The organism is Variovorax beijingensis, from assembly GCF_003951285.1.
In the GTDB taxonomy this organism is placed as follows: domain Bacteria; phylum Pseudomonadota; class Gammaproteobacteria; order Burkholderiales; family Burkholderiaceae_C; genus Variovorax; species Variovorax beijingensis.
Map to the genome: position 1 here is coordinate 1 of NZ_RXFQ01000022.1, position 55,479 is coordinate 55,479.

Sequence of the window (55,479 nt, forward strand, 5' to 3'; positions counted from 1 at the left end):
GAGGATGGCTCCGGACGGAGCGGAAATGTGCCGAAGGAGAACCTCGCGCGGCGCGGCCATGCGATCTACACGTCCATTATGTTAACGTTAACAGTAAGTTTTTCTTCTGGGGTTAACCCCAGCCTGTTCAGCGATCGCAATATGCAGCATCCAACGCTCGCTTTCACTGGGAAGAGATCCTCAAGCGGCCGGGTTTATCCGAATGAGCGATCAATTTGGTTGCGCTAACAATTCAAGTTGTTAACGATAACTTTCCGCACCGGCTGCGGGCAACCAACGAGGAGACGAGGAATGAAGAAATTCACGATGCTCGCGGCTGCATCGGTCGTTGTCGCAGGATGCGGCGGTGGCGGGTCGAACGGGTACGCTTTCATTCCTGCCCCCGCTCCCCCTCCGCCAGCCCAGGCGACGGTGACCGAGGACTGCGCCGCCTTGCCGGGCGCCACAGCGGCCCCTTCACCGGCAGCACTCCCCCTGGCCCTGCAGACGATCAAGGTCAATGGCGAGGACCGGCAGTATTACGAGTACGCACCCCGCGACGTCGCGACCCTTCGCGACCAGGATGCCAGAGGCGTGGAAGTGGTCGTCTCATTGCATCGGACGGGCCAATCCGCCGAGGACAACGCCCGTCTCACCGGCTGGCCCGCGCTCGCGGAAGAGAAAGGCTTCGTCGCGATCTTTCCGGTGGCCAAACCAAGCGGCTGGAACACGGCCAAGGACACGACCCGGTCCGACGATCACGCGTTCATCGTCGCAGCGGCCGCAGCCGTGCGCACGCGCCACGGGCTTCCATCGACGATGTCGACGTTCCTGGCCGGCGCAGGATCCGGCGGTGTCATGGCGCAGGAACTCGCCATGCGCGAGCTCGCTGTCATGGCCACCGGCGTCGCGTCGTTCGGCGCCGCCGCCGAACCGGCAACGCTCGATCTCGCCGCGGACAGCCTGCCCAAGACCGCCATGGCCGTCTGGCAATTCCAGTGCGGCGCCGATCCATTTGCCACGCAGATGGGCTTCTGGCGGCAGGCGAACGGAACGGATGCGCAAAACCAGCAGGCGGTCGGCGACCTTCCGACGGTGACGGATTTCGTGCAAGACCACCCGGTCCAGCAAGTCCGGCTGTCACGGCTCGACCGTCCGGCGGAGTCGGCCTCGGTCTCGAGGCTGGTGTGGGAAGAGCTGTTCGGCAAGGTGGTGCGCTTCCCGGACAACAAGTCCTACAACGGAACGCTGCATGCGGAAAAAAGCATCGCGGACATGGGGCTCGCGGAAACCATCAAGAGCCTGCGCCCCGGCGAGCCGCGGCGTTGGTTGACGTACGTCCCTCCGCAGTATCAGAAGCTGGTTGCGGAAGGAAAGAAGCTTCCGCTCCTGTTCTCGTTTCACGGTCGCAACGGGTCGGCTCGCTTCCAGGCCCAGATCTCGCAGTGGCACGACGTGGCGCGCGACGAAGGCTTCATCGTCGTGTATCCGCATGGCCTCAAGGCGACATGGACGACATCGATCGATGCGGACAATCCCGACGTCCAGTTCTTCCTCGACCTGCTCGAGGAGATGAAGACGACCTACCAGATCGACGATGGCCGCGTCTTCCTGAATGGATCGTCACAGGGCACCGCGCTCACAAATCGCATCGCGGTCCAGCACCCGCAGCTGTTCGCGGCGATCGCGCCTTGCTACTCGGGGCACCTCTCGGCCGCCAGCTATGCGAACCCCATTGTGCGAACCGACATCGCCCTGCCCGTCTGGCAATGCCGAGGGGAGCAGGAGCTGCCGACGGAATTTCCCGGCGGCACCGCAGGCGAAACGGCCGCGAGGACGTTCTGGCGTGAAACCGTCAACCAGAACTTCTCGCCCCCGGCCATCGCGATCGACGGGCGGCGCACGACCGAGATCTGGAACAGCGGACGCGCGGAGTACCGCTGGCAGATCACCTCGGACATCGGCCATGCGTGGCATCCGGGCCAGGCCCGAAAGATGTGGGACGAGATGCTCAAGCGCTATCGACGCAACCCCGATGGCTCCTTGCAACGCCTTTGAAACCCATGGCCATTGGAAATCCATCATGAAGACCGTCCTGAATCATCGGCGCATCTTTCCTGCGCTTCTCGCATCCATGCTGGTGCTCAGCTGCGGCGGAGGCGACTCGCGCGGCAGCGGAGGGTTTTGGATCCCTGGCGGAGGCGGAGGCGGCAACCCCGAGGACCCGCCCGCGCAACCCGCAGCGCCTGTCTTCAGGGCCGCGGGCCTGGTGTACGGCACGCCGGTCGCAACCTCGGACGACAAGGGCAACGACACCGTGAGCATCCCGGTGCTCACGCAAAGCGGCGCCAGGAGCCTGTCGGTCGCGGTTCCAACTGCGAAGATGGCCGCCCTCCTCGCCAACCTTGTGCCGGGCAACCTGGTGGACTGGATACCCGGCAGCGATGCCGCCGCGGTGACCGTGCCGGCCGACCCTACGCCAATCTTCAACGTCATCCTCGCCAAGGGCAAATCGCCCGCCGCCCAGTTCAACCTGAAGAAGTACGGCGCGGCGGTCGGCCGGAACGACAACGCGCCGGGTCCCATGGTCGCGGCGGGCTGGGTCTACGACAAGACCGGCACCACCATCACCGTGGGGGACGGCCGCAACCTGACGGCGGACCAGGCCGGTCGGCCCTATGCGCAGCCGATCAGGCGCTACGAGGAGACCTATGCGGTCTCGCCCGACGTGAAGGTGTTCAACGTCAACACCGCCGACTATGCGAAGAGCACCGTTTCCGACTTCGCTTCGATTCCGGTCACCGCCAGCTACGACTACGGCACCACATCGCGCCAGAGCGCCTATCTGCTTTTCGACAACAACTACCTCGCGGCCGATACGGCCAAGGTGGTTGCGATCTGGTACTTCACGCCGCAATCGACCACGGACGGCAAGCCGGTGTGGGACGTGCCCACGCTCAGCACCATGCTGGACGACAAGGGCAGCGACCCTGTCTCCGGCCAGCCCTACAACAAGATCAACGCGACCTCGCCCGCATCGGCGCCCTACTCCCGCAGCACCGAGCCCTTCGAGATGGTGAAGAACACGCTGTACTACGTGGGCGACAACGAAGTCGCCTCGTATCTGCTCAAGGCCGACATGGGTACGCCCAACGATCTGTCGGACGACAAGGTGATCAAGGTCGATGCCGGGTGGCCCAACAGCGGCTACCAGTACTGGAGGAACATGGAGCTCGTCGGTGTCGATCCGCGATCGGTGACCGACATCTGGCTGACGCACGGACACAGCGACCATTACGGTACGGTCGTCGAGCAGCTCAGGATGATGGACAACGCCGGCAAGCCGATCGCGCTCTGGGCGTCGAAGGAAGATGCCGTGGGCGTCACATCCGACCTGCAGGGCAACACGTGGAACATCACGGGGGCGCTGCCGGCCAGCGAGACCGTGATCCGTGAACGCATCTCCCATTCGTACGAATACGACAAGTGGTACGACTACGGCAACGTGAAGATCATGGTGATCTGGTCGCCGGGCCACACGCCTGGCAGCACCAACATGCTGTTCAAGGTGAAGAACCCGGACGATGGCAAGTTCTACACCTTCGGCTACCACGGGGGCTACGGCTTCAACGGCCTCAACAGCCCGACGGCCGCCAACGGCTGGCTGCGCCTGTCGTTCCAGCATGGCTTCAGCTATCTGCAGAACACGCTCGATGTGGACTTCGTGGCGCCGCAGCACACCAATCAGTTTCCCATCGTCGAGGTCTACCAGGCGCTGAAGGCCTACAACCGCGACCCGGCGAACGCGGGTGCCCAGCTGACCATGCTCGATGCCATGCGCTCGAAGGTGTTCGACTCGCCGGCCGTCGGTGGCGTGAACATCACCGGTGAGTTCTCCAACCAGTTGGAGAAGCGCCGCTCCGTGGCCTCCTACGCAGCGAGCGACGCTGCGAATGCGACGTACAAGAGCATCGAGACTTCCGGTCCGTTCAAGCCCGGGCGCGAAGCCGGCCTGACCTCCGTGTCGGCCAGGATCCTGGACGACGGGAAGATCATCCAGGGCTTTGTGGGTCCGCAGAACAAGAACCCGAAGCTCCCCCTGCTGGCGAACGGCATCACGACGTCGACGGACCAGTACGTGAACGATCCGGGCGGGTACTACGTGCAGGTCGCCATCGACGTGCAGGACACGGTCTACAAGGGCTATATCCCCGAGGGCTTCACGCAGTTCAGTCCGGGCCTGGGGGCCACCATCACCTACAAGGGCGGCCCCGTCGAGTCCGTCCACGCGGACAAAGGCACATTCCATCCTCCGGAGTACCTGCGCACGCAGCGCCTGAGCTCGCTGGCCGATGCGCAGGCCGTGCTCGCCACCATCGCCAAGGGGCAGACGAAGACCATCTCGCTGACCCGGGCGAGCGAGATCGTCGTACCCGCCATCGTCACCCAGACCTTCCAGTGAGGCGGGTGCCGCCGTGCGAGGATATCCATCGACGACGCAAGATCATCCAAAGGCCGCTCGCCTCCTTCCTCCGGTCCTCGCGCTTTGCATCGCCGTCCTTGGTTCTTCCGCGGCCGCGCAATCAGATGATCCCGAAGCGCAATACGAGCTGGCACGGCGATACAGCAGCGGCGCCGGAGTGCCGATGGACAGGGAACGTGCGTTCGAGCTCTTCACTTCGTCCGCCGCTCAGGGCTTTGCGAAGGCGGAATATGAACTTGCAAACCACTACCGCGGCCGAACGGGCCGGGCACTGGATCTGGACATGGCATCCAGCTATCTCGAACGATCGGCGCGGCACGGGTACGTACCGGCCCAGGTCGACCTGGGCTTCGTCTACTTCAACGGAAGCGGCCGCACGCCCAAGGACCTCGTGAGATCGTTCCACTGGTTCAAGCGCGCCGCCGACGGCGGTGCGGTGATCGCGCAGTGCATGGTGGCCGACTTCTACAGGCAGGGGCTGGGGGGCGTCGAACGGAACCCTCGCGAGGCGTTCAGGTGGTACCGGCTGAGCGCAACACGGGCCGACCGATGCGCGGCAAAGTCTCAATACGAGCTGTACGCAAGCTATGCATCGGGCAGTGGCGTCCGCAAGGATCTGCCGACGGCCATGGACTGGCTGAAGCGCGCGGCGGAGGCCGGCAACCCCCAGGCCCAGCGTGCCCTGAGCCGCGCCTATGAGAACGGCGCGGGTGTCCCGCGAGACCCGGTGCTCGCACGCATGTGGCTCAGGAAGTCCCGCGAAGGGGTTGCGCCGCATGACGACCACGAGCACGAGGACGAATCCAAACCCGCGCATGCCCCCCGCCCGGCGCACGCCCATTGACGCGCGCCAGGAAAGCCGTGGGCCCTACGCGCTCGCCCGACGAACGATCGTGAAGCCCACATCGACGATCAGCTCAGGCGGACGCCGTCCTGCGGCGCGCTCGACGATGCAGTCGGCCGCGATCTGGCCGATGCGCCGCCCGTCGATCCGCACGGTGGTCAGCGCCGGGTCCAGGTCCGCCGCAAAGTTCAGGTCGCCGAAACCGACGACCGCGAGATCGGCGGGGACGCCGAGACCGGCGGCACGCGCTTCGGTCAGCACGCCCAGCGCCAGCATGTCGGAGCTGCAGAAGACCCCGTCGAGCGGCAGGTTGGACTGCAGGATCGAGCGCAGGGCACGGCGCCCGTCGCTGAGCTTGGTCGGCGCGGGGACGAGATGCACGATCGGGGCCACGGCACCCTGTGCCTGCGCCATGGCAGTGAACGCTTCCGCCCTGCGCACCGAACGAGGATCGTCACCGCCGATCACGGCGAGCCGCCTGCGGCCCTTCTGCAGGAGGTATTCCGCAACGCTGCGGCCGACGGCCTCGTGCGAGAAGCCGACCAGCATGTCGATCGGATCGAGCGCCACATCCCAGGTCTCGACGATCGGAATGCCGGCCGCGAGGAGCCGCTGGCGCCCGAGTTCGCTGTGCACGACACCGGTGAGCACGATGCCGTCGGGCCGACGGCCGATGATGTCGCGCACGAGGTCGTCCTCCGTCGACGTGCTGTACCCGCTCTGCCCCACCATGAGTTGGTAGCCGTGCTGCTGGAGCCGGGAATTCAGCGCCTCGATGGTGTCCAGGAAGACAGGCCCTGACAGGGTCGGCACCACCGCCGACACCAGGCGTGTCTTGGCGGAGCGCAGCCCCCCCGCGCCGCGATTGGGCACGTAGCCCGTGGATGCCACGGCCGCCTGCACCTTGGCGAGCGTCTTGGCGTTGACCGAATTGGGCGCATTGAAGACCCGCGACACCGTCATCGCCGACACGCCCGCGAGCTTGGCGACGTCCATCACGGTGACGCTCAGATGGCGAGGCTGCAAAGGACGATCTGTCATGGTTGGGAGCGGACTATAACGGCCGGGCCGGTGCCTTCTGCGGCCCGCGCGGGAATCAGGTTAAGCTTTTCGCACCCCCTTGCCACCGTCCATGTCGGCTCCTTCGAACAAACAACCTGTCGCAGCAGGGCGTTCCGCGCCCTCGCCTCTGCCGCCGCGTCGCGCAAGGGTCGCCGGCGGTATCACCCTGCTCGAAGTCGCTCGGCTGGCAGGCGTGTCGGCGATGAGCGTGTCGCGCGCGCTGAACACGCCCGAGCAGGTTTCGGCCGCCATCCTTGCGAAGGTTCGCGCAGCAGTCGAGTCGACGGGCTACGTCGCCAACCGGGTGGCCGGAAGCCTTGCCTCGCAGCGAAGCCGCCTGGTCGCGGCTGTCGTTCCGTCGATTGCCGGGCCGGTGTTCCAGGAAATGGTGCAGTCCCTCATCGCCGAACTCGCGGCCCGCGACCACCAGTTGATGCTGGGCCAAAGCGGCTATGGCACGCAGGAGGAGGACGCGCTGCTCGACGCCATCATCGGCCGTCGGCCCGACGGCATCGTGCTGGGCGGTGTGGTGCCCTCTGCGGCCGGCCGGCGACGCCTTGTGGCCTCGGGCATTCCGGTGGTGGAGACCTGGGACATGGTGCAGGACCCGATCGACATGCTGGTCGGCTTCTCGCACGAAGCCATCGCGACCGCCGTGGCCACTTTCCTGATCGAGCGCGGCCGTCGTCGCCTGGGCTTCATCGGCGGCAACCACGAACGCGCGGCCCGGCGGGCCAGCGCGTTCGTCCACTCGGCGCTCCACGGCCCGGCGCGCGAGCGGGAAATCTCTGCGCATGTCGAGACCGTGGTTGCGCCGGCAACCGTCCGCAGTGGCCGCCAGGCGCTGGGCGAGATGCTGCGGCACCAGCCCGGGACCGACGCCATCTTCTGCAGCTCGGACGTGCTGGCGCTCGGCGTCGTCACCGAAGCCGCAGCGCGCGGCCTGCGCGTGCCGCAGGACATCGCCGTGGTGGGCTTCGGCGACCTCGATTTCGCGGCGGACGTTTCGCCGTCGCTCACGACCGTGCGCATCGACAGCACGCGCATCGGCCAGCTCGCGGCTCGGTTCATCGTGAGCCGCAGCGAAGGCCTCGACGTCGAAGAGGCCAAGGTCGATGTGGGCTTCTCCATCGTTTCGCGCGAAAGCACCTAGATAGAAACCCGCACACGTTGTGCCTGCACATGGCCGTACCATCGTTTTGGTAGCGCTACCAAAAACAGAACAAGCAGATGTCCACCACCATTCGATCGATCGACTGCCTCCAGCTTCGATTGCCCTTCCACCACGGTGCGCCGGCGCCCCTGTTCGCCGGACGCCCGAGGACCACGTTGGACAGCGGCCTGGTACGCATCGAGCTCGACAACGGCCTGGTCGGCTGGGGCGAGTCGTATGGCGCCGAACTCGATGCGCTTTCGGCGATCTTTCGCGGCCGGGTCGCACCCCTCGCGACAGGCCGGGACGCGACGGATCCCGCGCTCATGGCGTCGCTTGAACGCACGTTGCACAACATGGGCCGCTCGGGGCCTGTACTGCATGCGCTGAGCGGCCTCGACATTGCGATCTGGGACCTGAAAGCGAAGATCGCCGGCGTACCACTGCATGTCCTGCTCGGCGGAGCGAGACGCACCCGCCTGCCCGCCTACGCGTCCTTGCTTCAGTACTACGGCGACACGGCGCTGGTGGCAAGGAATGTGGAGCGTGCGCTGGCGGCCGGCTTCGAACAGGTGAAGCTGCACGAGAAAACACCCGAGGCCGTGGCCGCTGCGCGCGCTGTGATGGGCCCTGACACGCCGCTGATGGTCGATGCGAACTGCGCCTGGACGGCCGATGAGGCCGGCGAGGTCGTGACCCGGATGGCGGCCTTCGACCTGCACTGGATCGAAGAGCCGCTCTGGCCGCCGGAGGACATCGAAGCACTTCGCGCCCTCCGCGTTCGAACCGGCGTGCCGACCGCAGCCGGCGAGAACGCCAGCAGCGTGCATGAGCTGAGCCTCGCGGCGAGAGCCCGGGCCATCGACTATCTGCAGCCGAGCGCGATCAAATCGGGCGGCGTCACGACGCTGCTGCGGCTCTCGCGCGAGTGCGCCGGCAGCGCCGTGCACTGCGCCCCGCAGTCGGCCTTCTTCGGCCCGGGGTTGCTGGCCACGCTGCACGTGTTGGCCGCGCAGGAGGACGAGGTGCATGTGGAGCGGCTCTTCTGCGATCTCGGCTTCACGCCCTACGGCGACACCGTGCCCTGCATTGACGGTGCCTTTCAGCTGACAGACCGGCCCGGGCTGGGCGCCGACCCAGAACCCGCGCTGCTCGACAGCGGCTTCGTGCGCCGCATCTAGAACTTATTTTCAGGAGACAGAAATGCCCATGCACAACAGGCGCTCGCTGATCCGCGGGGGCGCTGCACTTTCCTTGGTGGCCTCGCTCGGCGTGGGCCGCCTCGCGCTCGCAGACACGAAGGCGGCGGTCCGCCTCATCGTGCCCTACCCTCCGGGTGCGGCCACGGACACGCTCGGCCGCCTGATGGCGCAGGCATTGGAGCCCGCCGTCGCGGCCCCGGTGATTGTCGACAACCGAGGAGGTGCCGGCACGCAGATCGGCACGCGCGCGGTCGCCACGGCGGCGCCAGACGGTGGCACGCTCGGCTTCGTCGACACGGCGTTCGTGATCAACCCGGGGCTTTTCGGCAGCGCGCTGCCGTACGACACGGAGAAGGACTTCGCGCCAATTTCGCTCATGGCATCGGCGCCACTCGTGCTGATCGTGCACCGCACGGTTCCCGCAGCGACGCTGAAGGAATTCGTGGCTCTGTCCAAGGCAAAGCCGGGCAGTTTCAACTACGGATCTGCCGGCGTGGGCAGTGCGCCGCATCTGGCCGGCGAGCAGTTGCGCGCCGCCGCCGCGATCGACATCAACCACGTGCCGTACCGCGGCGGCGGCACCGTGCTGAACGACCTGCTCGCGGGTCACGTCCAGTTCGGGTTCACCACGGTCCCCACGATGATCGACCACATCCGCGCGGGCACTGTCCGCGCCCTGGCAGTCACCGCAGCGCAGCGGGCCACGCAACTGCCGGACACGCCGACGATGCAGGAAGCCGGACTGCCCAGTGTCGACGCCACGCCAATCTTCGGCTTGATCGGCCCGGCCAAATTGACGCCGGACATCGTGTCCCGGCTGTCGTCCACAGCGGCACAGGCCGTGCGCGCAGGTCCGCTGCATCAGAAACTCATCGAACTCGGCTTCGTGCCGGTCGGCAGCACGGCCGAGGAGTTCAGGACCCGCATCCGGCGGGAGATCGAGAAATGGGCCGCGGTCGTGAAAGCCGGCAACATCAAGCCCAATGCCTGAGACGACGCCCGCGAGCCCGCATGCAGTCACTCGTTTCCCTGCGACGGCCGACGCCTTGCGCTCCGCAGAACAGCGCGCGGCCTACGACCTGATCGGACGGCGGCGCGGCCGTGTGCCTGCCCCCTATCTGCCATTGCTCGGGAGCCCCCGAATTGCCGATCTTCTGGAGCAACTCTCGACCGAGCTTTGGACCGGCACGCTGCCGCAGCGGGTGCTGGAAGCCATCTTTCTCATGACGGCACAGAGGCAGCAATGCCACCATCAATGGGAGACTCATGCCGCAAAGGCATTGTCGGCCGGACTTTCGTTGGAGATGGTTGAAGCGATTGCGGTCGGCAAGATTCCGGAGGATGGCGGATCGGTGGAAGCAGCAGGCCGGTTCTTCCTGGCACTCACCGAACGGCACAAGGTCGCGGACGACGTGTTCGAGCAAGTACAGAGGCACTTCGGAGAACAGGGCGTGGCCGAACTGATTGCGTTCTGCGGGCTGGCCGGAACCGTTGCCCTGCTCTTGAATGTGCAGCTGCCTCACCCGTTCGTGGAGCGAGGCGAACCCCAACGAAGTTGAGGCAGCTGCGGATCTCCGCCACTGCCCCCCCAGTGCTCGATCAGATCGTTTCGAGCGCCAGCGCGATGCCCTGACCGCCGCCGATGCACAAGGTCACGATGCCCCGCCTCAAGCCGTCGCGTCGCATCGAGTGCAGCAAGCGCGTGGTCAGCACGGCGCCCGTTGCGCCGATGGCGTGGCCGTGGGCGATGGCGCCACCCTCGACGTTGACGATGTCTTCCGGCAGGTCCAACTCACGCAGGCAGGCCAGGGTGATCGCGGCGAATGCCTCGTTGATCTCGATGCGCTGGACGTCCGTGCGCTTCCAGTTGGCGCGTTCCAGGGCCAGTTTGACCGCCGGCACCGGCCCGATACCGAACATGCCCGGCTCAACCGCCGCGACGCCGTGCGAGACCAGGCGCGCCCATGGCCGTAGCCTATGCTTCTCGGCGAAACTTCGCTCCGCGACGATCACCGCCGCTGCGCCGCTGTTCAGCCCTGGCGCGTTCCCGGCAGTGATCGTTCCGTCCTTTCGAAACGCCGGCTTGAGCTTGGCCAGTGATTCGACCGTGGTGTCAGGCCGATTGACTTCGTCCTTGGAGAAGCTCACCGGTCCCTTGCGGCCGGAGAGTTCGATGGCGACAATCTCTTCCGCGAACTTGCCGGCCTCCTGAGCCCCACTGAACCGTTGCTGTGAACGCGCGGCCCAGCGATCCTGGTCCTCGCGCGTGATGCCGTACCGACCGACGAGATCCTCGGTATGCCAGCCTGAGTGTTGACCGCTGAAGGCATCATGGAGACCGTCTCGCAGCATGCTGTCCAGCATCTGAGCGTCCCCCATGCGCTGTCCCCAGCGCGCGCCGGGCACCAGATAGGGGGCCTGGTCCATGTTCTCCATGCCGCCGGCAACCGCAGCCGCGGCATAACCCGCCGCGATCTCGAGTGCCGCCGCTGCGATCGCTTGTGCACCCGATCCGCACACCCGATTCACCGTCAGGGCGGGCACCTGCACAGGCAGTCCGCCGCCGATGGCAGCTTGTCGTGCCGGATTCATCCGAGCGCCGGCCTGGATCACGTGTCCCATCACAACGGTGTCGACGGCTTCCGCGGCCAGACCTGAGCGATGAAGGGTCTCGCGAATCACCGCGGCACCCAGCGCGGACGCGGGCGTTTCCTTGAGCGAGCCGCCATAGCTTCCGATCGGTGTTCGGACCGGCGCGCAGAGAACGATGTCAGGGGTGGGCATGAGAGCACCTCAGGTTGTTGCGGGTTAATCGAAAGATCAGGCACGTCGTTGCGTGCGCATACAGCTGCCGGAGGGTCCGAAAATGCGACCGTCGGCGGCTGCCACCTGGCGACCCACGTGGATCACCTTTCCCTCAGCGGCGTCAGGCCGCGGCTTTCGGAACGCTCGCAGTTCGCATCGCGTCGTTCAACACCTTGGCAGGCACATCCGGCCGCTCGAGGACGATGAAGTGACCGGCGCCGGGCACCTGGACAAACTCGGCCGCGGGAAGGAGCTGCTTGTTGGCTTGCCGGTCCGAGGGCCTTGACCAATCCTTCTCTCCGTAGATGAGATGAACGGGTGCGCTGACCTCGGGGTAGCGGACGCGTGCCGCGATGAGGCTGGGCAGGTTGCCGTACACCGCGCGGGCGACGACCGGATAGCCGGACCGACGCCCGACCTTCAACAGTTCATCGAGATAGTCATCGCGCAGGGCGGCCGCGTTGCCGAGGCCCCCACGGAGCACGGCGCGCACGATCGGCTTGGGTTCGACGCCCGCGACGGTCGGGCCGACACCGGGCGCCAACGCGCCGGTCACGACGAACCGGGCCAGCAGGCTGGACCGCGCGATGCCGCCCGCGTAGTCATAGGCATTGATCGCCACGACACGCCGCACCCGCTCGGGCAGATCGGCCGCGGTGGTGAGGGCGAGCGTCGCGCCCATCGACTCGCCGAGCAGCGTCACGTCGCGCAAGTCGAGTCGGGTGATGAGGCGCTTGACCGCCTCGCGCATGGCCGGCTCCTCATAGGAGGCGCCCGGCACGATCTGCGAGTAGCCCATTCCAGGGAGATCGAGGGCATACACCGTGTACCGCTCCCGGACCAGCGGGATGAGGTGGCGGAAGTGCTCGGCCTGGGTGCGCACGGTGTGCAGCAAGACCAACGGCGGCCCCATCCCGCCCGAGAGATAGCGCAATCGTCCCAGGCGTCCCTCGTTTGATCCGAGCGGATCGAGAAAGTGTTCCTCGGTCCCGGCAATCCTGATGGAGGATGAAAGTGGATCATTGCTGGTCAGCGGCACGGTGGGTCTCCTCGAATCTTCAGGGCTACTTCGTGGCCCGGGGGCCATGGATGCATGCTTGCTGGCGCACTCCGATGCGCCTTCACGCTGATTCCAGAGCGGGGCGCAGTTCGAATGCGATGCGGCCACTCAGCGCAAGGGCTGGTAGCGCGATGCCGCTTCGTTGCTCGAGAGGTGGGGCGCCATCGCCTTGCGCGCGCCTTCGTAGGCGTCCCAGAGGGCGACATCGTGCAGCGACGGAAGCGTCACCGATTCGCCGCGTTCGAAGCCCAGCAAGGCGGCATCCACCAGGTCTTCGGCACGCATCACGATCTGCGCCGGCAGGTGCTCCACGGGAAGCCCGCCGCGTGCCCAGAATTCGGTGGCCGTCGCACCCGGCAGCACGGCTTGCACCCGCACGCCCTTGCCGGCCAGCTCGTGCTGCAGCGATTGACTGAAGGCCAGCACGAAGGCCTTGCTGCCGCCATACACGCCGTTCAGGGTCTCTGGCGAGACGGCCACGATGGAGGCAATGTTGATCAACGCACCTCTGCCGCGCGCCACGAAGCCTGGCACCGCCGCGTAGCTCAGCCGGGTGAGCGCCGTCACGTTGAGGTCGATCATGCGCACCATCTGGTCCACGTCGCTCTCGACCAGCGGCGTGTGCGTGCCGATGCCGGCGTTGTTGACCAGCAGGGTGATGCTCGCATCGTGCTTGAGCTTGTTTTCCACGCTGCGCAGCGACTCCGGATTGTTCAGATCGGCGGGGAAAACCTCCACCGCGCGGCCGTGGCGGCTGCTGAGGTCCGCAGCCAGCGGGTTCAAACGCTCGCGGCTGCGGGCGACGAGGATGAGGTCGTATCCGCGCCGCGCCAGGCGGTCGGCGTAGAGGGCCCCGATGCCGGAGGAGGCTCCGGTGATAAGGGCGGTGCCCAGGTTCGTCTGCGTCACGGTAGTTCTCCGTCTTGGGGTTTCGATGGTGTCCATGTTGCGCCGGTTGGCGCTTGGCGTAAATGACGCGTATAGTCATGTTTTATGCCATCGGCTCCCGAGACCGCACATGCACAGAATCAGCTACGTCCTGCCGGCCGGCTTTCAGGTGATGGCGCTGGCCACGCAGGCGGTCTTCGAGTTCGCCAACGTTGTGGCGGGCGAACCCTTCTACGAGGTGACTTGCCACTCGATGCCCGGCGGCAGCGTGAAGGCTTCGCTGGGCACGGCCCTGCAGACGAGGCCCTTCACCGCGCGCAGCACGGCCGACACCTGGATGGTGGTGGGCGTGATCGACCCGTTGGCCACCCCCTCACCATCCGAACTGCTGCATGCGCTGCGAAAGTGCAGCGCTCGTGCGCGTCGGACCGTGGGGCTGTGCACCGGAGCCTTCGTGCTGGCCGACGCCGGCTTGCTGGCAGGGCGACGCGCCACGACGCACTGGGCCTATGCGGACGCACTGCAACAGCGGCATCCCGATGTCCAGGTCGAGCCGGACCGCATCTTCATCGCCGATGACCCGATCTGGACCTCCGCCGGCATGACGGCGGAACTGGATCTGGCGCTCGGCCTCGTCGAGAAGGACCTGGGCGACGACGTGGCGCGATCGGTGGCGCACCGGCTGGTCATGCATCAGCGCCGTTCGGGCGGCCAGTCGCAGCATTCGGAGATTCTGAATCTCGCGCCCCGCTCGGACCGCATCGCGCGGGCGCTGGAGCATGCACGCCGCCACCTGGCGCAGTCGCTGGGCGTGGAAGAACTCGCCGCGGCCGCGAACCTCAGCCCGCGCCAGTTCAGCCGTGTGTTCACGGCCGAGACCGGCCAGTCGCCGGCCAAGGCGGTAGAGCGTCTGCGCGTGGAGGCTGCACGCTTGATGATCGAGCGCAGCCGCCACCCGCTGGAGGTGGTTGCTCGCGAAACGGGCTTTCGCGACCGGCGCCATCTTCGCGAGGCGTTCATGCGAGGCTTCGGCAAGCCGCCTCAATCACTCAGGCGCGACGCCCGCCTGGGGTCCTGACGCGCACCCAGATCTTCGGCGTCGCGCACGCCGTGTCCTCTGGAATGTGCCGTGGCCAGTTTCAGCCGAAGATTCTTCACGGCACTGGTGCCGATAGATATATGGCAGGCACGTAGCCAAGCGTAGCGGATCGCAGCCCCACCCAGAAGCTTGCCAGCTCGGGCCGCCCAGCCGGGTACGGCTTTGGTGCGCGTACGCCAAAACCGTGCGGGCCGCGATGCCATGGTTCAGCGCTGCGGCGACTGATGGCTGTTGAACGCATCCGCCACGAACTTCGTAGGGGATTTCCCTCGCCGGCTGGCCCGGAGCTTGCATGATCTTGTCAGATAGTTGAATACTGCAACTATTGAAGATTTCTTTCATCTGGCCATGCACGCACCGCTCCAACTGAAAACCGACTACATCAACGTCCTGCTCGACGTGGCTTCCGCACGAACCAGAGACCGGGGTTCGCGCGTGTACGAGCTCGAACTCGGGCTGTCGATCCGCGACGTGCGGCTGCTCCGGATGATCGGCGGCGCACCCGGCATCACGATGGGCCAGCTGGTGCAGATCTGCGCCATCGAAAAGACGCTGGTCTCCAAGCTCGTGGGGTCGCTGGTGCAGCGCGAACTGGTCCAGCGCCAGATCGGCAACGAGGACGCCCGGCAGATCCACCTGTGCCTGACCCCGGCCGGCATCGACCTCGTGCTGCAGGCCGAACCCATCGGGGTGGAGATGGAAGCCCGCTTCCTCGACTGCCTCACCACCGGCGAAGTCGACACCCTGCGCCGCATCCTCCACAAGATCATCGACGCCGAAGCGGGTTCGCGCGACATCTTCGAGTTTCTGCTGGCCCAGCTGCGCGAAAGCAAGGCTTCGGATTCATCCTCACCTGCCTCTGGCACTCCCCGAAAGAAGTAAGACTTCATGGCAACTCCACTCTCGCTGCGCCGCGCGTTCGCGGTCACCCTGTCGGCACTGGCGCTGACGTTCTCCGCCGCAACATCCGCCGACACGGTGCTGCGTACCGTGCCTTCGTCGGACCTGAAGATCCTCGACCCGATCTGGACCACGGCGAACATCACGCGCAACCACGGCTTCATGATCTACGACACCCTTTTCGGCATGGACGAAAAGGGTGCGATCAAGCCGCAGATGGTCGAGAAATACACCGCCAGCCCCGACAACAAGGTCTGGACCTTCACGCTGCGCCCGGGCCTCAAGTTCCACGACGGCGCGCCCGTCACCTCGCAGGATGTGATCGCCTCGCTCGCCCGCTGGGCCAAGCGCGACACCATCGGGCAGAAGATGTACGAGGCCATGGAAAGCATCACCGCGGAAGGCCCCAACGCCTTTCGCATGAACTTCAGGCAGCCCTTCGGCGTGGTGCTCGACGCACTGGGCAAGCCCAACCCGCTGGTTCCGTTCATCATGCCCAAGCGCGTGGCCGACACCCCCGCCGACAAGCAGATCGAAGAGATGATCGGATCCGGCCCCTTCACGCTCGCCAAGGAAGACTTTCGCCCCGGCGACCGCGTGATCTACCGCAAGAACACCGCCTACGTGCCGCGCAAGGAGGCCCCCTCGGGCCTGGCGGGCGGCAAGGTGGTGCACGTGGACCGCGTGGAATGGGTGCTGCTGCGCGATCCGCAGACGCAGGTGAACGCGCTGCTCAACGGCGAGGTCGACATGGTCGAGACCGTGCCCGCATCCGGCTACAGCGACATGCGCATCAACCCGAAAATCGAGCTGGTGGACGTGATGCCCGCAGGCCCCTTCACGGTGATCTACAACCACAAGGTCGCGCCGTTCAACAACCCGAAGGCGTTGAAGGCCGCCATGCTTGCCATCAACCAGGAGTCCATGCTGCGCGCGCAGGCCACCTTCCGCGACTTCTACAAGCCCTGCACGTCGATCTACCTGTGCGGCTCGATGTATGCGAGCGACAAGACGGGCTTTTTCACAGGCAAGCCGCAGTTCGAGGAAGCCAGGAAGCTGCTGAAGGAATCGGGCTACGACGGCAAGCCTGTCGTCATCCTGCTGCCAGGTGACGCGCCTGCACTGAACAAGCTGCCCGCCGTCTACGGGCAGTTGCTCAAGCAGGTGGGCTTCAACGTGGACGTTCAGACCACCGACTGGGCCACGCTCGTGACACGCCGCACCAAGAAAGACCCACCGGAAAACGGCGGCTGGAATGCCTTCATCACGTTCTGGGGCGGCGTTGATGCCAGCAGCCCGATCACCTACAGCCCGCTGACCGGCAATGGCGACCAGGGCTACTTCGGCTGGCCTGTCGACGCCGAACTCGAAAGGCTGAAGTCGCGCTTCATCGAAACCGGCGACGTTGCGCAACGCAAGGACATTGCGACGCAGATTCAGCTTCGCGTGCTCGAAGGCGGCGTGATCGCGCCGCTGGGCGAAGGCAAGGCCCCCACCGCGGTGCGCCGCGGCGTGGTGAGCGGATTGCTGCCGTCGCCCGCCGTTCTGTACTGGAACGTGCGCAAAAAGTAGGCAGGGCCCCTCACCTCTCGCCGAGGCGTTTGGCCGGTTGCACTCGCTGCAACCGGTCAGGGATTTCCTTTGCCCGCGCCTGCCGATCCATCGCTCGAACGAGACCTTCTCACATGCTCAACTTTCTATTGCGGCGCGGCCTGGCCACGGCGCCCGTGCTCCTGATCGTGGCCGTCATCGTCTTTCTCCTGCTGCGCATGACGCCTGGTGATCCGGCGGCTGCCATCGCGGGCGACGGGGCCAGCGTGCAGGACATCGAACGCATCCGCGCGCAGCTCGGCCTGGATGCACCGGTCGTCAGCCAGTTCTTCGGATGGCTGGGCCACGTGCTGCGCGGTGACCTGGGTTACTCCTACTTCTACAAGATGAGCGTGACAGAGCTGATCCAACAACGGCTGGAGCCCACGCTGTCGGTCGCCGCCGCGACCGTCGTGCTCACCGTGCTGATCGCCGTGCCGCTGGGTGTGCTGGCGGCCTCGCGGAGCGGCGGCCGGCTCGACCGCTTCATCATGAGCGCCTCGGTTCTCGGCTTCTCCGTGCCGGTGTTTGTCGCAGGCTACCTGATGATCTGGCTGTTCTCGATGCAGCTGGGCTGGCTGCCTTCGCAGGGCTACAACCGCATCGCCGAAGGTGTCGGTCCGTGGCTGCGCAACCTGGCGCTGCCCTGCATCACGCTGGCCGTGATGTATGCGGCGCTGATCGCGCGGGTCACGCGGGCGGCGGTTTCCGAAGCACTGACCGAAGACTATGTGCGCACCGCGCGCGCCAAGGGCATCCCGGAGTGGCGCATGTTGACGCGCCATGCGCTCGCCAATGCGGCGGTGCCGATCGCCACCATCATCGGCCTGAGCGTGGCCGGCCTCATCAGCGGCGTGGTGGTGACCGAGACGATCTACGCCATACCGGGCCTGGGCCAACTCACGGTGGACGCGGTGCTCTCGCGCGACTACCCGCTCATCCAGGGCATCACCCTGTTCTTCTCGCTCATCTACGTCGTCGTCAATCTGATGGTGGACCTGAGCTACCTGCTGCTCGATCCGCGCATCCGCTACTGACGCGCGCACCCATTCCTTTTCGGGGACCCTTTCCATGACTTCGATCTCCATACCGCTGGACACGACGACTGCGCGTCGCCATCGCAAGCCCTCCCTGTTGCGCCGCGTCTTCGCGAACGGCGCCGTGCGCTGGGGCAGCGTGCTCCTTTGCTTCATGGTGGTGCTGGCGGTCGCGGCCCCGTGGCTCTACACCATCGACCCCAACGCGATGGATCCGGCCAACTCTCACCTGTCGCCTGGCGCGCATGCCGAATTCACGACGCTGGCCGGCGACAGCTTCGAGCGTTTCTTCCCGATGGGAACGGACAGCATGGGCCGCGACATCTGGAGCCGCACGGCCTACGGCGCGCGCATCTCGCTGTCGGTCGGCGCGGCGGTCGCGCTGGGCTCGATCGCGCTCGGGATGCTGGTAGGCATGGTCGCGGGATACTTTCGCCGCTTCGACGGCGTGATCATGCGGGTGATGGACGGGATGATGGCGATCCCCGGCATCCTGTTCGCCATCGTGCTGGTCGCGGTCTGGCGGCCCAGCCTGTGGACGGTGATCCTGGCAATCGTCGTTCCCGAAACACCGCGGGTGGCGAGACTGGTGCGTTCGGTCGTGCTGTCGGTTCGCGAAGAGCCGTATGTCGAAGCCGCCATTGCGCTGGATACGCCCGCCTGGAAGCTGATGCTGCGCCACATCCTTCCCAACACGGTGGCGCCGCTGATCGTTCAGGGCACCTTTGTCTGCGCGGCGGCGATGCTGGCGGAAGCGGTCATGTCGTTCCTCGGCATCGGCCTGCCGTCGGACGTGCCGACCTGGGGAAACATCATGTCCGAAGGTCGTGCGTATTTCACTTCGCATCCGTCGACCGTGCTGCTGCCCGGCGCCTTCCTCGCGCTCACGGTGCTGGCCGTGAACATGCTCGGCGACGGCCTGCGCGACGCGCTCGATCCGAAGTTCAACAAGCGCGGGAGCTGACCATGGCACACACGCAATCCACCGCAGCCGCTGCCGCACCCGCTGCTGAATCGCCATGCCTCGAGGTGCGCAACCTGAGCATCGACCTGCCCGCGGGCGCCGACCGGCCGCATGCCGTCCACGCCGTTTCCTTCGACGTGGTGCCCGGCCAGGTCGTGTGCCTGCTGGGCGAATCAGGCTCCGGCAAATCGGTGATCGCTCAGGCGGTGATGGGGCTGCTGCCCGCTTCGCTGGTGCCTTCGGGCGGACGCATCGAGGTGATGGGCGAGAGCGTTCTCACGGCCGACGCCGCACGCCTGCGTGCATGGCGCGGCGCCCGCATGGCGATGGTGTTCCAGGAGCCCATGACGGCGCTGAACCCGGTGATGCGATGCGGCATGCAGGTCGACGAAATGCTGGCCGAGCATACCGAGCTTGGCGCCGCCGAGCGCCGACAAAAGGTGCTGGCCATCTTCGCGCGGGTCAAGCTGCCCGAGCCCGAACGCATCTACGACGCCTATCCCCACCAGCTCTCGGGCGGGCAGCGGCAGCGCATCGTGATTGCCATCGCCCTGATCCTGCGTCCCGCGCTGCTGATCTGCGATGAGCCGACCACCGCGCTGGACGTGACCACGCAGGCCGAAATCCTTTCGCTCATTCGCGAGATGCAGCAGGAGAACGGAACGGCGGTGCTGTTCATCACGCATGACTTCGGCGTGGTCGCGGACATCGCGGACCACGTCGTGGTGCTCCAACTGGGCCGCCAGATCGAAAGCGGACCGAAGGACGATGTGCTGCGCCGGCCGAAGGAGCCCTACACGCGCATGCTGCTCGATGCCGTGCCGCGCCTGGAGCCCGCGCGGCGGCCGACCATCGCGGACGCTGCGCCACTGCTCGATGCGCGCGGCGTCACCAAGACCTACCGCTCCGGCTCGTGGCCGGGCAAGCGCCGCACGGTGCATGCAGCGACCGATGTGTCGCTCAAGCTGCACGCCGGCGAAACCGTGGGCATCGTGGGCGAGTCCGGCTCGGGCAAGTCGACCGTGGCCCGCTGCATTGCGCGGCTGATCGAGCCGACGGGCGGCGAGGTCTGGGTGCCTCACATCGAGGCACAGCGCGCACCGCGTGCGCGGCTCTCGGCCTTCCGGCGCATGGTCCAGGTGGTGTTCCAGGACCCGAACCGTTCGCTGAATCCGCGCCGCACGGTCGGCCAGTCGATCATCGAAGGGCCAGTCAATTTTGGCCTTTCTCCCGAGAAGGCCTGGCAGCGCGCCGAAGAACTGATGGAGCTGGTGCGGCTGAAGCCCGATGTGCTGCACCGCTACCCGAGCGAGTTCTCCGGCGGCCAGCGGCAGCGCCTGTGCATCGCACGCGCGCTCGCCTGCGAGCCGCAGGTGCTGATTGCCGACGAGGCCGTTTCGGCACTCGATGTCTCGGTGCAAGACCAGATCCTCAAGCTGCTCGCGGAGATCCAGCAGCGGCTGTCCATCGGCATCCTCTTCATCACGCACGACCTGCGCGTGGCCAGCCAGATCTGCGACCGGCTGATCGTCATGCACATGGGCCGCATCGTCGAGCAAGGCACCGCGCACGACGTGCTGCTGGCGCCGCGCGAGGCCTACACCCGTTCCCTGTTGGCCGCGGCCCCTGGTCAGGGCTACGCATTCGGGCAGGGCTGAGGCGTGCGCATCAACCACCGCTCCGATCGACATCTTCGACCCCCAAAAGAGACAACCATGGAAACACCCCTGTACGCCCTGAGCGCCGTCCAACTGCTGGCGCGCTATCGCGCCCGCACCCTCTCCCCCGTCGACGTGACGAAGTCGGTGCTGGCGCGCATCGAACGCTGGGAGCCGAGCATTCACGCCACCTACGGGCTGGATGCCGAAGCCGCCCTGGCCTCGGCCAAGGCCTCCGAAGCACGATGGAGCCAAGGCGCACCGCAAGGCGAGTTGGACGGCGTGCCGGTCACGCTCAAGGAAAACATCGCCACGCGCGGCACGCCGTCGCCGATCGGCAGCGCTGCCTCGGTGCTGTCGCCCGCCGCGGCGGATGCGCCTGCGGCCGCACGCCTGCGTGAAGCAGGCGCGGTGATCGTCACCAAGACCACGATGCCGGACTTCGGCTTCCTGGGCGCGGCTCCGTCGAGCTTTCATCCGCTCACGCGCAACCCCTGGGATCTTCGCAAAAGCACCGGCGGCTCCAGCTCCGGTGCGGGCGCTGCCGCCGCCGCGGGCTACGGTCCCTTGCACCTGGGCACCGACATCGGTGGTTCGGTGCGCATCCCCGCCAACTTCTGCGGCGTGTTCGGGCTCAAGCCCAGCCATGGGCGCATTCCGGTCGACCCACCGGCCGCCGCGCGCGTGATCGGCCCGATGACGCGCACCGTCGCCGACGCCGCGCTGCTGATGGCGGTGGTGTCGCGCCCCGATCCGCGCGACTACATGAGCCTGCCGGCACAAGACATCGCATGGGAGCACCTGAGCCGCGACGTGCGGGGTCTGCGCATCGGCCTGTGGACCGACACGCTGGGCGGCTGGCCGATCGACACTGAAGTGAAAGACGCCGTGCTGGCAGCGGCACGCGTCTTCGAACAGGCCGGCGCCATCGTGGAGCCGCTCTCCGACTGGAGCACGCTGGACATGCGCATGGGCATGGCGCATTTCTTCACGATGCGCTGCCGCGTCGACCTGGCCGCCATGCCGATCGAGCGCGCCAAACTCGCCGCCGACTACATCCATGCTGCGGGCGAGTTCGCGGGCTCGCTCTCGCCCGAAGACACCTTCCGTGCCTTCACGCGCATGCAGGCACTGCGCGCAGCGACCGTGGCGGCCACGCAGCCGTACGACTATGTGCTGTCGCCCGTGTCGCCCGTGCTGCCGTTCGCGGCGGAAGCCATCAACAGCGGACCGGAAAACCCGCTGAAAGATTCGCACTTCACTTCGGTGTTCAACCAGTCGGAGCAGCCTGCGGCATCGATCAACTGCGGCTACGCCAGGAGTGGCCTGCCCATCGGCCTGCAGATCGCCGGGCGCCGGTTCGACGACCTGGGCGTGCTGCAGATGGCGGCGTTCTACGAGTCGGCTCGTTCGGTGCAAGCACCTTGGCCCGAGCCGGCCTGATCTCCCTGCTGTCCGACTGCGTTGAGGGGCAGCATCTGGATCGCTGCCGCAAGGGAGGCGTCGCCGTCGTCACACCGACTGTCGCAGGCGGCCGCGCGACAGCATTGCGGACGGCGCCAGCGGTGTCGCTGCCCCGGCTATCGAGCGGACAGCCTTGACGTGTTTCTGCCAATGATCAGCGCGCCTTGACCGGCACGTCCGGTAACCTTGGTGCGATCCGACGGGCCCACGGCCACGAGCCACGGGCCTACCTCAAGGACGTCCTCGTTCGCCTGCCGATGCAGCTGAACAGCCGTATCGAAGAGCTCCTGCCGCACAACCGGTGCCCTCCCGCTGAACTGGTCGGCGGTCTGTGCCCCGCCGTCAAGGTGGGGCAGCCGGCCGCTTGCGGCGCAGCAGTCCGGCGAGGCATTTCTTCTCGACCACCCTGGAATAAATCATCGACTCCGGTGTCTACCCCTCTGACGGCCCAGTGCCATTCCAGTCGAGGACACCCGATGCAGTTGAAATTTCCACCCCGCCTGCTGCGCCCCGGCGCATTTACCATTGGCACGGCGGCTCTTGCCTGCGCGGCAGCGGTTGTCGCGGCGGCGCAGGTGCCCGGCGGCGTCGCGCGCGCCACCCCCCTGATCGCGGGGCTCATGGACATCTGCACCACCAGCGACCCGGCCGACGCCGGCTTTGCCGCGGAGAACGACGCCGCCATGGCCCGGATGATGGCCGGCATGAGCATCAAGAGCTCCGGCGATGTCGACCGCGACTTCGCCGAAATGATGATCGCCCACCACCAGGGCGCGATCGACATGGCGCTGGCCGAGCTGCGCCACGGTAACAACGAGCAGCTGCGCCGCATCGCGCAGGAAATCATCGTCGAGCAGCAGCAGGAGATCGCCGCGATGCGCCTCGCGCTCGGCCAGCCGCTGCCGCCTTCAGCGCCCGCGCCCACGCAGGCCGGTCGCATGTAGGCGGGCCGCGCCTTCCCCGATCACACGCTTTCACACGCATCAACCACCCAGAGCGACAACATGAAAAAGCACAGCCTCACTCATCTTCTTGCCGCCACCGCGCTGGCCGCCGTTGCCGCGTGCGCACAAGCCGGCCAGGCACCGGGCGCAGCCGCCGATGCCGACATCCCGATGAGCCACCGGGACCGCGTCTACACGGCCGAGCAGTTTTCCAACACCGTGTCGGTCACCGACCCGATGGACAACAAGCTGCTCGGCGTGATCCGCCTGGGAGACCCGTCGCCGGGCAACTTCAGTCCGCTCTACAAGGGCCAGGTGCTGGTGCATGGCATGGGCTTCTCGCCGGACCACCGCACGCTCGCCGTCGTGTCGATCGGCTCGAACTCCGTGACCTTCATCGACACCGCGACCAACGCGGTGAAGCACACCACCTATGTCGGCCGTTCGCCGCACGAGGCCTTCTTCACGCCCGACGGCAAGGAGGTGTGGGTCACGGTACGCGGCGAAAACTACGTGTCGGTGCTCGATGCCGCCACCTTCATGGAAAAGACCCGCATCACCACGCCCAACGGGCCCGGCATGCAGATCTTCTCACCCGACGGCAAGTACGGCTACGTCTGCTCGTCGTTCAATCCCGAGACGGTCGTGATCGACACGGCCACCAAGCAGACGGTCGGCCGCGTGAAGCAGGACAGCCCCTTCTGCCCCAACATCGCCGCCACGCCCGACGGCAAGCAGGTCTGGATGACGCTCAAGGACATCGGTCGCACGATGGTGTTCGACGCGAAGCCGCCGTTCGCGGTGATCAAGTCCTTCGACACGGGCCCGATCACCAACCACGTCAATTTCGCCGCCACGAAGAAGGGCAGCTTCGCCTACGTGACCATCGGCGGCCTCAACCAGGTCAAGGTGTTCCGCACGGACGATTTCTCGCAGGTCGCGACCATTCCTGTCGGCATGCTGCCGCACGGCATCTGGCCCTCGGGCGATGGCACGCGAATCTATGTCGGGCTGGAGAACGCCGACGCGCTTGCGGTGATCGACACGGCCACCAATACCGTGGTGGCGACCGTGCCGGTGGGCCAGGCGCCCCAGGCCATCGCGTACGTGCCCAACGCCGTTCCGGCGCAGGCCGGCGACGGCACGCAGGGCCTGCAGGCGCCGGGGCTGTCCGGCCAGGTCGCGCACCTGACGCTGGTGACGCCCCGGGCACGCAAGGCGCCGGGCGCCGAGAACAACGCGCCCACCAGCGTCTCGTTGTTCGACCAGGGCCTGCTGCAGGTGCTGCAGGCCTCAGCTACCGGCCTGGAGCCCAGGCAGCCTTATGTGCTTGCGCTGTCGGACCAGCCGGACGGCAGCGGGGTACTGCAGCCGTTGGCGAATTTCATGACCAATCCCGCGGGCGCCGCGATCGTGAACGCGATCGGCCCGATCCGCCAGCAGATCCAGGGCGCGACCCCCACGGACAGCAAGCGCTACCTCGTGATCGCGCCACAATCGGGTGGCAAGCCCGGAACCCCGGTCCAGGTGCAGAGCCTTTGAGGCGGCGCCGTTGCGCGCTGCGATGTCCGGAACATGAACGACCTGATCCTGCTCGTCGAGCCGATGATCCCCGCACTGCGGCGCTACGCACGCGCCTTGCTGCACGAGCGGGAATCGGCGGACGAGCTGGTGCAGGACTGCCTGGAGCGGGTCATCAGCCGCTGGAGCCAGCGGCGCGAGGCCGACGACACGCGGCAGTGGGTCTTTGCCATCTTGCACAACCTGGCGATGAACCGCCTGCGGCAGCAGACGCGCCGCGGCCTGCACCTGGCCGTGGAAGACATCGACGAGGCCGAATTGAGCATCCCCGCGCACCAGGAGCACCGCGTGACGCATCGCGAGCTGATGCGTGCGCTCGACCTCTTGCCCGACGACCAGCGCGCCGTGCTGCTGCTCGTCGCGGTCGAGGACCTGTCCTATGCGGAGGCTGCGAAGACGCTCGACATTCCCGTCGGCACCGTGATGTCGCGGCTCGCGCGCGCACGCCAGCGCGTGCACCGCATGCTCGACGGGGTCGACCCGATGCCCGCGGCCGCATCGCCCGATACGGACCCCCCGGCGCCTCCCCATCTGCGGAGACTCAAATGAACGACGACCCCATGGGCGGACGTCCCATCCTCGAAGAGGACCTGCACGCCTACGTCGACGAGGCGCTCGACGCGCGGCGCCGCCGCGAGGTGCGCGAGTATCTCGCTCACCATCCCGATGCCGCGCGCGAGGTCGAGGCCTACGCCCTGCACCGGCAGGGCTTGCGCGCGGCCCTGGCGCCGATTGCCGAAGAGCCGCTGCCGCCGTCGCTGAACCTCGCGCGGCTGGTGCAAGAACACGAGCAGCGCGCGCTGCAGGACCGGCATGCGCCGAGCCGCCGCTGGCCCTGGGGCATGGCGGCGGCCGTCATGTTGGCGCTCGGCCTGGGGGCCGGTGCGGGGTGGTCGCTGCGCGGCGGCGTCCCGGCCGACGGCGATGCGGGCATTTCCGCCTTGGCGCGCGAGGCGACGCGCAGCTACGCGGTCTACGCGTCGGACACGGTGCGGCCCGTCGAGATGGGGCCTTCGCAGCGCGCGGAGCTGGTGGACTGGGTCTCTTTGCGGCTCGGGCGCAAGGTCGCGATTCCCGATCTCACATCGTCGGGCTACAACTTCATCGGCGGGCGTCTGGTCATGACGGCGCACGGCCCCGCGGGGCTGTTCATGTACGACGACGCGAGCGGCACGCGGCTGGCGTTGACCGTGAGGCCCATGACGGTCGACAAGGACACGCCGGTGATGCGTCCCATCGACGGCCCGGTCGCGGGCTATGCGTGGGCTGACCAGGGGCTGGGCTACGGTGTCGTCGGCACGCACAAGGCGGAAGTACTGCATCCACTGGCGGACGAAATGCGCCGCCAGATCGGTTCGAGCCTCGGGGGCTAGCAGGATGCTGAAGACAGGCCACACTGGGGTTGCGGCGCGGCATACTGGTCGGCCCTCCCAGGTTCGCTTGAAGTCCAATCCCTGGTTCCAAGTCAATGAGGTCCTTCGTCGATCCCCTGACTTGCGAACCCATGACCTGGCCGATCACCCTTCCCCGTGCGCTGGCAATGCGGAAGGCCACCGGAGAGAGCGCAGCCATGTCCGCGCAGCTGCCGCGCGCGGTCGCAGGCTTGTCCGCTTCGAGAGCGATCCTGCGATCGGCATCGGCGCCCGCCGAGGCGCTCCCGGGGCACCTTGACGCAGCGCAAACGGCCGAGGCGAATCCCCTCCTAGACTTTCCGCTCCATGAACTCAGAGAGCATCCCATCATGACCGATTCATCTTCGAAGGCTTTCGTCTCGGCCCGCGCGTTGATCCTCGCGTCCGGAGTCGTGTTGATGCAGGCGCTTGGCGCCGGCGCATGGGCTCAGGGCGCGGGCGAGGCAGATCCCTCGCAAGCCAAGGCACGGCCTGCGCCGCAGACGACACCGTCCGAACGCGCCGCGGCGCGCAAGGAGCGCATGGCACAAGGACGGCAGACCGCCCGCGGCGCCCAGTTGAGCGAAGGCGATCCGAAGCCGAGTGCGCAAGCCAGGCTGTCCAGAGCGGAGCGACAGGCCGAGAACGCCCGCAGGCTTCAGGCGAACCGCCAGGCGAACAGGCGAGGAGAGTTCGCCCGCGGAGGCAATGCCGACGCGCCCGAATCGGGGCGCCGTTGAGCAGCCGGCGTCGGCCTGCGTCCATCGCAGGCGCCAGCGTTCCACTCTCGCCGCATTCGCGTGTTCCTGCGTCGCAGCGGCTTCGGGTTGAGTTGGTCCCGCACACATCGCGTGGCGTCCGGCAGGCCTGCTGGTGCCCCGAAAAACGCCCGCGCAAGCGCGTTGCCTCGATGCGGCCGCGGTGCGCCGCTGTTCCTGCGCTCGGACCACGGGCCGAAGCCGCTGTCCTGATCGAAGCCTGGCGCAATCACTACAACGAGGTACGCCCCCACCGCACCCCGCAATGCTGGACCTCGGCAGAGGTTCAAACTCGAACTCCGCAAAGAACCGCGACCCGCCGTCTTCTAGGCATAACTGTCTGGACCAAACCGAGCAGGTGAAAACCAGGCGGCGAGCTCGCGGCGTGAACTCAGCGCCCCTTGTCTTCCCAGTCCACTCAATCCACCGGATGGGTCTCGAGATACCCGCTGACGCTGGCACCGAGGGTCGGAAAGAACGCCGCTTCCCCAAGCCGCTCGAAAAGCCCGAACCGCTTCAGCTTGTCCTTGACGGGGTCCTTCATCTCGGCAAGGCACAACTGAATGCCAGCTGCGCGCTGCGGGTCGTCGCCGGACAGTGGAAGGACGACGGCCAACACCATGCCTTGCCGCTGTTCGACACCCGGCGCGCACCGCTGCACGTCCTGCATGAATTGCTGGCGCATCACGGTTGCCTCGCGCCGACCGAGCACGAGGCGGCATCGCTGAGCCCGGATTGCTTCGCGCTCGCATCGAACCGGGACAACGCCAACTGCCTCTATCCCCCCGAACGGTTCCGTCGGTATTAGGGACGGCCGCTCCAGAAGAAGCGCAACCTGATGGCCCAGTTGCAGCGCACGCACGCGCTCACGGTCCACCCTTGCGCGTCACATCTCCACGCAGAGGCACTGTAGATCCTGGAAGGCCGGATGGGCGACAAGCGCAAGGAGGCAGGCGCCGACGACGACATCAACCAGATCAGGGACTCAGTCGATTGAAGCTGTCTTGAAGTTGTTGTCACCGCAGCGTCGCGCAATCTGGTGCAGCGCCAGGGAAGCGCGTAGCATGCGACCGGCTTTGCGAGCTCGTGTTCTCCAACGCTGCTTCCATCGTTTTCATGGAGTGAGTCGTGGCACAAGAAAAAATCGATTCGAGATTGAATGATTCAGTACTACGCCGCAGGCTTCTTCGCGGCGCGGGCGCCGCGTTGGGCGCCTCCATCGTCCTGCCGCGATGGGCGCACGCACAAGCCGCCCCCGGCGGGCCGGCGGTGCCGCCGAGCACCATCACCCAGCCGCCGCGCGACTTCAGCGCACGCGGGGCTCCCACCACCTACTTCACCGATCCCGACGTGCTCACCGTCGATCCGGCGTTCGACGGGCTGCGCCAGCCCAACGCCCCGATCCAGCGGCTGTGGACCGGCGCGCTGTGGTCCGAAGGACCGGCATGGAATTCGGTCGGCCGCTTTCTGGTCTGGAGCGACATCCCGAACAATCGCCAACTGCGCTGGAGCGAGGACGACGGCCACGTCAGCGTGTTCCGCGCGCCTTCCAACAACAGCAACGGCAACTCCTTCGACTACCAGGGAAGGCAGCTGTCCTGCGAGCACCTCACGCGGCGCGTGGTGCGCTACGAGCTCGATGGCTCGGCGACCGTCCTCGCCTCGAGCTTCAACGGCAAGCGGCTCAACTCGCCCAACGACATCGTCCCGCATCCCGATGGCAGCTACTGGTTCACCGATCCACCCTATGGCGCCCAGCTCTACGAGGGCACGGTCGATGCGGCCGGCGGGCCCGCGAACAAGGCCGGCCGGCTCAACCCGAAGCTCGGGCAGCCGCCCGAGATCGGCTCGTACAGGCGCGAGCTGCCGACCGCGGTCTACCGCCTCGACAAGAGCGGAACGCTCACGCAGGTCGCCGGCGAAGACCTGGTGCCGGACCCGAACGGCCTGTGCTTCTCGCCCGACTTCAAGAAGCTCTATGTCGTCAGCACCGGGCAGGGACCGGGCGACACCATCGCCGGCGGCAAGGGCGACATGCATGTGTTCGACGTCGGTACCGACAACAAGCTCCACAACGGCAAGCTCTTCAGCAACTTCATGATCGATGGCGTGAAGTGCGGGCCCGACGGCGTGCGCGCCGATGTCGACGGCAACCTGTGGTGCTCCAGCAATGCGGGCCGCAGCGTGGGCTACAGCGGCGTCACGGTATGGACGCCGCAAGGCCGGCTCATCGGGCGCATCCGGCTGCCGGAGGTCTGCGGCAACGTCTGCTTCGGCGGCCCCAAGCGCAACCGCCTGTTCATGGCGGCCAGCCAGTCGCTGTATGCCGTCTACACAGCGACCCAGGGCGCGGCGCCGGCGTAAGACGGAGAAGCGCTCCGTTCCAGCGCCAGATCAGGCGTCGAAGCGCACGATGAGCTGTGTTCCCGTATAGGTCGGCGTGACCTTGAAGCCCGGCGCGCTGATGGCCGAGAACCGGCCGGTCAGGGCACCGCTGCTGATGACCGTGAGCGTGTCGCCCGCGCTGGGCACGAAACCGGGCTTGAAGCTCAGGTTCAGCGTTCCGTCGAGGGCTGCCACGCCGGCCACGTTCAGGCGGCCGGCACCCCCGCCGCCCAGATTCAGTTGCAGCGTCGTGCCCGCCAATTGCGTGTAGGCGCCCGCCATCCTGACTGTCGAAGGTGCGTTGCAGACCAGCGTGCCGCCGCCGACGTAGACGTTGCCGTTGCCGAAGGCCTCTGCGGTGTCCGCCTGCAGCGTGCCCTCCACGAGCTGCGTGCCGCCCGCATAGCTGTTGCTGCCGCCGAGCGCGAGCGTGCCGCTGCCCTTCTTGGTGAGCTTGCCGGCGCCGGAGATGTTGTTGCGCCAGCTGTCCATCGCATTGAAGCCGCCGAGGCTGGCATCCATCGTCACGACCACGTCGCCGTTGAAGGCGCCGTAGCCATCGGCCGCATCGAACAGGTTGAGCCGACCCCAGCCTTCGGGGTCATCCATCACCGGGTAGCCCGAAGCTACCGCCGTGGTCTTGAGCACCACGCGGCGCTGCGCGGCGTCGAGGTACGGCAGGCGCGTTTCGAGCAGCACTTCGGCGCCCTTGGGCACCACGGCGGGCTTGGCCGCATCGGCCACCTGCTTGAAGCCGAAGGTCAGACGGCGCAGGTAGTCGGCCTTGCTCGCGGCATGGTCGGCGAAGCGGTCGGCCGCGGCGTCCTGCGAATGGGCAAAGCTGTTGAAGGCGGCGGCATCGCTCGCCCCCACGGCTGTCATCAGCACCGACTGCGCCTGCTCATACGCCGCGCTCTTGCGCGCGACGTTGGCCCCCGTGGCCAGGCTCGCGGCCGCCGCGGCCTGACCCTGCACGCGCCCACCGATGACATCCAGCGGCGAATGCATACCCGACAGGATCCGGTTCTCGCCGAGCTCGAGGCCCCGCGCCACCATCTCCTGGAACCGCTGCGGCACGACGTAGCCGAACGCGATGGCCTTGCGCACGGCCTCGGCCGTGTGGCCGCTCACGAAGCCGCCGTCGGTGGTGGGCGTGCTGCTCTTGGCAGGCTCCAGCGCAGGCACCACCTTCACGCTGCTGCTCCAGCGCCATGGGCGCGCGTACTTGTAGTAGCGCTTGGCGGGTTCGGTGGAAGCGTTCTCGCCGATGTTGTTGAGCAGGTCCACCACGGTGCCGAAGGTGGGGTTGGCGGCGCCGGGCACGCCGATGTCCTTGCCGGTGTCGTTGTAGAGCACGGTGGTGGCGTCGGCGGCGATGCCGGTGATGGTGGTGCTCTGCTGCGTGGCGCTGCGCCAGGCGTCGGTGAGCGGACCCATGCCGTCGCTGATGCTGTAGCCCTTGCCGCGGCGGTCGTCCAGGTAGGCGGCCAGCTCCTGCGCGCTGGTGCGTGCATTGGTGGCGTCGACGACGTACTGGACATTGCTGTTCAGCACTGCGGCGTTAAGGATCCTGCCATCGGTGGCGTCGCCCGGAATGCCGCTCCACGTGGACGTGACGATGGCCGGAAAGCTGCCCTGCGCAGGCGCCGAGACGCCCGCGTCGACCAGCAGCGTGCTGGGTTGCCAGAAGTCGAGGAAGCCGGCCAGCACGCGCACGCCGGCATTGGTTTCCTTCGTTGCATAGCGCGCATCACCGCGCTGGTTGGTCGCGACGTTGTCGACGAAGGGCGGAACCGCGACCGGATCGGGGACCGGCGCGGTGTCGGTGAAGCCCAGGTCCTTCGGCGGACCGGCGACAACAACGGCGGGCGGATTCGTGGTGGCCGGCGGCGTGCCGACGATGGGAAACAAGGCGCCGCCGTCGCTGCCACCACCGCATGCCGAGAGGCAGAGTACCGCGACCAGGGTGATGGCAAAGGGTCGGCTGAAGGACGGGAGAGACGGCATGGAGGTGGATGAAGAAATTGAAAAACGCAAGCGGACCGCGCAATCTATCCACCCAACAAGTCATTTCTATTAATAATCATCTGGGCGCGCCTGCTCTGGCTTGGGTGATCCAGGTCGACACGCGCCGATAGCCGATCACGATGCTCGTCACGCTGACCAGCAATCCTCCCAGGCTGAAGTCGATCAGCACGGCATCTCGCAAGGCCGCTGCCCGCAGCATGGCCGGCAGGTCCCAGCTGTGCAGGAAACTGAAAAGCCATCGGCCGTGCGGATGCGGTAGGTCGATCGCTCATGCACTCAGGGTGTCCCGGCTGGCTTTGGCGCATGCGCGTACGGCAGAATCCCGCAACCAACGGGAGATGCCATGAATCCGAAGAAGATTTTCGACGCTGCGCGCAATGCCGATGTCGACACGGTGCGCGCATGCATCGAAGCCGGCGCCGACCCGGCCGCCCTGAACAAGCAAGGCTTCACCGCGCTGCAATGCGCCGCGATGGGCGCCGACGAGTCCGAGATCGAAGCGAACCTCGCGGTACTGCAACTGCTGCTCGACGCCGGCAGTCCGCTCGAATACGCCGGCGCCGACGGCCGCACCGCGCTGTACCTTGCCGCCGAATTCGCGCCGGGCACGGAGGCCGTGCAGCTGCTCATCGACGCAGGCGCCAATGCCGATGTGAGCGACAGCCACGGCAACCACGTCACGGAGAACGCGATGATGGAAGAAGTGGCCGAGCTGCTGGCGCGCGTCAGCGGCCACGCCGCCGCCTTGCCGCTGCCGCCCGAACCCGAGCCGGTGAAGATGAGCACTGCGCAGTGGCGCACCGCCGAAGCGCGCATTGCCGAGGTGTTCGCCGCGCTGACGCAGGCCGGCCTGGTCGCATTGCAGGATGCGGGGGGAACGCAGTCCGACGGTTTCTCCGATTGCTCGGAGGCGTTCCGCGAGCGCGGCGGCGGCAAGGCCGGCGTGCATGGCTTCTGCTTCTACACGCGGCAGGACCTGAACCGCGCCAAGCGCACCAGCCAGCTCTCGCTCGCGTTCTGGGGCGCGCCGGAGGGCGGCGATACCGACATGCAGCGCGTCGGTGAACTGGTCGTCGGCCAGTTCCGCAGCGCAGGCTTCGAGGTGCGCTGGAACGGCACCGCATCGATGCGGCCCGAAGTCGACCTGCGGCCGTAGCAGGCCTCGGGCCCGAACACCACCCCTTTAGCCCCTTTACTTTGCCGCAACGCTCTCGGGCATTGCCGACGAGTGGTGGTGCGCAATCAGCCACTGGCCGTTGACCCATTCGTACACATAGGTGTAGCGGGCGTGCACCGCCTTGCCGTCCTTGAAGCTGAAGGTGTAGGTGCCGATGTCCTGCGCCACGTTGCAGCCGACCCGGATCGTGCGCGAGTCGATCTTGCCTTGCGGCGCACCCTTGAGGAACTTGACGAAGTAGTCGCGGATTGCTGCCGCACTGGTGCGCGGCTGGTTCGACACCGTGGCCAGCAGCACGCCGTCAGGAGCGTAGTTGGCCACCGCCTTGTCGGGATCCAGCGTGGCGAGGGAGGCATTCCATCGATCGAACAGCGCCGCGATCTGGCGTTCGCCAGCGGGAGCACAACTTGCGCTCGAGGCCGTCTGCGCGGACACGGAGGTCGACATGCAAAGCGCCAGCACGGCGGCGGCGGGAAGAAGCTTGGAAAAACGCGGGATCATCGAAGAGTCCATTCATGCAAGTGGTTAAACACAGGACTCATTGTTCGAGGGGTGGATGAGCATCCATCGCGGCGGCGATGAACCTGCGCCCAACAAGAGATGAACGCTGAATGAACGGCCTGGCTAGCCTGCCGCCTCGCCGAGGCGATAGCCGAGACCGCGCACGGTCTGCAGCAACGGCACCGCATGGTCGTCATCGATCTTCATGCGAAGACGCCCCACGTAGACATCCACGATATTGGTGAGCGGGTCCTCGTGCGTGCCCCAGACATTGGCCAGGATGCGTTCGCGGCTGTATACCCGCCCGGGCGCGCTCATGAGCAACTCGAGAAAGGCCAGTTCCTTGGCGGTGAGCGTGATCGGCTGCCCTGCGCGCTCCACGCGCATGCGTTCGCGATCCAGCACCAGGTCGGCCACCTGCTAGGTCGTGACCCGCGGCCTGATGTCCCGGCCGCGGCGCAGCAGTGCCTCGATGCGCGCGAGCAGTTCCTCGAAGTCATGCGGACGCACTGCAACAGCGGCATCCCGATGTCCAGGTCGAGCCGGACCGCATCTTCATCGCCGATGACCCGATCTGGACCTCCGCCGGCATGACGGCGGAACTGGATCTGGCGCTCGGCCTCGTCGAGAAGGACCTGGGCGACGACGTGGCGCGATCGGTGGCGCACCGGCTGGTCATGCATCAGCGCCGTTCGGGCGGCCAGTCGCAGCATTCGGAGATTCTGAATCTCGCGCCCCGCTCGGACCGCATCGCGCGGGCGCTGGAGCATGCACGCCGCCACCTGGCGCAGTCGCTGGGCGTGGAAGAACTCGCTGCGGCCGCGAACCTCAGCCCGCGCCAGTTCAGCCGTGTGTTCACGGCCGAGACCGGCCAGTCGCCGGCCAAGGCGGTAGAGCGTCTGCGCGTGGAGGCTGCACGCTTGATGATCGAGCGCAGCCGCCACCCGCTGGAGGTGGTTGCACGCGAAACGGGCTTTCGCGACCGGCGCCATCTTCGCGAGGCGTTCATGCGCGGCTTCGGCAAGCCGCCTCAATCACTCAGGCGCGACGCCCGCCTGGGGTCCTGACGCGCACCCAGATCTTCGGCGTCGCGTACGTCGCGTCCTCTGGAATGCGCCCGGACATCAGTTCGGCAATGGCTCTGCCAGAGCCGCAACCGTATGTCCACCCTCCCTGTGTGAGACCTACCGCACCGCCATTCGCAATGGAGCCGCGTGTCAGTCCAATTGCACACCAATGGTTTTGACGAGGTCGCGGTTCAGGCCGGCTTCACGGGCAATCGCCGCTTTGAATTCCGCCCTTCCCTTTGACACCACGACAATGCCTTGCTTGTAGAGTTTTGAGCGCGCATCTTCGGAACCGCGACCCGACGTCTTCTAGGAATAACTGTCTGGACTAAACCGAGCAGGTGAAAACCAGGCGGCGAGCTCGCGGCGTGGAAGAATGGAGTGAAGATCGATGGCTCGCAGTGTGAACTCAGCGCCCCTTGTCCTCCCAGTCCACCCAATCCACCGGATGGGTCTCGAGATACCCGCTGACGCTGGCACCGAGGGTCGGAAAGAACGCCGCTTCCCCAAGCTGCTCGAAAAGCCCGAACCGCTTCAGCTTGTCCTTGACGGGGTCCTTCATCTCGGCAAGGCACAACTGAATGTCAGCCGCCTGCAGGGTCTCGATCAACTCGGCCAGCATGTCGGCGGAGGTCACGTCCACGCTGGTGATCGGTTCCGCCGCAACGACCAGCCAGCGCACGGGTGTCGGCGACGAAGCCACGGCGTCGAGGACCCTGTCGTGGAACAGTTCGGCGTTGGCGAAGAACAGCGGCGCATCCCAGCGAAACAGGACGAGGCCGGGAATGAGGCGCGCGTCGGGATAGCGCGTGACGTCGTGGTAGCCCTTGACGCCGTCGGCGCGTCCCAGAACCGCCGAATAGGGACGCCAGGCATCCCACAGGAATTCGATGACCGCAAACACGATCGCCAGGCCGATGCCCTCGATCGCGCCCAGCACAATCACGCCGACCGCGCAGGCGATCGATAGCCAGAACTCCCAGCGCTGGATGCGATAGATCCGCCGCAGGTCGCCGACCTCGATCAGGCCGATGGCCGATGCGATCACCACCGCAGCCAGTGCGCTGGTGGGCAAGTTCTTCAGCAGGTCCGACGCCACGACCAGCAGCAGGGCAACGGCAAGCGCGCCGACAACGCCGGTCAACTGGGTTCTGGCGCCTGCGGCCTCGGCCACGGGTGTGCGTGACGAACTGCTGCTGACGGGAAAGCCCTGAAAAAGCCCGGCCGCCAGGTTGGCGGCGCCAAGCGCCACCATCTCCTGGTTCGGGTCGACAGAAGTACGCGTGCGCGCCGCGTAGACACGAGAGAGCACGCTGGTGTCGGCGAACGAGATCAGGGCGACAACGCAACCGCCGATCAGGACGGGAACGATGTCGGCGCTGGTGATCCACGGAATCGCGAATGCAGGCAGGCCTTGTGGGAGGGCGCCGAGGACCGCCACCCCATCGCTTGCTGCGAGGTCCAGCATGCCAACGGCGACGGTCGCCGCCACCACGGCGATCAGGATGCCCGGAAGGCGCTTGCGGCCCCTGAGCAGCAGGATGACCGCCAGGGTGCCCGCACCGACCATGAACGCGGTCCAGTTGGTCCTGCCATCCATCACCGCCGTAGCGATGGCCTTCAGGTTTCCGAGCGGTCCGTCACTCTCGATCGAGAAGCCGAAGAGCTTGGGCAGTTGGCTGATCAATACCGTCAGCGCAATGCCGTTCATGTAGCCGTAGCGAATCGGCTTGGAAAGAAGCTCGGTGACGAAGCCCAGGCGCGCGACGCCGGCGAGGACGCACACCGCTCCCGACACGAGAGCCATCATGCCCGCAAGGGCGACCGCGCGATGCGGATCGCCGCCAGACAGTGGAAGAACGACGGCGAGAATCACGGCAGCCAACGAGGAATCCGGCCCCAGCACCAGGATCCGGCTGGGTCCGAACACGGCATATGCGAGCAGCGGAACGATCGTCGCATAGAGCCCATAGATGCCGGGTACGCCCGAGGCTTCCGCGTAGGCGATACCGACGGGCACCAGCATCGTGGTCAGCACCAGGCCGGCAACGATGTCGTGCCGCAACCAGGCCAGCTGGTACCCGCGCAGCGTGCGGAGTCCCGGCAGCCAGCGACGCCACCCGGCCTGATCGGCGGCCTTCGACCGCGGCGCAATCCGGCCCGGTTCCGGGAGGGGAGACAAAGGATCCGATTTGCTCATAGGCCGCTGGCTACTTGGTGGACAGTGCCGATGCGCGTAAAGAAAGGCAAGGGAAAAGATGCGGGTGCTGAGGTTGGTTGCTTCAAGGGCCGCGCAAGATGTTCTTGATGACGGCTCTCATCGCGTTCACAATTATGGTGTAAATCATTTACACCATATCTAAAAATCCTCAATGACTGATCTCGGCTTGACCACCAACAACGAAATGACCCCCGCATCCAGCGCCGCAAACGACCCGGCAGCACCCGCCTCCACGGCCCGGCCGACCGCAGCGTCCAAGGATCCCGCAACCCAATTGCCATCGAACCCGCCAACCGCAGTGCCAGTTTCAGGCAAAGGGCCGGCGCCCAAGAAGGCGCCGGCGCGCAAGCCCAAAGTACTTGCGACGAAGAAACCGGTCACCAAGAAAGTCTCAGCTCAGAAGACCGAGCCGGCAAAACCCGTGGTGACGAAGTCCTCGGCGAAGAAGGCGACTGCGAAGAAGACGCCCCCCTTGAAGGCCAAGCCGGTGAAGGCCGTGGTCGCACCGCCTCAGGCCACACGGCCCACGGTTCGCCGTTCGGAACTGGCAACGTCTGCCCAGGCCGCTGCTTCCGAGTCCGCGCGCGAGACAGCCAAAGCCAAAACCAAACTCGTGCGAGACAGCTTCACGATGCCCCAGCAGGACTTCGGTCTGATTGCCGCCCTCAAGGACCGGGCGCTGGGTTTCAAACGTCCCGCCAAGAAGAGCGAACTTCTGCGCGCCGGGCTGCACGCGCTCCAACAACTCACAGATACCCAACTGCGCGGCGCGCTGGATTCGCTGGTACCGCTGAAGGCGGGACGTCCAAAGAAGAAAACCAACTGAAGCCCGCGCTGCAGACCCGGCCCGTCGGCGATGCTTGCGCCGGGAGCGCCTAGCCCAGAGGGGGCGGGCGCTGGGTTGAGTGCAAGAGGCTGGAGTAGCCTTCCCAACTGTGCCTGCCGCTGCGGCGGAGAAGACGGTCGCGGCCATGGGCGAACAAGCCCTGATGCCCGGATTCCCGGGCTTCAACGGCATCGAGCTCGCGCTTGACCTGCTGCACCGAGTCATCACCTTCCCCGTAGCGGTCCTTCAGGTCCGTCAGGAGATTTTTCAGTTCGCAGAGATACCGGGACATGTTTCGCGCTCCTCGGAAGGACAGACAAGCGAAGCCAAAGGAAAGACTGGGAACATACGCCAATGGCCCCGGCGAAGGCGTAACGCTACGTACTGGCCAAGCAAGTCCGAAAGCCTTCTTTGGAGAGCGAGCGCCTGGGCGAGCAGGGATCGGACTATTCGATCCTGTTCCCCAACGACGTGCTCGCGCCCACCGCAGGAAGGCATCGAGGAACTGGAATAGCCGAGAGAGCCTCAGCTGTTGATCGTGACCCCAGTCTCCTTCACGACCGATTTCCAGCGCGCAATTTCTTCATTCAGGTACTTGGAGAACGCCTGCGGCCCACGGGGCATGGGATCCACGAACGAGCTTTCCAACCTGGCCTTGACATCGGGCAGGTCGAGCACCTTGTCGATGGCTGCGTTCAGCTGCTGCAGCAGGTCTGCGGGCACCCCGGCAGGTGCCATCACGCCATACCAGGCGCTTCCCACCATGCCGGGCACGCTTTCGGAGAAGGTCTGCACGTGCGGCAATTTCGGATGCCGCGTTGCGCTGGCGATGGCAAGGACCTTGAGCCGCTTCGCTTCGATGTGCGGCATGCAAGCCGGCACGGAATTGATCACCATGGCGACCTGCCCGCCGACGGCATCGGTCAAGGCGGCACTGCCGCCTTTGTAGGGCACGTGCACCAGCTCCATGCCCGTCTTGCGCTGGAGCGTCTCGTACAGCAGGTGCGGTACGGACCCCTGCCCCGGGGTTCCTACGCCATATTCGCGCACGCGGGCACGCGGCAGCGCCAGCAGTTCTCGCAGGGAGTTGGCCGGAAGGGACGGATGCGCCACCAACAGTTGCGGCGAAGAGCCCACGAGAGTGAGTGGGGAGAAGTCCCTGATCGGATCAAAGGGCATTTTGGGCTGCATCGCGGCATTGGTGGCGTGCGCGGCATCCGCAAGGAACAACGTGTAGCCGTCCGCGGCGCTCTTGGCCGCGGCATCGGTGCCGATCAGCCCTGACGCCCCTGCCTTGTTGTCCACGACGACATTCCACCCCGCCGTTTCGGTCAGCTTCTGGGCAATCAGCCGCGCAACAAAATCCGAACCGCCTCCGGGCCCGTACGGCACGATCAGGCGGATGGGCCGGCCCGGAAAACCGCCGGCGAATGTGTTGCCGCTCCCCAGGCCGGTGGCCATCAAGAAGGCGGAGGCGACGAAGTCCCGGCGGCAGATGGAAGGCATGGTCAAGGCTCCTGGTAGGTACTCGACGTGTTCGATGGAGGCGCGTCCGTGCAAGAACGCGTTCAAGCAAGCAGCGATTGCGCGGCACGCCCGAATCCGGTGGCGGCGGCATCCACGCAGGTCGCGTCGATGTGACGGTGCGTCACGAGCCGGATCCTGCGCGGACCCCACGGGCGGACCAGGACACCGCATTCCTTGAGTGCCTCCGCCCAGGCGAGGCTGTCGGGTGCGGCCTCGGGCAGGTCGACGAAGACAATGTTGGTGGGCGGCGTGCTGACGCTGACAGCGCCGGGCAACGCAGCTCGCAATGCCTCGCTCAGGCGCGACGCCGAAGCGTGGTCCTGCGCGAGCCGGCCGGGCATGGTTTCCAGGGCGTCCAGTCCCGCTGCGGCAACCACCCCGATCTGGCGCTGCGTGCCCCCGAGCATCTTGCGCAACCGTCTGGCGCTGGCCATGGTGGCGGACGGTCCGGCGAGCACCGCGCCGGCAGGCGCGCTCAGGCCCTTGGAAAGGCAGAGGGCCACCGTGTCGGCGTAGCAGGCGATCGCGGCTGGATCGACGTTCAGCGCCACGGCGGCGTTGAAGAGCCGGGCGCCATCGAGGTGGACGCGCACGCCGGCGTCTCTGGATGCCTTCCAGACCGCCCGCATGTGGTCCAGCGGCAGCACCGCCCCTCCCGCGTTGCCGTGCGTGGTTTCCATGCAGACCAGATCCGTGCGCAATTCGCTGGACGACTTCAGCACCAGCGCCAGGCTCTCCAGGTCCATTGCGCCGGCCACGCCCGGAATGCCGGTGTAGGTCACGCCGCTGAACACGGCGCCGCCGCGCTCGGAGACGAACATGTGCGCGGACTCCTCGAGCACGACCTGCGACCGGCGGTCCGCCTGCGACAGCACAGCCAGGAGGTTTCCCATCGTGGCTGTCGGCACGTACAGGCCGGCCTCCTTGCCCAGTGTCCTGGCCACCAAGGCCTCGAGCGCGCGTACGGTCGGGTCGCCGTCCAGGCCGTCGTCTCCCAGTGCGGCTGTTTGCATGCGGCCGTACATCGACGGGGTCGGCAGCGTCACGGTGTCGCTGCGCAGGTCCACCACGGCGCCGGCCTTGCATGGACTGCGCGGCAGTCCGGAGTCGGCAACGTGCAGGATCTTGTCGGGCATGGGCGCGAGTATTCTTCCGGGCGACCAATACTGCAAATGCGTACTCGACAGCGCGCCATACAATATTGATATGAGCAGCCGACGCATGACCTTGAAGCACATCGAGGCCTTCCGGGTGGTCGTGCAGACGGGGTCGATGACCGAAGCCTCGCGACGGCTTCACACGTCGCAGCCCCAGGTGAGCCGTCTCGTTTCGCAGCTGGAGGCGATCATCGGGTTTGCGCTTTTTGAACGCAGCGGCACGCGCCTGACGCCTTCGCTCGAAGGAAAACGCTTCTTCCAGGAAGTCGAGAAGGCATTCGCCGGGCTGCAGGGCCTGGAGTCCGCGGCATCAAACATCCGGACGTTCGGCGGCGACCGCCTGGCGGTGGCCGCCATGGCGCGAATTGCCGGAGGCGTCCTCAGCCAGGCGGTCGTTCGGTTCAAGCGCGACCACCCCGAGACGCTCGTCACGATTCACTCCGGTGCAGCCACAACCGTCGACACATGGGTGAGCTCGGGCTTGTGCGACCTGGGCCTCGCCATCCTGTATGGCGATGATCCGCCCGGCATGCGCGTCGAAACACTGCTCGGCATGGATTGCGTCGCGCTGCTTCCCAGGGAACATCATCTGGCCCGGGCCAGGCAGGTTCGCGCATCGGACCTGGAGGGCGAAGCCTTCATCTCGTTCCCACTGGGCAGCGGCCCGAGAGAACGCATCGACCAGGTATTGGCCGCCGCAGGCGTGAAGACGCGAACGGTGCTGGAGTCCGACCTGGGCGCCTCCGTCTGCTCGCTGGTCGCTGCAGGTCTGGGCGTGAGCGTGATCAATCCACTGGCGGCGCTCGAGGAGCAGCGCAACCTCGATTTCGAGGTGCGAACCTTCAAGCCCGCCATCAGGGTGCGCCTTGCGCTCCTGCTCGCGCCCGATGCGCCTCATTCCCGGCTTGTGTCAGCCTTCAAGGAAGTCGTGCGCGGCGTCATCGAATCCGAACTGGATCACATCCGCCCGTACCGCAGCTGAGGGTGGCGCTCGTACGCGGCCTCGCCGCAGTTTCACGAAGGGCACCGAGACGGGTCAGGCCAACACGGACCCGCTAGCGAGACGGATCGACCAGATACGGCGCAAGTTTCGCCCAGTCAAAGTTCACCCCGACTCCCGGCTCGTCCGGTGCAACTGCACGATGGTCCGCAAGAACCAACGGCCGCATCGTGTACTCGTCAATGGGGAAACTGTGAATCTCCAGCCAGCCTGCGTTCGCTTGCGCCGCCAGCAAGCTCACATGCAACTCCTGCATGCCGTGCGAGCACACCGGGATCCCGTAGCGGCGCGAGCGCTCGGCCACCTTCAGCCAGCCCGTGATGCCGCCGCAGTTCGAGGCGTCCGGCTGGATGAAGGAGAGCCCCGCCTGCTCGAACGCATGCTCGAACTCGTGGATCGTGTGCAGGTTCTCGCCCATCGCCAACGGAACGCCGGTCGCGGCGGCGATGCGCGCATAGCCCCGGTAGTCATCCGGAATGGTCGGCTCCTCGAACCACAGGACATTGAAAGGCTTGATGCGCTCGGCCGCGGCGATGGCCTGGTCCACGCTCATCGCGTAGTTGGCGTCCACCATCAAGGCCATGCCGTCACCGATCAGCTGCCGCACCGCCCGGATGCGCTCGATGTCTTCGTCGAGGTTCGGGCGGCCGATCTTGATCTTGACGCCGCCGGCACCCTTGGCGAGATAGCCACGCACGTTGTCCAGCAGCTTCTCGAGCGGGAACGCCAGGTCGATGCCCCCGCAGTACGCATCGCAGGTGTTCGCAGCGCCGCCCGCCAGTTGCCAGAGTGGCTGGCCTGCCGCCTTGCCGCGGAGGTCCCAGAGCGCAATGTCGATCGCGGAGATCGCGAACGACGCGATGCCGCCGCGGCCGACATAGTGCACATGCCACTCGCTGAATTCGTGGACGCCTTCGACATCCGCCCCGTCCATGCCAATCATCGCGGGCGCCAGGTCGTGGTCGATCATGGCCTTGATCGCATGCCCTCCCTTGCCACCGGTGTAGGTGTAGCCCGTGCCCCGGCTGCCATCCGAAAGCACCACCGTCGCGGTCACCAGCTCGAAATGGGTGTGTGCGCCGTGCTTGGCATCCGTCAGGACTTCCGTGAGGGGAACCTTGAAGAGCTGGCTCGTGATTCTCGCGATGGAACGCATGGACCTCTCCTTGAAGCTGCCGCTTGAGACCGCGAAGCGATGGTAGCGCTCGTCGGACCCCGCACCGGACAAGTGGGCCATGACAGGGGTGGACGCGTCGCGTATCGCCTGGCGCTGGACCATCCGCAAGCCCGCGCTTCGATCGCCGTACTGGATCTCCTGCCCACCGGCGAAACCTGGGATCGCGCGGAGCCTATGTCCGCGCTCTGCAGGACCCGTCGCACGCGCATGCGATTTGCGAGGAGTACCGCGCGGCCGCGAGCACGATGGACAGTCAGTGGTGCGCCGACGCTGGAGAACCTTTGGGATATGGAATCAATGGGCAGCGACGGTCTCCGGCCGCGGTTTCGACGCAGGGCACTTCTTTCCCGAGGAATGCCCGCAGGAAACGGCACAGGAACTGATCCTCAGCCTCGCGCCGTCGCCTTGGTGAAAGCCAATGTCCGCCGCCCCCAGGATTCTTGCGAGGCTCGCCCTGCCTCTACCCCAGCGCGTCGTTCACCTGCTCGCGGAACTCCGTCAGGCTGACCGCCGTGCCGATTTCCCGCGGCAGCGCGTCACGTATCGAGAACACGCCAAGAACCTTCGCCCCCGACGTCAACGGCAGGTGGCGGAAACCGCGTTCGAGCATCAGCACCAAGGCGTCGGACACCGGCGTTTCGGGCGGCACGCAGATCGGGTTGGGCGTCATGACCTCGCGCACCGCCGTGCGGTCGGGATCGAGCCCCCGGGCCAGCACGCGGGTCATCAGGTCGCGCTCGGTCAGGATGCCCAGCAGCATGTCGGGCAGTTCCATGACGAGCACGCTGCCGCAGTTGGCGCGCGTCATCGCACACGCGGCGTCGCGCGCGCTGGCCTGCGGACCCAGGCTGATCACATGCTTGCGCGAGATGGATTGGAAAACGGTGCGCTCGGCCATGGTGCGCCCTCCGGAAGGAACGTAATGGTGCCGCCGGACGCCGCTCAGCGCAAGGAGGCGTTCAGCCGCGCGAGCGCCTCGGCGCCGGGGCACAGCTCGGCGGGCCCCAGCGCATTGAGCGGCCGGTCGCTGGTGTTGAGCGCGGTGTGCAGGTCGCTGGCCAGCGGGTCGACGAAAAGCAGGCCGGTCACCACCTCGCCCATCTCCTGGTGCCGCTGCATGTGGGCCATGGCGGCATGGCGGTCGCCGGGGTCGTAGCCGGGATGCAGGCTGCGCAGGCGCAGCAGCGTGCCGTCGTGCTGGCGCACGTCCATCACTTCGCCCGGCGCCATGTCGACGGTGATCTCTTCCCGCCCGCTGATGAAGTCGATGCGGCTCACCGCCTCGTTGTGCTCGCGCACGTAGTCGTAGCTCTTGGTGCTGCCCGGGTGGTTGTTGAAGGCGACGCAGGGGCTGATCACGTCGATGAAGGCGGCGCCGCCGTGGCTGATCGCCCCCTTGATCAGCGGCACCAGCTGCGCCTTGTTGCCCGAGAAGCCCCGCCCCACGTAGCTGGCGCCCAGCTGCAGCGCCATGGCCACCAGGTCCACCGGGCTGTCGCTGTTGACCAGGCCCTTCTTGCTCTTGGAGCCCTGGTCGGCCGTGGCCGAGAACTGGCCCTTGGTCAGGCCGTAGACGCCGTTGTTCTCCACGATGTAGGCCATGCGCACGCCGCGCCGCATCGCGTGGGCGAACTGGCCCAGGCCGATGGACGCCGAATCGCCGTCACCCGAGACGCCCAGGTACAGCAGGTCGCGGTTGGCCAGGTTGGCGCCGGTCAGCACGCTGGGCATGCGGCCGTGCACCGTGTTGAAGCCGTGCGAGGCGCCCAGGAAATAGTCCGGCGTCTTGGAGCTGCAGCCGATGCCCGAGAGCTTGGCCACGCGATGCGGCTCGATGTCCAGCTCCCAGCAGGCCTCGATGATGGCGGCGGAGATGGAGTCGTGTCCGCAGCCGGCGCACAGCGTCGAAATCTTGCCTTCGTAGTCGCGCCGCGTGTACCCGACCTTGTTGGTGGCCAGCGTCGGATGGTGCAGCCGGGGCTTGGCAAGGTAGGTCATGCGGTCTCCTTCGCGTCGGCGGCGCCGGCGGCCTGCGCCTTGTGCACATGCGCGGCGATGGCCTGAACGATGAAGCGCGCCGTGATGGGCGTGCCGTCGAAATGCAGCACCCTTGTCAACCGGGCAGGATCGATGTCCAGTTCGTTGACCAGCAGGCTGCGCATCTGCGCATCGCGGTTCTGCTCGACCACGAACACCTGCCTGTGCTGCGCGAGGAACTGCGCCACGCTGTCCGGAAACGGAAAGGCCCGCAGCCGCAGCGCATCCAGGTGGATGCCGCGCGCTTCCAGCGCCTGCAGCGCCTCGTGCATCGCCGGGCTGGTCGAACCGAAATAGATCACGCCCAGCTCGGTCTTCTGGGCGGCCGGGCGCAGCACCGGCTGCGGCACCAGCGCGGCCGCGGTCGCAAACTTCTTCAGCAGCCGCTCCATGTTGTAGATGTAGTCCGGCCCGCGCTCCGAATACCGGGCGTAGGCGTCGCGCGTGGTGCCGCGGGTGAAGTAGCTGCCCTTGGTCGGATGCGTGCCCGGCAGCGTGCGCCAGGGGATGCCGTCGCCGTCCACATCCTTGTAGCGGCCGAAGTCGCGGCCCGCTTCGAGCTCCTCGGCGCTCATGACCTTGCCGCGGTCGTAGGCCTTGCTGTCGTCCCAGGCGAAGGGCGCGCACAGGCGCTGGTTCATGCCGATGTCCAGGTCCGTCATCAGGAACACCGGCGTCTGCAGCCGGTCGGCCAGGTCCAGCGCCGCCGCCGCATGCTCGAAGCACTCGTGCGGGTCCTCGGGAAACAGCAGCACGTGCTTGGTGTCGCCGTGCGAGGCGTAGGCGCAGGCGAGGATGTCGGCCTGCTGCGTGCGCGTCGGCATGCCGGTGGAAGGGCCGCCGCGCTGCACGTTGATGAGCGTGACCGGAATCTCGGCAAAGTAGGCCAGGCCGATGAACTCGGCCATCAGCGAAATGCCCGGGCCCGAGGTCGCCGTGAAGGCCCGCGCGCCGTTCCAGCCGGCGCCGACCGCCACGCCGATCGAGGCGAGCTCGTCTTCCGCCTGCACGATGGCGAAGCGGTGCTGGCCGGTGGCCGGATCCACGCGGAATTTGGTGCAGTACTTCTGGAAGGCCTCGGCCACCGAGGACGACGGCGTGATCGGATACCAGGCCGCGACCGTGGCGCCGCCGTACACGCAGCCCAGCGCCGCGGCGCTGTTGCCGTCCACGAAGATGCGGTCGCCCACCCGGTCGGCGCGCCGCACCCTGAGGCCCAGGGGCTCGAGGTTCTCGCGCGCGAAGTCGCAGCCCAGGTGCAGCGCCTGCACGTTGGAAGCGAGCAGCTTTTCCTTGCCCTTGTACTGCTCGCCAAACAGCTTCTCGACCACTTCCGGATCGATGCCCAGCAGGATGGCCAGCGCGCCCACGTAGACGATGTTCTTGAACAGCTGGCGCTGGCGCGGATCCTGGTAGACGGCGTTGCAGATCTCGGTCAGCGGCATGCCGATCACGCGGATGTCGTCGCGGAACTTCGAAGGCGGCAGCGGCCGCGTGCTGTCGTGGAACAGGTAGCCGCCGGGCTCCAGCTCGGCCACGTCGGCGTCCCAGGTCTGCGGGTTCATCGCGACCATCATGTCGGTGCCGCCGCGCCGCCCCAGGTGGCCCTCTTCGGTCACGCGCACCTCGTACCAGGTCGGCAGGCCCTGGATGTTGCTGGGAAAGATGTTGCGCGGACTCACCGGCACGCCCATGCGCAGGATGGCCTTGGCGAACAGCTCGTTGGCCGAGGCCGACCCCGAGCCGTTGACGTTGGCGAACTTGATGACGAAATCGTTGACCGCCTCGATTTGCGGAATGGCGCTCATGCAGTCGCCTCCTGCCCTGCCGGCGTCATCTTCAGCAGGAATTTCTGCATGTCCCACGCGCCGGTCGGGCAGCGCTCGGCGCACAGGCCGCAGTGCAGGCAGACGTCCTCGTCCTTGACCATCACGCGGCCCGTCTTGAGCCCGCCCGAGACGTAAAGGTCCTGCGCCAGGTTGAGCGTCGGCGCCTTGAGCCGCTGGCGCAGATCCGCCTCGTCGCCGTTGGTGGTGAAGCTGATGCAGTCCATCGGGCAGATGTCCACGCAGGCATCGCATTCGATGCAGGCGGATTCGGTGAACACCGTCTGCACGTCGCAGTTCAGGCAACGCTCGGCCTCCTTGAAGGCGGTGGCGGCGTCGAAGCCCAGTTCCACCTCCACCGCGATGCTGGCCAGCGCCTTCTCGGCCTTCGCCCACGGCACCTTGTAGCGCAGGTCGTTGGAGGTGTCGTTGTCGTAGCTCCACTCGTGGATGCCCATCTTCTGCGAGACCAGGTTGGTCATGGGCGCCGGACGCACATAGACCGGCTCGGCGCGCAGCAGCTTGTCGATCGACACCGCCGCTTCATGGCCGTGGGCCACGGCCGTGATGATGTTCTTCGGGCCGAAGGCCGCATCGCCGCCGAAGAACACGTGGGGCACCGTCGACTGGAAGGTGTTCCTGTCGAGCGTGGGCAGGCCCGACCTGTCGAAGGCGATGCCGCAATCGCGCTCGATCCACGGGAACGCGTTCTCCTGGCCCACCGCCACCAGCACCTCGTCGCATTCGAACCAGGCGTCGGGCTCGCCGGTGGGCACCAGCGTGCGGCGTCCCTGCGCGTCGTACTCGGCGCGGACCCGCTCGAAGGTCATGCCCAGCAGCCGGCCCTGGTCGTGGACAAAGGCCTTGGGCACGTGGAAGTCGATGATCGGAATGCCTTCGTGCTGCGCGTCTTCCTTCTCCCAGGGCGAGGCCTTCATTTCGTCGAAGCCGCTGCGCACGATCACCTTCACGTCGCTGCCGCCCAGGCGCCGGGCCGAGCGGCAGCAGTCCATCGCCGTGTTGCCGCCGCCCAGCACGATCACGCGCTGGCCGATGCGGCTCACGTGGCCGAAGGACACGGAATTGAGCCAGTCGATGCCGATGTGGATGCCGGCCGCCGCTTCCCGCCGCCCGGGAATGTCCAGGTCGCGTCCGCGCGGCGCGCCGCAGCCGACGAAGATCGCGTCCCATCCCTGGGCCATCAGCGCCTTCATCGAGCCGATGCGCTCGCCGCCGCGGAATTCGACGCCCAGGTCCAGGATGTAGCCGGTCTCCTCGTCGATCACCGATTCCGGCAACCGAAAGCGCGGGATCTGCGTGCGGATGAAGCCGCCGGCCTTGGCCTCTTCGTCGAACACCGTCACTTCGTAGCCCAGCGGCGCCAGGTCGCGCGCGACGGTGAGCGAGGCCGGACCGGCGCCGACGCAGGCGATGCGCTTGCCGTTCTTCGGCGCCGGCTTGGGCATGCGCGCGCGCACGTCGTCCTTCATGTCGGCCGCCACGCGCTTGAGGCGGCAGATCGCCACCGGCTCGGGATCCTTCGCGTTGCTTTGTTCGACCCGCCCGCGCCGGCAGGCCGGCTCGCAAGGCCGGTCGCAGGTGCGCCCGAGGATGCCGGGAAAGACGTTGGACACCCAGTTGACCATGTAGGCGTCGCCGTAGCGGCGCTGCGCGATCATGCGGATGTATTCGGGGACGGGGGTGTGCGCCGGACAGGCGTACTGGCAATCGACGACCTTGTGGAAATAGGCCGGGTTGGCAATGTCGGTTCGCTGCAAGGCGTGCCTCCTGACAGTCGCCCGGGACCCCGGAGGGGCCGGCGAGCGGCGCTGCGACAAGTATGCGCCGCGCCGGCCGCCGCAGCGCCTTGGTGAAATCCCGCAGGCGCCCCGCTACCGGCGATACATGTAGACCTGCCCCTGGACGCCGTGTCCGAGCTGCGTCGCACCGGACGAGACCGGGTCGAGCCTGCAGCACGCCTCGACCGAATCGACATGCGACTGCGGCACCACGATCATGACTTCGCGCAGGCCCGAATCGAAGGCGTAGTCGACCAGGACGTCGGCGACCTGCGTCAGCAGCTCCGCGGAGGCATGCGCCTCGCTCAGCGTCACGCAGACATGCCCGATGCCCGCCACGGCCTCGGAACGCGGCTCGAGGATCGCATTGGCCATGCCGATGCGCTCGCCGTCGTCGGACAGGACGTCGAAGAAAACCACGGGCGCGCCGGTGGCCACGTAGGTCTTCTGCGAACGGGCGGCAATCTGGAACCCCTCTCCCACCATGCTGGCCGGAAGAACGATCTCTTCCTCCAGCGCCGGAGCACGAAGCAACGAACGGGCTGGACTGGTCATGATGAGACCTCCATCGGCGAGCCATTTCCTGCGCCGGGCCAAAAGAATAATCCCGCGTGCCGCGCATGTCATCTGGCAAACTGTCACGCGCACGGCACAGCTGCAACCGATCCAAACTCTTCGAGAAACCATGAAGGCGCAAGAACGGGAAGTGCTTCTTGAGGCACTGCAGGCTCGCTTCGAGAACAACATGCACCGGCACAAGGCCATCGCATGGGCCGACGTGCAGGCCAGGCTCGAGGCCCATCCCGGCGCGCTGAAGTCGCTGCACGAAATGGAGGCCACGGGCGGGGAACCCGACGTCATCGGCCAGGACAAGAAGACCGGCGGCCTCACGTTCTGCGATTGCTCCGCGGAGACCCCCGACGGCCGCCGCAGCCTCTGCTACGACCGCGAAGCGCTCGACGCCCGCAAGGAACACAAGCCGCAGAGCAGCGCGGTCGAGGTGGCCGCCGCGATGGGCATCGAGCTTCTCACCGAGGAACAGTACCGGGAACTGCAGACGCTCGGCGAGTTCGACCTCAAGACCTCGAGCTGGATCGCGACACCCCCCGACCTCCGGGCGCTCGGCGGCGCCCTCTTCGGCGATCGGCGCTATGGCCGGGTGTTCGTCTATCACAACGGCGCGCAGTCGTACTACACGGCCAGGGGCTTCCGCGGAGCGCTTCGCGTGTAGGCCCTCCTACCTGCAGGCGAAGCTGGCAGCCGATTCGAGATCGCCGCCGACGTAGCTCGCCACTTTCGGATACGGGCACAGGGGCCGCGTGCGGGCGGCCGACCAGCCGGCGGGCAGCTCCGCGTTGACCACGTTGGCACCCGCCCCCCGCGCGGCGGCGACCACGGAATCGGGCGCCTTGCCCTTCTCCACCCAGGCCACCAGCGGCGTCAGCATGTCGAACTGGTCCGTGGCCGGGCCCCGTCCGCAATGGTTCATGCCGGGCACCGGGAAGAATCGCGCAAAGCCGGAGGCATCGCCGCCATTGGCCGCGCGCAGTTCGTCGTACCAGCGCGTCGTGTCGTCCGAGGAGAACACCGCGTCGCTCGTGCCGTGGTAGACCATGAGCTTGCTGCCGCGGTCGCGCAGCGCCGCGAGGTTGCCCGGGTTCGGCGGTGTCATGAAGGACATGGCCGATTCCGTGTAGAGCGCGGTGGTCGCGAAGATGCCCGGCGCATCCGCGTCCATGCTGAAGCCCAGCGCAAAGTCGATGCCCGGCGGACGGCTCGTGCCCAGCGGCGGCGCACTGAACACGAACCCGACCGCGGCCGTGTCCAGGTTCTGCGAATTGGCGAACTCCCATTGCCGCCAATCGGCGCCGTTGATGCCCGCGTCATACGGGAAGCTGCTGTAGAGCGCGGCGCCCGCGGTGTTGCGCGCACCGCCGAAGACGTTGTCGAGCACGGTCTTCTGCGCGGCCGTGAGGCAACTGCCGTCGCGCGCGCCGCTGCAGGTGGGGACGTCGGTGGCCAGCTTGAAGGCCGCCTTGCAGGCCTGCACATCCGCGACGATGCCGTCGGTTGCGCCGTCCAGTGCATCGCACTTCGACCGCACGGCGCCGGCGACCGTGTCCATCTCCGCCTGCGTGAAGGCCGTCTGCAGGTCCGGCTTGCCGGCCGGCGTGTTGGCGGTCGTCACCTGGGCGTACTGCTGGACGCCGTAGAGCTGCGCGACCGCGGCCTTCGGCAGGTTGAAACCGGGATTGCCCGCCAGGATGCCGTCGTACTCGTTGGCGGACCGCGCGGCCGCCACCATCGCGTGGCGGCCGCCGTTCGAGCAGCCGCCGAAGTAGGAGCGGTCGGCCCCGCGGCCATAGGCCTTGGCGATCAGGTTCTTGGCCATCGGCGTCAGTTGCGCGACGGCGTTGTAGCCGTAGTCCAGGCGCGCCTGCGGATCGATGCCGAAGACCGGATTCTGCGCGCCGGAGTGGCCCGCATCGGAGCTGATCACGGCAAAGCCCATGTGCAGCGCCGTGGTCGTGGGCGACCCGCCCCCGACACCGCCCGTGGCCGGCGCCACGCTCCCGTCCAGCCCGCCGTTGGCCTGGTAGAAGAAGCGCCCGTTCCAGTCGACCGGCAGGCGCATCTCGAAGCCGATCGCATAGGTGCGGCCGTCGACGCTGCTGGTGCGCTCGTTCATCTTTCCCTGCACCAGGCAGTGCGCCGGCGTGGGCGTGCTCACGCCCGCCACCGTGAGGGTGCCGGCCGCGACCGAAGTGATGCTGGTGTAGGCCGTCCCGTTGAAGGCGGCCTTGCTCGCGAGGTCGCTGCACGACTGCAGCGTGCCGGGGCGAGCCTCCGGGGACGCCGCGGGCGGCGAAGCGGCGGGCGCAGGCGCCGGCGCGTCCGGCGCGGCCGGAACAACCGGCAGGAACGCAAAGCCGCTGCCCCCGCCGCCGCCTCCACCGCAGGCCGCGAGCAATGCGGCCGCACCCACCGCGGCCCATGCCGGCCGCCACGACGATGACACGATGTGATCCATGCTTGTCTCCTCGGCCGGCGGCGCTTCGTCGGCCACAAAGGTTATTGAAGATAACCAATATAGTTTTGATTCATAACCAAAAAACGAGGACAAACCCGGATGCCGAGGGATTCGCATCGCGCTGCATGCTTTCGTGTGCGGCCCGACCAGCCGCAGTGAGATCCGGTGATCGCCAGGCTTTCGCCAAGACCTGCCGGATGCACGCTCAAATCGTCGGCAATCGGGGATTCGGAACAGGCATTTGTCTCGAGCGAGGACCTGAGTTCTATGGAACTTGGGGAGAGTTAACTCTTTTGTTCGGCCATCACAGGAGGTCCGCAAGGACATTGAATTACATGTGAGGACATGTAGTTACGCCGGACTTCCGGACGATATGAAGCTGAAGCGCTCGACAGTGATTTTTTTGATTGCTCTTGTCATCCTGTCTTCGGCGGCAGGTTGGTATGGCTGGGAGCGCGGAAAGCAGCCACGACAAACGGCCGCGGAAGCATGCAGAAAGCAGTGCCACCCATTGCCCGGGCAAATCAAGGGCGAGAAGCGGATTCCCAACGCGCCCGAAGGGTGGCGCAACTACCCCGTCCTTCCAGGATGCGTGTGCGGGTAAAGCCCGACCCGCACGCTCCCAAGCGGCACTGTCAGCTTGTTGGGTTGTCCGAACGAAATGCCGACTGTCAGCTGCAAGGCGACGGCGACCCGGCGCCTTCCTCACCAAGGTAGTTGCGCAGGCCTTCAAGATCGATCACCTCGACGCCGCCGTGTTCCACCCGCAGCAGGCCTGCGCGCTCGAGCGCATGCAGTGCCCGGTTGGCGCGCTGGCGCGAGACCGCGGACAAGAGGCCGATCTCGTCCTGGGTCAGGCGTATGAAGCTGCTCGCCTGCGGATAGAGGATCGGGTCGAACAGGCTGGCCAGGCAGCGTGCAATGCGCGCGTCGGGGCCCAGCAGGCGGTCGAACTCCATGAGTCCGATGAACAGGCTCAGGCGGGCATTGATGTGCGACAGGAGGAACCGGTCGAAGTCGAGGTTCGTCGACACCAGGCGTTCGAAGGTATGGCGCGGCACGCAGGCCACGCGCGTCGGACGCATGGCCACGCCGTCGTAGCGCCACGGACCGGGCTTCAGCAGCGACCCTTCGCCGGCCCAGCCGCCGGAGGTCACGCCGGTGAAAGTGGAGACGCGGCCATCGGCCAGGGAGAGCGACATCTTCACCAGGCCCTCGATGACGCCGAGCCAGAGGTCCGCGGGCTCGCCGCGACGCATCACGAAACCGCCGGCCGGCAACTCGCGCTCGTACGACTCGCGCACCACGCGGTCGAGCTCCTCGGCCGCCAGGGTCTGCGCCCACAAGCTCTCGCGGAGCATGGTCTCCATGGCCTTCGCCGGCATTCGTGTTTCCTCGCTCGCTGGCCCGCTCTTCCACCCGCGCCGGCCCTGCGTGGGGAGGCCTGTGGGCGCGTAAGAAATGTCTTCAAAAAGACATTTTTGGCGCGGCGATCATGCCATATTGGCCCCCGTTCGCCACAACCATAAGACAGGAGACAAGGATGGAACATCCGGAATCCGGCACGGGCCCCACGCCTGCGCCATCTCATGACGAACCGCCCGGCATGCGCCGGCGCGACCTGCTGGGATACGCGGCCTCTGCGCCGCTGATTTCAGCCGCCGCGGGACTCGGCGGCCTGGCGGCTCCTGCGTCGGCGCAGGCCGCGATACTGCCGATGACCCCGCCCGACACGACCGACCTGGTCGACATCGGCGATGCGGTGACGGTGACAGCGCTGCCGACCATGCCGCTGGTCAAGGTGAGCAAGCTTGCGAACGGCCGCGTCCGGCTGGAGCTGCCGCGCTTCGAGTCGGGCCAGGGCATCGCCACCGCCGCCGCGATGATGCTGGCCGACAAGCTGGGCCTGCCGCTGAACGCGATCGAGGTCGGCTCCGCCGACGCCAGCCCGGAGCTGCTGTACAACCAGCTCACCGGAGGCTCCTCGAGCGTGCGCTCGCTGCATGCCGGCATGCCGCTGATCGGCGGGCTGGCCACGGGCTCCGCCAACGCGGTGGTCGGCCAGCGCGTGACGCGGCTCGACGCGCTGGACATCGTGACCGGACGCAAGAAGTTCACGCTCGACCAGGCCGTGCCCGACGCGAAGCCGACCATGGTGTGCCGGCCGCCCACCATCAACGGCCAGTTCGTGCGCATCAACAACACGACCGCGGTGATGGGCATGCCCGGCGTCCTGGGCATCGCGCCGATTCCCGCCACCAACGGCATCGTGCCCACACCGCCCGGTGTGGCGGTGATGGCCGAGACCTTCGGGCAGGCCTGGGCCGCGGTGAATGCGCTCGACGTCACCTGGACCGCGGGCGCGGTCGCCGGCGAGTCCAACGCCAGCATCCAGCAGAAGCTCAAATCCGCGCTGCTGCCCTTCCTGCTGCCACCGCTGGGCGCGCTGACGGTCGAGGGAGAGTTCGAGTTCGCGGCGGTCTCGCACTGCCCGATGGAAACGGAATGCGCCATTGCCGACGTGCGCGCCGACCGCGCCGAGATCTGGTCCGGCCTGCAGAGCCCGATCGTCACGCAGCAGGCGGTGGCCGCCGACCTGGGCCTGCCGCTGGACAAGGTCAAGGTGCATGCCGTGCCCTCCGGCGGCTCCTTCGGGCGCCGGCTGTTCTGGGACGCGACGCTGCAAGCGGTACAGATCTCCAAGGCGCTGGGCCGGCCCTGCCGCCTGATGTACCACCGCACCGACGACATGCGCCACGGCCGCGTGCGCCCGCCCATGTTCCATCGGGCGCGCGCCACGATGCTGCTGGGCCAGGTCATCTCTTTCGAGCAGCGCATCGCCGGAGTGCGGCTCGATACGCGCCACGGCTTCGGCGAGATGCTGGGCGCCGCGGCCATCGCGCTGCCGAACGGCTTTCCGCAGACGGTGGGCAACTTCGCCATCGAGCAGGCCATGTTCAAGACCATGGTCACTTCGCCGTACAACTTCGGCGTCACCACCAAGCTGCTGACGCCGGTCGCGATGGACATCAACACCTGCTCCTACCGCTCGGTGCACATCCAGCCCTCGCGCCTGGTGGAGGAGATCCTGGTCGACGAGATGGCAAGGGCGCTGCGCAAGGACCCGGTCGCCTTTCGCCTCGAATACCTGCGCCTGCCGCGCGCACGCGCGGTGCTGAAGGCCGTGGCCGAGGCTGCGCAATGGGGCAAGGCCATGCCGCCGGGGTTTGCGCAGGGCGTGGGCGTGCACCAGGAATCGAAGTCCTTCACGGCGTGCATCGTCGAGATCGATGCGCGCGTGCCGGCCGACCTCAAGGTGACCCGCGCCACCATCGCGATCGACGTCGGCACCCCCATCAATCCCTCGGGCATCGAGGCGCAGATGCAGGGCGGCCTGTGCGAGTCGATCTCCATCGTGCTGACGGCCGGCCTGCACATCCAGAACGGCCTGCCGCTGGAAGGCAGCTACTCGCAGTACCACTTCGCGCGCATGAAGAACTACCCGAAGGACGTGAAGGTCATCATCATGCCCCCCAGCAGCGGCGAGGCGATCGGCGGCCTGGGCGAGGTGGGCCTGTCGGCCAGCTCGGGCGCGATCGCCAACGCCTATGCGCGCGCCACCGGCAAGAAGCCGCGAAGTTTTCCGCTGAACTTCCCCGTCGATTTCACCCCCATTCCCCCGGGCAAGCTGCCCACGCCGGTCACCGTGCCGGTATCCGCCTGAGGAGCCCGCCATGCCCGTGCAATCTTTCAAGGTGAACGGCGGCCACGTCGACGTCGAGGCGCCCGACGACATGGCCCTGCTCTGGGTGCTGCGCGACAAGCTCGGCATCACCGGCCCGAAGTACGGCTGCGGCATCAACGTGTGCAAGGCCTGCACCTGCCACGTGGACGGCAGGGCAGTCACCGCCTGCTCGACGCGGGTGATCGACGTGCGCGGCCGGCAGGTGACGACCATCGAGGGCCTGGCCAACGGCAACACGCTGCATCCGGTGCAGCAGGCCTGGATGAACCTCGACGTGCCCCAATGCGGCTTCTGCCAACCGGGCCAGATCATGGCGGCGGTCGACCTGCTGCGGCGCACCCGCAACCCCACCGACGCGGACATCGACGCCATCGAGAACGTGTGCCGCTGCGGCACCTACGGCCGCGTGCGCGAAGCGATCAAGGCAGCCGCGGCGATGATGGGGTAGCGGGTCGGCGCGCGTCGGCAGGCACAGCTGAAGGGCAATCTGACCAGGTCTCCTTCTGCCTGGACGGCAGAAGGAGGCCGCCCCACTCACTCCTTCTGTGGCGCCCCGTGCTCCAGCAAAATGGTTCTCAGCGCACGCTTGCCACGCGCGTTCTGAGCTCTGTAGGCCCGGCGGGCCAGCTCGACGAAGCGCTCCTCCCCCGGGTCCGGCAACGGCTCGGCGCTCTGAAGCGCATCGAGCCAAAGTGGCTCCTTCCCACAACGGTTCTCGATCTGCCGTGCGAGCTTGTCGGAGATGACACGGCCCTTCTTGATCTGGCTCCACATGCTCGCGGAGATCTGCAGCTTCTCCGCGAACTTCGCTGCCAGGCCAAGCGGCTCCGCCCCATTGGACGCACGCTCCGCAACGAAGTCGCCGAAGAGGATCAGGACGTTGTTGCGACGAATGGCTGGTAGTGACATGCTTGAAGCAGCGGAGCAAATCGTCCGTGTGAACGATGTGGAGTGGAAAAAAAACACAACACCCCAAAAAAAGTGTTGCGTCGCGCCGTAAACCCAGTTTACATTACATCCATCGACGAAATTGATTCGTCCCGTTTCTTCCGCAACCAACTTCGATTCATCGAGAACTCGCCAACCACTGGAACCATCGTGAACGCAAACCTG

Annotated in this window: 49 protein-coding genes and 3 pseudogenes (1 of these 52 only partly in view); 30 read left to right on the plus strand and 22 right to left on the minus strand. The window is 66.8% G+C overall.

Annotated features, from left to right (window positions below; translation table 11 throughout):
• The 4 genes from EJO66_RS32845 to EJO66_RS27595 form a co-directional block, all read left to right on the plus strand.
• On the plus strand, positions 1 to 228 hold a 228-nt coding region (locus tag EJO66_RS32845), incomplete at its 5' end, for a hypothetical protein (RefSeq protein WP_206168896.1).
• Positions 229 to 291: 63 nt separating this feature from the next.
• Complete coding sequence (locus tag EJO66_RS27585) at positions 292 to 2,037, plus strand: PHB depolymerase family esterase (protein WP_125966666.1); 1,746 nt, start codon at positions 292 to 294, stop codon at positions 2,035 to 2,037.
• Positions 2,038 to 2,062: 25 nt separating this feature from the next.
• On the plus strand, positions 2,063 to 4,441 hold the full coding sequence (locus tag EJO66_RS27590; protein ID WP_164547925.1) for an MBL fold metallo-hydrolase: 2,379 nt from the start codon (positions 2,063 to 2,065) through the stop codon (positions 4,439 to 4,441).
• A 13-nt stretch (positions 4,442 to 4,454) separates the two neighbouring features.
• Complete coding sequence (locus EJO66_RS27595) at positions 4,455 to 5,306, plus strand: tetratricopeptide repeat protein (protein ID WP_125966668.1); 852 nt, start codon at positions 4,455 to 4,457, stop codon at positions 5,304 to 5,306.
• Positions 5,307 to 5,330: 24 nt separating this feature from the next.
• On the opposite strand, the gene EJO66_RS27600 is transcribed toward EJO66_RS27595, so the two are convergent.
• Complete coding sequence (locus EJO66_RS27600) at positions 5,331 to 6,302, minus strand: LacI family DNA-binding transcriptional regulator (RefSeq protein WP_240648838.1); 972 nt, start codon at positions 6,300 to 6,302, stop codon at positions 5,331 to 5,333.
• 136 nt (positions 6,303 to 6,438) lie between these two features.
• Here EJO66_RS27600 and EJO66_RS27605 point away from each other — a divergent pair, with 136 nt between their 5' ends.
• The 4 genes from EJO66_RS27605 to EJO66_RS27620 all read left to right on the plus strand — a co-directional run bounded on the left by EJO66_RS27605 (position 6,439) and on the right by EJO66_RS27620 (position 10,282).
• On the plus strand, positions 6,439 to 7,521 hold the full coding sequence (locus tag EJO66_RS27605; RefSeq protein WP_125966669.1) for a LacI family DNA-binding transcriptional regulator: 1,083 nt from the start codon (positions 6,439 to 6,441) through the stop codon (positions 7,519 to 7,521).
• A 77-nt stretch (positions 7,522 to 7,598) separates the two neighbouring features.
• On the plus strand, positions 7,599 to 8,702 hold the full coding sequence (locus EJO66_RS27610; protein WP_125966670.1) for a mandelate racemase/muconate lactonizing enzyme family protein: 1,104 nt from the start codon (positions 7,599 to 7,601) through the stop codon (positions 8,700 to 8,702).
• A 22-nt stretch (positions 8,703 to 8,724) separates the two neighbouring features.
• The gene (locus tag EJO66_RS27615; protein ID WP_223262516.1) at positions 8,725 to 9,714 is read left to right on the plus strand and encodes a tripartite tricarboxylate transporter substrate binding protein; all 990 of its coding nucleotides are present in this window, start codon (positions 8,725 to 8,727) and stop codon (positions 9,712 to 9,714) included.
• The gene (locus tag EJO66_RS27620) at positions 9,707 to 10,282 is read left to right on the plus strand and encodes a carboxymuconolactone decarboxylase family protein (protein WP_124962279.1); all 576 of its coding nucleotides are present in this window, start codon (positions 9,707 to 9,709) and stop codon (positions 10,280 to 10,282) included. Before EJO66_RS27615 ends, EJO66_RS27620 begins: the two co-directional genes overlap by 8 nt.
• A gap of 40 nt (positions 10,283 to 10,322) precedes the next feature.
• On the opposite strand, the gene EJO66_RS27625 is transcribed toward EJO66_RS27620, so the two are convergent.
• The 3 genes from EJO66_RS27625 to EJO66_RS27635 all read right to left on the minus strand — a co-directional run bounded on the left by EJO66_RS27625 (position 10,323) and on the right by EJO66_RS27635 (position 13,497).
• Positions 10,323 to 11,507 (minus strand): acetyl-CoA C-acyltransferase, encoded by a 1,185-nt coding sequence (locus tag EJO66_RS27625; protein WP_125966671.1) that lies wholly within the window; start codon positions 11,505 to 11,507, stop codon positions 10,323 to 10,325.
• 142 nt (positions 11,508 to 11,649) lie between these two features.
• Entirely contained in the window at positions 11,650 to 12,567 is a 918-nt protein-coding gene (locus tag EJO66_RS27630; RefSeq protein ID WP_125966672.1) for an alpha/beta fold hydrolase, read from the minus strand.
• A 129-nt stretch (positions 12,568 to 12,696) separates the two neighbouring features.
• Entirely contained in the window at positions 12,697 to 13,497 is an 801-nt protein-coding gene (locus EJO66_RS27635) for an SDR family NAD(P)-dependent oxidoreductase (protein WP_125966673.1), read from the minus strand.
• Between the two features lie 109 nt (positions 13,498 to 13,606).
• On the opposite strand from EJO66_RS27635, the gene EJO66_RS27640 reads away from it, so the two are divergent.
• The 13 genes and pseudogenes from EJO66_RS27640 to EJO66_RS33130 all read left to right on the plus strand — a co-directional run bounded on the left by EJO66_RS27640 (position 13,607) and on the right by EJO66_RS33130 (position 26,844).
• On the plus strand, positions 13,607 to 14,554 hold the full coding sequence (locus EJO66_RS27640) for a GlxA family transcriptional regulator (protein WP_124962283.1): 948 nt from the start codon (positions 13,607 to 13,609) through the stop codon (positions 14,552 to 14,554).
• A 369-nt stretch (positions 14,555 to 14,923) separates the two neighbouring features.
• Positions 14,924 to 15,457, plus strand: coding sequence for a MarR family winged helix-turn-helix transcriptional regulator (locus EJO66_RS27645; protein ID WP_125966674.1), 534 nt, complete (start codon positions 14,924 to 14,926; stop codon positions 15,455 to 15,457).
• Positions 15,458 to 15,463: 6 nt separating this feature from the next.
• Entirely contained in the window at positions 15,464 to 17,047 is a 1,584-nt protein-coding gene (locus EJO66_RS27650; protein ID WP_125966675.1) for an ABC transporter substrate-binding protein, read from the plus strand.
• 113 nt (positions 17,048 to 17,160) lie between these two features.
• Positions 17,161 to 18,102, plus strand: coding sequence for an ABC transporter permease (locus EJO66_RS27655; RefSeq protein ID WP_125966676.1), 942 nt, complete (start codon positions 17,161 to 17,163; stop codon positions 18,100 to 18,102).
• Between the two features lie 34 nt (positions 18,103 to 18,136).
• The gene (locus EJO66_RS27660) at positions 18,137 to 19,066 is read left to right on the plus strand and encodes an ABC transporter permease (RefSeq protein WP_125966677.1); all 930 of its coding nucleotides are present in this window, start codon (positions 18,137 to 18,139) and stop codon (positions 19,064 to 19,066) included.
• A gap of 2 nt (positions 19,067 to 19,068) precedes the next feature.
• Positions 19,069 to 20,724 carry a dipeptide ABC transporter ATP-binding protein gene (locus EJO66_RS27665; protein ID WP_125966678.1) on the plus strand — a complete coding sequence of 552 codons (1,656 nt, stop codon included), beginning with the start codon at positions 19,069 to 19,071 and terminating at the stop codon, positions 20,722 to 20,724.
• Between the two features lie 57 nt (positions 20,725 to 20,781).
• Complete coding sequence (locus EJO66_RS27670) at positions 20,782 to 22,167, plus strand: amidase (RefSeq protein WP_125966679.1); 1,386 nt, start codon at positions 20,782 to 20,784, stop codon at positions 22,165 to 22,167.
• Positions 22,168 to 22,352: 185 nt separating this feature from the next.
• Positions 22,353 to 22,472, plus strand: a pseudogene (locus EJO66_RS33120) (transposase domain-containing protein); the annotation flags it as partial.
• 336 nt (positions 22,473 to 22,808) lie between these two features.
• Positions 22,809 to 23,132: a DUF305 domain-containing protein gene (locus EJO66_RS33125; RefSeq protein ID WP_240648850.1), complete on the plus strand. Its 324-nt coding sequence runs from the start codon at positions 22,809 to 22,811 to the stop codon at positions 23,130 to 23,132.
• 60 nt (positions 23,133 to 23,192) lie between these two features.
• Positions 23,193 to 24,674: a YncE family protein gene (locus EJO66_RS27680; RefSeq protein ID WP_125966681.1), complete on the plus strand. Its 1,482-nt coding sequence runs from the start codon at positions 23,193 to 23,195 to the stop codon at positions 24,672 to 24,674.
• A gap of 33 nt (positions 24,675 to 24,707) precedes the next feature.
• Complete coding sequence (locus EJO66_RS27685; protein WP_125966682.1) at positions 24,708 to 25,262, plus strand: RNA polymerase sigma factor; 555 nt, start codon at positions 24,708 to 24,710, stop codon at positions 25,260 to 25,262.
• An 11-nt stretch (positions 25,263 to 25,273) separates the two neighbouring features.
• Complete coding sequence (locus EJO66_RS27690; RefSeq protein ID WP_240648843.1) at positions 25,274 to 26,086, plus strand: anti-sigma factor family protein; 813 nt, start codon at positions 25,274 to 25,276, stop codon at positions 26,084 to 26,086.
• A 131-nt stretch (positions 26,087 to 26,217) separates the two neighbouring features.
• Positions 26,218 to 26,844 carry a hypothetical protein gene (locus EJO66_RS33130; protein WP_240648846.1) on the plus strand — a complete coding sequence of 209 codons (627 nt, stop codon included), beginning with the start codon at positions 26,218 to 26,220 and terminating at the stop codon, positions 26,842 to 26,844.
• Between the two features lie 436 nt (positions 26,845 to 27,280).
• On the opposite strand, the gene EJO66_RS33320 is transcribed toward EJO66_RS33130, so the two are convergent.
• Positions 27,281 to 27,547 (minus strand): STAS domain-containing protein, encoded by a 267-nt coding sequence (locus EJO66_RS33320; protein ID WP_206168897.1) that lies wholly within the window; start codon positions 27,545 to 27,547, stop codon positions 27,281 to 27,283.
• A 470-nt stretch (positions 27,548 to 28,017) separates the two neighbouring features.
• On the opposite strand from EJO66_RS33320, the gene EJO66_RS27705 reads away from it, so the two are divergent.
• Positions 28,018 to 29,226 (plus strand): SMP-30/gluconolactonase/LRE family protein, encoded by a 1,209-nt coding sequence (locus EJO66_RS27705; protein ID WP_420856706.1) that lies wholly within the window; start codon positions 28,018 to 28,020, stop codon positions 29,224 to 29,226.
• A 30-nt stretch (positions 29,227 to 29,256) separates the two neighbouring features.
• On the opposite strand, the gene EJO66_RS27710 is transcribed toward EJO66_RS27705, so the two are convergent.
• Both EJO66_RS27710 and EJO66_RS27715 read right to left on the minus strand, forming a co-directional pair.
• The gene (locus EJO66_RS27710) at positions 29,257 to 31,254 is read right to left on the minus strand and encodes a phosphatase PAP2 family protein (protein ID WP_125966684.1); all 1,998 of its coding nucleotides are present in this window, start codon (positions 31,252 to 31,254) and stop codon (positions 29,257 to 29,259) included.
• A 76-nt stretch (positions 31,255 to 31,330) separates the two neighbouring features.
• Positions 31,331 to 31,474: a hypothetical protein gene (locus EJO66_RS27715; protein ID WP_206168898.1), complete on the minus strand. Its 144-nt coding sequence runs from the start codon at positions 31,472 to 31,474 to the stop codon at positions 31,331 to 31,333.
• A gap of 144 nt (positions 31,475 to 31,618) precedes the next feature.
• Here EJO66_RS27715 and EJO66_RS27720 point away from each other — a divergent pair, with 144 nt between their 5' ends.
• On the plus strand, positions 31,619 to 32,431 hold the full coding sequence (locus tag EJO66_RS27720) for an ankyrin repeat domain-containing protein (RefSeq protein ID WP_125966685.1): 813 nt from the start codon (positions 31,619 to 31,621) through the stop codon (positions 32,429 to 32,431).
• A gap of 36 nt (positions 32,432 to 32,467) precedes the next feature.
• Here the strand turns inward: EJO66_RS27720 and EJO66_RS27725 are convergent, their stop codons facing one another.
• Complete coding sequence (locus EJO66_RS27725; RefSeq protein ID WP_420856707.1) at positions 32,468 to 32,953, minus strand: SgcJ/EcaC family oxidoreductase; 486 nt, start codon at positions 32,951 to 32,953, stop codon at positions 32,468 to 32,470.
• 123 nt (positions 32,954 to 33,076) lie between these two features.
• Positions 33,077 to 33,460: pseudogene (locus EJO66_RS27730) on the minus strand (winged helix-turn-helix domain-containing protein); the annotation flags it as partial.
• On the opposite strand from EJO66_RS27730, the pseudogene EJO66_RS27735 reads away from it, so the two are divergent.
• A pseudogene (locus tag EJO66_RS27735) lies at positions 33,460 to 34,020 on the plus strand (GlxA family transcriptional regulator); the annotation flags it as partial. The pseudogenes EJO66_RS27730 and EJO66_RS27735 overlap by 1 nt on opposite strands.
• Before the next feature lie 409 nt (positions 34,021 to 34,429).
• On the opposite strand, the gene EJO66_RS27740 reads toward EJO66_RS27735, so the two are convergent.
• Complete coding sequence (locus EJO66_RS27740) at positions 34,430 to 36,220, minus strand: SulP family inorganic anion transporter (RefSeq protein WP_125966686.1); 1,791 nt, start codon at positions 36,218 to 36,220, stop codon at positions 34,430 to 34,432.
• Positions 36,221 to 36,392: 172 nt separating this feature from the next.
• Between EJO66_RS27740 and EJO66_RS27745 the strand changes: the two genes are divergently transcribed.
• Positions 36,393 to 37,067, plus strand: a complete 675-nt coding sequence (locus tag EJO66_RS27745) for a hypothetical protein (protein WP_223262520.1) — start codon at positions 36,393 to 36,395, stop codon at positions 37,065 to 37,067.
• Positions 37,068 to 37,116: 49 nt separating this feature from the next.
• Here EJO66_RS27745 and EJO66_RS27750 read toward each other — a convergent pair whose 3' ends face one another.
• The 3 genes from EJO66_RS27750 to EJO66_RS27760 all read right to left on the minus strand — a co-directional run bounded on the left by EJO66_RS27750 (position 37,117) and on the right by EJO66_RS27760 (position 39,730).
• Positions 37,117 to 37,359: a hypothetical protein gene (locus tag EJO66_RS27750; RefSeq protein ID WP_125966687.1), complete on the minus strand. Its 243-nt coding sequence runs from the start codon at positions 37,357 to 37,359 to the stop codon at positions 37,117 to 37,119.
• A 233-nt stretch (positions 37,360 to 37,592) separates the two neighbouring features.
• Positions 37,593 to 38,573, minus strand: a complete 981-nt coding sequence (locus EJO66_RS27755) for a tripartite tricarboxylate transporter substrate binding protein (RefSeq protein ID WP_125966688.1) — start codon at positions 38,571 to 38,573, stop codon at positions 37,593 to 37,595.
• 62 nt (positions 38,574 to 38,635) lie between these two features.
• Positions 38,636 to 39,730, minus strand: a complete 1,095-nt coding sequence (locus EJO66_RS27760) for a threonine aldolase family protein (protein ID WP_125966689.1) — start codon at positions 39,728 to 39,730, stop codon at positions 38,636 to 38,638.
• Positions 39,731 to 39,815: 85 nt separating this feature from the next.
• On the opposite strand from EJO66_RS27760, the gene EJO66_RS27765 reads away from it, so the two are divergent.
• Positions 39,816 to 40,733, plus strand: a complete 918-nt coding sequence (locus tag EJO66_RS27765; protein ID WP_124961537.1) for a LysR substrate-binding domain-containing protein — start codon at positions 39,816 to 39,818, stop codon at positions 40,731 to 40,733.
• Between the two features lie 73 nt (positions 40,734 to 40,806).
• On the opposite strand, the gene EJO66_RS27770 is transcribed toward EJO66_RS27765, so the two are convergent.
• The 6 genes from EJO66_RS27770 to EJO66_RS27795 form a co-directional block, all read right to left on the minus strand.
• The gene (locus EJO66_RS27770; protein ID WP_124961538.1) at positions 40,807 to 41,907 is read right to left on the minus strand and encodes a mandelate racemase/muconate lactonizing enzyme family protein; all 1,101 of its coding nucleotides are present in this window, start codon (positions 41,905 to 41,907) and stop codon (positions 40,807 to 40,809) included.
• A 481-nt stretch (positions 41,908 to 42,388) separates the two neighbouring features.
• Complete coding sequence (locus EJO66_RS27775) at positions 42,389 to 42,826, minus strand: CBS domain-containing protein (protein WP_124961539.1); 438 nt, start codon at positions 42,824 to 42,826, stop codon at positions 42,389 to 42,391.
• 44 nt (positions 42,827 to 42,870) lie between these two features.
• A complete protein-coding gene (locus EJO66_RS27780; protein ID WP_124961540.1) occupies positions 42,871 to 43,926 on the minus strand; it encodes a 2-oxoacid:ferredoxin oxidoreductase subunit beta in 1,056 nt (351 codons plus the stop codon).
• Complete coding sequence (locus EJO66_RS27785) at positions 43,923 to 45,773, minus strand: 2-oxoacid:acceptor oxidoreductase subunit alpha (RefSeq protein ID WP_125966690.1); 1,851 nt, start codon at positions 45,771 to 45,773, stop codon at positions 43,923 to 43,925. The genes EJO66_RS27780 and EJO66_RS27785 overlap by 4 nt, the downstream gene beginning before the upstream one ends.
• Complete coding sequence (locus tag EJO66_RS27790) at positions 45,770 to 47,569, minus strand: FAD-dependent oxidoreductase (protein WP_125966691.1); 1,800 nt, start codon at positions 47,567 to 47,569, stop codon at positions 45,770 to 45,772. Before EJO66_RS27790 ends, EJO66_RS27785 begins: the two co-directional genes overlap by 4 nt.
• Positions 47,570 to 47,683: 114 nt before the next feature.
• Complete coding sequence (locus EJO66_RS27795) at positions 47,684 to 48,145, minus strand: hypothetical protein (protein ID WP_240648847.1); 462 nt, start codon at positions 48,143 to 48,145, stop codon at positions 47,684 to 47,686.
• A 130-nt stretch (positions 48,146 to 48,275) separates the two neighbouring features.
• On the opposite strand from EJO66_RS27795, the gene EJO66_RS27800 reads away from it, so the two are divergent.
• A complete protein-coding gene (locus EJO66_RS27800) occupies positions 48,276 to 48,821 on the plus strand; it encodes a DUF4256 domain-containing protein (RefSeq protein ID WP_125966692.1) in 546 nt (181 codons plus the stop codon).
• Positions 48,822 to 48,827: 6 nt separating this feature from the next.
• Here EJO66_RS27800 and EJO66_RS27805 read toward each other — a convergent pair whose 3' ends face one another.
• Positions 48,828 to 50,621 (minus strand): tannase/feruloyl esterase family alpha/beta hydrolase, encoded by a 1,794-nt coding sequence (locus EJO66_RS27805; RefSeq protein WP_125966693.1) that lies wholly within the window; start codon positions 50,619 to 50,621, stop codon positions 48,828 to 48,830.
• 671 nt (positions 50,622 to 51,292) lie between these two features.
• Positions 51,293 to 52,006, minus strand: a complete 714-nt coding sequence (locus tag EJO66_RS27810) for a Crp/Fnr family transcriptional regulator (protein ID WP_125966694.1) — start codon at positions 52,004 to 52,006, stop codon at positions 51,293 to 51,295.
• Positions 52,007 to 52,164: 158 nt separating this feature from the next.
• Between EJO66_RS27810 and EJO66_RS27815 the strand changes: the two genes are divergently transcribed.
• Positions 52,165 to 54,345: a xanthine dehydrogenase family protein molybdopterin-binding subunit gene (locus tag EJO66_RS27815; protein ID WP_125966695.1), complete on the plus strand. Its 2,181-nt coding sequence runs from the start codon at positions 52,165 to 52,167 to the stop codon at positions 54,343 to 54,345.
• Positions 54,346 to 54,355: 10 nt separating this feature from the next.
• The gene (locus tag EJO66_RS27820; RefSeq protein WP_125966696.1) at positions 54,356 to 54,814 is read left to right on the plus strand and encodes a (2Fe-2S)-binding protein; all 459 of its coding nucleotides are present in this window, start codon (positions 54,356 to 54,358) and stop codon (positions 54,812 to 54,814) included.
• 86 nt (positions 54,815 to 54,900) lie between these two features.
• Here EJO66_RS27820 and EJO66_RS27825 read toward each other — a convergent pair whose 3' ends face one another.
• A complete protein-coding gene (locus tag EJO66_RS27825; protein WP_124961549.1) occupies positions 54,901 to 55,275 on the minus strand; it encodes a hypothetical protein in 375 nt (124 codons plus the stop codon).
• A gap of 42 nt (positions 55,276 to 55,317) precedes the next feature.
• Between EJO66_RS27825 and EJO66_RS27830 the strand changes: the two genes are divergently transcribed.
• A protein-coding gene (locus tag EJO66_RS27830) for a hypothetical protein (RefSeq protein WP_125966697.1) crosses the window boundary here: on the plus strand, positions 55,318 to 55,479 show its 5' end (the start). It continues 183 nt past the right edge of the window; the window shows 162 of its 345 coding nt (coding positions 1-162); its start codon is at positions 55,318 to 55,320; the stop codon falls past the right edge of the window.

What these genes read in the sequence shown, in the direction of transcription:
- EJO66_RS27585 (WP_125966666.1), top strand. Translation starts at nt 292, where the DNA reads ATGAAGAAATTCACGATGCTCGCGGCTGCATCGGTCGTTGTCGCAGGA.
- EJO66_RS27590 (WP_164547925.1), top strand. Translation starts at nt 2,063, where the DNA reads ATGAAGACCGTCCTGAATCATCGGCGCATCTTTCCTGCGCTTCTCGCA.
- EJO66_RS27600 (WP_240648838.1), bottom strand. Translation starts at nt 6,302, where the DNA reads ATGGACGTCGCCAAGCTCGCGGGCGTGTCGGCGATGACGGTGTCGCGG.
- EJO66_RS27605 (WP_125966669.1), top strand. Translation starts at nt 6,439, where the DNA reads ATGTCGGCTCCTTCGAACAAACAACCTGTCGCAGCAGGGCGTTCCGCG.
- EJO66_RS27610 (WP_125966670.1), top strand. Translation starts at nt 7,599, where the DNA reads ATGTCCACCACCATTCGATCGATCGACTGCCTCCAGCTTCGATTGCCC.
- EJO66_RS27615 (WP_223262516.1), top strand. Translation starts at nt 8,725, where the DNA reads ATGCCCATGCACAACAGGCGCTCGCTGATCCGCGGGGGCGCTGCACTT.
- EJO66_RS27620 (WP_124962279.1), top strand. Translation starts at nt 9,707, where the DNA reads ATGCCTGAGACGACGCCCGCGAGCCCGCATGCAGTCACTCGTTTCCCT.
- EJO66_RS27625 (WP_125966671.1), bottom strand. Translation starts at nt 11,507, where the DNA reads ATGCCCACCCCTGACATCGTTCTCTGCGCGCCGGTCCGAACACCGATC.
- EJO66_RS27640 (WP_124962283.1), top strand. Translation starts at nt 13,607, where the DNA reads ATGCACAGAATCAGCTACGTCCTGCCGGCCGGCTTTCAGGTGATGGCG.
- EJO66_RS27645 (WP_125966674.1), top strand. Translation starts at nt 14,924, where the DNA reads ATGCACGCACCGCTCCAACTGAAAACCGACTACATCAACGTCCTGCTC.
- EJO66_RS27650 (WP_125966675.1), top strand. Translation starts at nt 15,464, where the DNA reads ATGGCAACTCCACTCTCGCTGCGCCGCGCGTTCGCGGTCACCCTGTCG.
- EJO66_RS27655 (WP_125966676.1), top strand. Translation starts at nt 17,161, where the DNA reads ATGCTCAACTTTCTATTGCGGCGCGGCCTGGCCACGGCGCCCGTGCTC.
- EJO66_RS27660 (WP_125966677.1), top strand. Translation starts at nt 18,137, where the DNA reads ATGACTTCGATCTCCATACCGCTGGACACGACGACTGCGCGTCGCCAT.
- EJO66_RS27665 (WP_125966678.1), top strand. Translation starts at nt 19,069, where the DNA reads ATGGCACACACGCAATCCACCGCAGCCGCTGCCGCACCCGCTGCTGAA.
- EJO66_RS27670 (WP_125966679.1), top strand. Translation starts at nt 20,782, where the DNA reads ATGGAAACACCCCTGTACGCCCTGAGCGCCGTCCAACTGCTGGCGCGC.
- EJO66_RS33125 (WP_240648850.1), top strand. Translation starts at nt 22,809, where the DNA reads ATGGACATCTGCACCACCAGCGACCCGGCCGACGCCGGCTTTGCCGCG.
- EJO66_RS27680 (WP_125966681.1), top strand. Translation starts at nt 23,193, where the DNA reads ATGAAAAAGCACAGCCTCACTCATCTTCTTGCCGCCACCGCGCTGGCC.
- EJO66_RS27685 (WP_125966682.1), top strand. Translation starts at nt 24,708, where the DNA reads ATGAACGACCTGATCCTGCTCGTCGAGCCGATGATCCCCGCACTGCGG.
- EJO66_RS27690 (WP_240648843.1), top strand. Translation starts at nt 25,274, where the DNA reads ATGGGCGGACGTCCCATCCTCGAAGAGGACCTGCACGCCTACGTCGAC.
- EJO66_RS33130 (WP_240648846.1), top strand. Translation starts at nt 26,218, where the DNA reads ATGACCTGGCCGATCACCCTTCCCCGTGCGCTGGCAATGCGGAAGGCC.
- EJO66_RS33320 (WP_206168897.1), bottom strand. Translation starts at nt 27,547, where the DNA reads ATGCGCCAGCAATTCATGCAGGACGTGCAGCGGTGCGCGCCGGGTGTC.
- EJO66_RS27710 (WP_125966684.1), bottom strand. Translation starts at nt 31,254, where the DNA reads ATGCCGTCTCTCCCGTCCTTCAGCCGACCCTTTGCCATCACCCTGGTC.
- EJO66_RS27715 (WP_206168898.1), bottom strand. Translation starts at nt 31,474, where the DNA reads ATGCTGCGGGCAGCGGCCTTGCGAGATGCCGTGCTGATCGACTTCAGC.
- EJO66_RS27720 (WP_125966685.1), top strand. Translation starts at nt 31,619, where the DNA reads ATGAATCCGAAGAAGATTTTCGACGCTGCGCGCAATGCCGATGTCGAC.
- EJO66_RS27725 (WP_420856707.1), bottom strand. Translation starts at nt 32,953, where the DNA reads ATGATCCCGCGTTTTTCCAAGCTTCTTCCCGCCGCCGCCGTGCTGGCG.
- EJO66_RS27740 (WP_125966686.1), bottom strand. Translation starts at nt 36,220, where the DNA reads ATGAGCAAATCGGATCCTTTGTCTCCCCTCCCGGAACCGGGCCGGATT.
- EJO66_RS27745 (WP_223262520.1), top strand. Translation starts at nt 36,393, where the DNA reads ATGACTGATCTCGGCTTGACCACCAACAACGAAATGACCCCCGCATCC.
- EJO66_RS27750 (WP_125966687.1), bottom strand. Translation starts at nt 37,359, where the DNA reads ATGTCCCGGTATCTCTGCGAACTGAAAAATCTCCTGACGGACCTGAAG.
- EJO66_RS27755 (WP_125966688.1), bottom strand. Translation starts at nt 38,573, where the DNA reads ATGCCTTCCATCTGCCGCCGGGACTTCGTCGCCTCCGCCTTCTTGATG.
- EJO66_RS27760 (WP_125966689.1), bottom strand. Translation starts at nt 39,730, where the DNA reads ATGCCCGACAAGATCCTGCACGTTGCCGACTCCGGACTGCCGCGCAGT.
- EJO66_RS27765 (WP_124961537.1), top strand. Translation starts at nt 39,816, where the DNA reads ATGACCTTGAAGCACATCGAGGCCTTCCGGGTGGTCGTGCAGACGGGG.
- EJO66_RS27770 (WP_124961538.1), bottom strand. Translation starts at nt 41,907, where the DNA reads ATGCGTTCCATCGCGAGAATCACGAGCCAGCTCTTCAAGGTTCCCCTC.
- EJO66_RS27775 (WP_124961539.1), bottom strand. Translation starts at nt 42,826, where the DNA reads ATGGCCGAGCGCACCGTTTTCCAATCCATCTCGCGCAAGCATGTGATC.
- EJO66_RS27780 (WP_124961540.1), bottom strand. Translation starts at nt 43,926, where the DNA reads ATGACCTACCTTGCCAAGCCCCGGCTGCACCATCCGACGCTGGCCACC.
- EJO66_RS27785 (WP_125966690.1), bottom strand. Translation starts at nt 45,773, where the DNA reads ATGAGCGCCATTCCGCAAATCGAGGCGGTCAACGATTTCGTCATCAAG.
- EJO66_RS27795 (WP_240648847.1), bottom strand. Translation starts at nt 48,145, where the DNA reads ATGACCAGTCCAGCCCGTTCGTTGCTTCGTGCTCCGGCGCTGGAGGAA.
- EJO66_RS27800 (WP_125966692.1), top strand. Translation starts at nt 48,276, where the DNA reads ATGAAGGCGCAAGAACGGGAAGTGCTTCTTGAGGCACTGCAGGCTCGC.
- EJO66_RS27805 (WP_125966693.1), bottom strand. Translation starts at nt 50,621, where the DNA reads ATGGATCACATCGTGTCATCGTCGTGGCGGCCGGCATGGGCCGCGGTG.
- EJO66_RS27810 (WP_125966694.1), bottom strand. Translation starts at nt 52,006, where the DNA reads ATGCCGGCGAAGGCCATGGAGACCATGCTCCGCGAGAGCTTGTGGGCG.
- EJO66_RS27815 (WP_125966695.1), top strand. Translation starts at nt 52,165, where the DNA reads ATGGAACATCCGGAATCCGGCACGGGCCCCACGCCTGCGCCATCTCAT.
- EJO66_RS27820 (WP_125966696.1), top strand. Translation starts at nt 54,356, where the DNA reads ATGCCCGTGCAATCTTTCAAGGTGAACGGCGGCCACGTCGACGTCGAG.
- EJO66_RS27825 (WP_124961549.1), bottom strand. Translation starts at nt 55,275, where the DNA reads ATGTCACTACCAGCCATTCGTCGCAACAACGTCCTGATCCTCTTCGGC.